The sequence below is a fragment of the Pseudoalteromonas sp. PAR1 genome, from assembly GCF_947311895.1.
Taxonomy (GTDB): Bacteria; Pseudomonadota; Gammaproteobacteria; order Enterobacterales; family Alteromonadaceae; genus Pseudoalteromonas; species Pseudoalteromonas lipolytica_C.
Window position 1 is genome coordinate 1 of the sequence record NZ_CAMZMY010000023.1, and the last position, 57671, is coordinate 57671.

The following is a 57671-nucleotide window of genomic DNA, read 5'->3' on the forward strand; positions in this document are numbered from 1 at the left end:
TTGAGATCAACTGTTTTTTGAAGTTTTTATGAAAAAAATGACTGTTCGAGCAAAATACGAACGAAACGGGCAAAAAGAACACTAAAAAAGGCCCTTCTGGGCCTTTTCTGTTTATTTAACTATAAGCTTCCAACCTGCTTTTGCTTGTAGCTTGGTCTCTAATTGCAGTTCACTGGCCATTAATGGGTGATATTTTAACCAATCGCCATCAAATGTCAGTGTAAGGGTGTTTTCATTAACACTAAGATCGAGTGCTGGCAGTACATCATCTTGGCGACGCATTGATAAGATCACTGCGATCCGAACAATTCTTGTCAAACATTCAGCTAATTGTTCATGACATCCTAGGTATGCAAAGCTGTTTTTTACCAGATCTGCACGATGCGCATTCGCTACAGCAGTGATCAGCTTATGCTCAGATTGTGAAAAACCTGGCATATCGGTGTTTTCTATAATGTAGGCTGTGTGCTTATGATAAAGTTTATACTCTATTAATAAACCTATCTCGTGTAACTTCGCTACCGTTTTTAATAACGCAATTGCGTTGTTATCAATTGACTGCCACTGCCCCTTTACACTCTTTGCTAATTGCTCAGTAAGTTGTGCAACTCGGCAGGCTTGATTTACATCGACATGATAACGAGCCATTAATCCATCAACCGTACGCTTACGAATATCGTGGTTATGTAGCTCTGGTACCATGCTGTAAAGCACACCTTCACGCAATGCGCCGCGAGCAAGGCCCATCTGCTTTATAGCTAATGATTCGAATAAGGCGATTAAAATTGCAAGTCCAGATACAAACACAAGACGGCGTTCTTCACTTAAACCTGGAAGCTCAAGATCTGCAATTGTTTCAAATTGCACTGATTGCTCTTTGATGGCATATAATTTATCAAGCGTTAAGAGTTCATCTTGGTTTTGCGCAACCATGATCTCTTGAATTGCTTGCACTGTACCAGATGCTCCACTCGCTATTTGCCAGCCTGCCGTTTTATATTCATCAACAATTTCAGCAATCACATCTCTGGCTGCTTGAATCGCGGCTGCAAAATTTTCGTTACTCAGTTTTTGATCTTTGAAATAGCGCTCTAAAAAGGTGACACAGCCCATATGTAGGCTTTTATAGTGCAGTGCGTCAAAACCTTTTCCTATAACGACCTCTGTACTCGCCCCACCAATATCGATAACAAGTTGCTTTCCACTACAAGCTGATGTGTGCGCCACGCCTTTGTAAATCGTTTTGGCTTCTAGCTCACCACTGATGACATTGATTTTATGACCAAGGATTTGTTCAGCCTTTTGCTTAAACACATCGGCATTGGTAGCAAGACGCAAAGTTGCTGTTGCAACAATGGTAATGTTTTTCTTTGGTATGTCTTGTAAACGTTCTGCGAACAAGGCTAGGCATTCCCAACCTCGCTGCATGGCTTCTGAGCTTAGGACGTTGTTTTCATCAAGCCCTGCAGCAAGCCTTACTTTACGTTTGACTCGACCGATCGTTTGTAGACCGCCAGCAATTGATTTGGCAATCAGCATATGAAAGCTGTTCGATCCTAAATCGATTACTGCATACACATTTTTTTGCGGTTGAAATTGCCCCACCGTTCAAAAACCTCTAGTTACTACTAAGTCTTCAATGACGGTCGTTTATCACGACCGTGATTTCTGGTAACTATTATTTGGTCGACGTCCGTTGTTATTACGATTACGTGGGCCTGTAGAATAGTTCCGCTTTTTCTGAATAGTAGGCTTAGTTAAATCATCAAGCAATGCACTTTTATCATAATGTGATAATGGAATGCTGTGTTCTATATATTGCTCAATTTCGTGGAGATTATAGGCATACTGTTCACAGGCAAAGCTAATAGCGTGTCCTGAAGCACCAGCACGTCCGGTACGACCAATGCGGTGTACATAGTCTTCACAATCATCTGGCAAATCAAAATTAAATACATGACTTACTTCTGGGATATGTAAACCACGAGCTGCAACGTCTGTTGCCACTAAGAAGTCTAAATCGCCTTTGGTAAATTGAGCCAAAATTGATTGACGCTTTTTCTGGTTTACATCACCGGTTAATAATCCAACTCGATGACCATCCGCTTTCATCCATGCGTAAACATTTTCACAACTGTGTTTCGTATTTGCAAACACAATTGCTTTCTCAGGCCATTCTTCTTCAATTAAAGTTAACAGTAACTTAATTTTATCGTCTTGTGATGGATGAAATAGCTCTTCTTGAATACGCTTACCTGTTTTAACGTCAGGTTCAATTTGCACATGCTCTGGGTTAGTCATGTGTTCAAACGCTAATTCCTGCACACGATACGATAAGGTTGCAGAGAATAATAAGTTTAAACGCTCTGAGGTTTCAGGCATACGTCTAAACATGTAGCGGATATCTTTAATAAAGCCTAAATCGAACATACGATCTGCTTCATCAAGCACCACAACTTCAATTTCATTTAGGGTGTAACAACCCTGTTTATACAAATCGATAAGGCGTCCAGTCGTTCCAATTAAAATATCAACGCCTTTTTCTAGTTGTGCACGTTGTTTTTCGTAATCTTCGCCACCATATACTAAACCTAAGTTAAGATTACAGTGTGGCGCTAAAATTTTTGCATCTTTGTGTATCTGAATCGCCAGCTCCCGAGTTGGGGCCATGATCAGGGCTCTTGGATGTTTACTAGGTGCTTTGCTAGATTGTAATAACCGATGGCACGTTGCTGTTAAAAACGCCAACGTCTTGCCTGTACCTGTTTGTGCTTGGCCCGCAATATCACGGCCTTCACAAATAAAAGGTAGGCATTTAGCTTGAATGGGTGTGCAATATTCAAACCCATTTTCGGTTAAACCGGCAACCACTTCCGGTGCGATAGCAAAGTCTGAAAACTTTTTATCGGTCAAATGTGTCTTAGTCATAGCGTTTAAGCATAACGTTTAAACTTGCAATAAGAAACAAGAGTGTTTAAATACGCATTAAATATTTCGCCTAACTTATCGGAGATCGCAATGAGCGAGAAAATTATTCAATTAACTGACGATAGCTTTGAAGCTGACGTACTACAATCAGACAAACCTGTACTTGTTGATTTTTGGGCTGAATGGTGCGGACCTTGTAAAATGATCGCCCCTATTCTTGACGAAGTAGCTGGCGAGTTTGATGGCCGTGTAACTATCGGTAAATTAAACATTGACCAAAATGCGGGCACACCACCTAAATTTGGTATTCGTGGAATCCCAACACTTCTTCTTTTCAAAGATGGTCAGGTTGCAGCAACTAAAGTAGGTGCACTTTCAAAAACTCAATTAGTTGAGTTTTTAGAGAACAACATCTAACTGAAAATGTAAAAAAAGGGCTTTTTGCCCTTTTTTTAGCTTTATTTTGTTTAAAGACTGGACGCCTTGCTAGTGACCTGCTAGTTTATAAAGCCAACTAATCCTTAGTTATACCAACAAACCTCACTCATGTATCAAACTATGATTTTGAGTATGATAATTGTAATAAAGAACCCACCAATATGCATTTACGCGAATTAAAAGACAAGTCTATAAAAGAGCTTGTAAACTTAGCTGAGTCCATGGGGCTCGAAAACGTAGCCCGTTTAAGAAAACAAGACATTATTTTCGCCATTTTGAAAGCACACGCTAAAAGCGGTGAAAATATTTATGGCGGCGGTGTATTAGAAATCTTACAAGATGGCTTTGGTTTCTTGAGATCATCTGAAGCCTCATATTTAGCCGGACCTGATGATATTTATGTATCTCCGAGTCAAATACGTCGATTCAGCATGCGTACTGGTGACTCAATTTCAGGCCTTATCCGTCCACCAAAAGATGGTGAACGTTACTTCGCACTACTTAAAGTCAACGAAGTAAACTTCGACAAACCTGAAAACTCTCGCACTAAAATCCTTTTTGAAAACCTTACCCCACTCCACGCAAACGAACGTTTACGTATGGAACGTGGTAATGGTAGTACAGAAGATATCACTGCTCGTGTACTTGATTTAGCATCACCTATTGGTAAAGGCCAGCGCGCCCTAATCGTTGCACCGCCTAAAGCGGGTAAAACGATGCTACTGCAAAATATTGCGCAGTCAATCAGCTACAACCAACCAGACTGTGAGCTAATGGTACTTCTAATTGACGAACGTCCTGAAGAAGTAACTGAGATGCAGCGTCTTGTTAAGGGTGAAGTTATTGCTTCAACATTTGATGAGCCAGCAAGCCGTCACGTTCAAGTAGCCGAAATGGTAATTGAAAAAGCGAAGCGTCTTGTTGAGCACAAAAAAGATGTGGTTATCTTATTAGACTCAATTACGCGACTTGCTCGTGCATACAATACGGTTATTCCTTCATCTGGCAAGGTATTAACAGGTGGTGTGGATGCTAACGCATTACACAAACCAAAGCGTTTCTTCGGTGCAGCACGTAATGTAGAAGAAGGCGGTAGCTTAACGATTATCGCAACAGCGCTTATTGATACAGGCTCTAAAATGGATGAAGTAATCTACGAAGAGTTCAAAGGCACAGGTAACATGGAACTACACTTAAATCGTAAGATTGCTGAAAAGCGTGTATTCCCTGCGATCGACTTTAACCGTTCAGGTACCCGTCGCGAAGAGTTACTGACTAAGCCAGATGAACTACAGAAAATGTGGATCTTACGTAAGATTGTTCATGAGATGTCAGAAATTGATGCAATGGAGTTCTTAATTGATAAGCTTTCTATGAGCAAAACCAATGATGAATTCTTCGATTCGATGAAGCGTCAATAAGCAGCTTTCAAAATCAAAAAAATGCCTGTTTTATACAGGCATTTTTTTTACTTAAAATTACGGTTGAAGCGCTATTCAACTATAAATAACTCCGTAATATAGTTGGTATTTAGTTGGGTTTTGTTCTATAAGTTATAGGATTAAAAGGTAAGGATTTTTCAATGACCCGCATTAAAGTAGCAGTCGCTCTCTTTGTCATCAGCTTACTAAGTAGTATTGCTAGTTTTATTATTTTTGAACTATCAATTGTCGCGATGGCAGTAATCGGCTTAACGGTCATTGTTCCTTGGCTTATTTTAATTACCTTTATTTATTTAAAAGACGCGCAGCAACAAGATCACTTAAGTTATTTTGTTTCTAATATCACTTCTGATCAGGGTATCGACTTTACTTTTCGTTTTGATGAAAACGACAATAAATTACCTGAAGCCTGCCACATATTAAACGCGAGTTTAACTATGGTTGAGCATATGTTAGGAGAGATATATGCGTCATCTGCCCGCTTATTACCTATGGCTGATGCGTTACGTGACACCTATGCATCAATGACCCAAAAAGCAACAATTCAAGATGCGCATGGTGTTGATTTAGCAGAGACAATAAAGCGAACGATTGAAGTATCGAAAGAACTTGACCGTAGCCTTGAAGAAATATTTCACTCGGTCTCTGATGCAACAAAGTCTGTGCAACAAACTCGACTTGATGCCGACAAAAGCCAAGCTAGCCTTATGAAATTGGCCGACAATATCAACCAAACTAGCGAACAAATTATTTTACTTAAACAAGATAGTGATGCAATTGGCTCTGTAATTGATGTGATTAACAGTATAGCTGAACAAACAAATCTGCTAGCTCTCAATGCAGCAATTGAGGCTGCACGTGCTGGTGAGCAAGGGAGAGGGTTTGCAGTTGTGGCTGATGAAGTACGAAACTTAGCAGCACGCACCAGTAAATCAACCCAAGAAGTTCGTGAGATGGTTGCGAAAATTCAACACAGTACAGAAAAAGCCAACCAATTGATGCAAACAGCATTAAAAGAAACACAGCGTACTGTTGAACTATCAGAAGCATCAACCAAAGAAACGAATAAAATAGAACAGGCTATGTTAGCAATTAACGCGTTTTCTGAGAGCGTGCATGAACAGGTTGCCTTACAAAGCCAAATGTCAGATGAAGCACAAATGAGTATTGATGCTATGGTTGAGCTAAATTCTGACGCATTATCAAGTTCACAAATACAAGCTGTCTCAAGCAAAGATTTAGTGCGTCTAGCGCATGTTATTGATGATAAACTTTCAATGTTTAAGATCACACACCCAGAAACAAGTAGTGAACAACGTATCGATCGCTCTCGTTATGAAACAACGCAAAATAATGATTCAGAACAAGCTCAAGATGGTGATGTAGAGCTATTCTGATCAGCTAATGCACTGTTGAGTTGCTCAAGTAAACGATCAACTAAATTTGTTAAATCTGAGAGTTGGTTATTTTTTAAAGCTGACTCTAAGGCAAAGGCACTTTTCGCGATATGCTCCATGGCAAACATTTTAGCTGCTCCGCCAATACGATGTGCATCTTGCTGAAGATTAAATAAATCATATTCAGCCAAATGCAATTGAATAAACGACGCTTCTTGGTTAAAACTTTGAATAAAGCTAGTTACTAAATCACTAATATCGTGACTTGCTTTTGTGCTTTCTGCGGTATTTTTACAATGCTTGGCAAGCTGCGTAAAAAAGACATTTTTGTCGATAGGTTTAGCAAGATACCCTGTAAAACCGGCCTGCAAGTACGCTTCTATTTCATGGCTTATCGCATTAGCAGTTAAGGCGTAAATTGGTTGGGTAAAGCCAGACTCTTTCAATAACTTAAGGGCACTTAACCCGTCTAAAACTGGCATCTGAATATCAAGAAGCACTACATCTGGAAACTCTATTAAACATTGCTCAACCGCTTTTGCACCGTTATCAACAGCAATTACATCTAACCCCATTGACTCTAAATAACGGCGAATTAAACGACGGTTATCGGCATGATCTTCTGCAATCAATACCTTTCCAGATAATCCTTTTAGCGATTGCGGTAAGTCATTTCCGTATTTGCTATTGGCATCAGTTTGACTGGGTTCATGTTCTTTACATGGCAAATAGAATGCAAACACGCTACCTTTATTGATTTCGCTCTCGACACTAATATAGCCGCCCATCATGATTGCGAGTTGTTGTGATAAGCTAAGGCCTAGCCCCGTACCACCAAATCGTCGACTAATGCTATTGTCTCCTTGACTGAAGCACTCAAAAATAAGTTTCAGCTGACTAGCATCCATGCCAATCCCCGTATCACTTACCTGAAAGCAAATACCTTGTTGCGTCTGTGTGACCTGCAGCTCGACTTCACCTTGATGAGTAAATTTAATGGCATTCGCACATAAGTTGATCAAAATTTGTTTTACCCGCGTAAAGTCTAACCGAGTAATAAACTGTTCACCTAATTGGTTATGAAATGCAAATTTCAGCCCTTTCGCTTTTGCTTGACCACTTAGCATTGAATGAACATCATTTAATAAGCAAACTAAATCACCTTCTTTTAAACTCAACTCAAGTTTATTAGCCTCAATTTTACTAATATCAAGCACATCATTTATGAGGTCTTTTAAGTGTTCACTTTGTTTATGAATAACAGCAAGTTCATCATTGAGTTGCTCTGGTTTATAAAAACCATTCATTAGGGTATCTGTTTGTCCCAAAATAGCCGTTAATGGTGTGCGGATCTCATGGCTAATATTAGCTAAAAATTGACTTTTAATTTCATTTGCACTGCGCAGCTTTTCTGCGGTTTCTTCAAGCTCATTGGTGCGCTTTGCAACCATCAATGAAAGTTGCTCTTTCGCTCCTTTTTCGATCATACGTCGATAAATGGTGATGCCCGTCACGACCAGCATAATAAATAAAATAAACAGCATGATGGCAAGTTGTCTTTGCTTTGACATTTCAAGCTCTTGCACTCGCTGTTTTTGTTTTAAATCAATAATTTCCTGAGTCAACTGACTGGCATTAATTCGACTGTGAAGCTCACCTAGGGATCTTAGAAGTCGCTCATTGTTTGCGGCCTTTAAGGTTCGAACGAATTGATCAAAATGAGCTACCGCAGTGGTGAAATCTCCTTGGCCTGCTTTGATCAATGCATGCATTCCAATGCCATCCTGCACTCTCAGATCATCTTTATATTTTTTGGCCATCTCAATTGAGGTGGTCAGTGTTACTTCCGCTTGTGTTAGCTTACCTTGTAAGAGCTCAATTTTAGCTCTTGATAATAATCCCGCGAGCTCTAACGTTTTGTTATTTATTTGTTCTGCAAACTCGATGGCCTTATCAGCATGGCTTAGAGCCAGTTCTAAATCACCTGTTCGTAAGTAAACGTTCGCAATATTGACGTGACGCGAGGATAAGTAATAGGCATCATGTGTTTTTTGATAATAACGTAATGCACGCTGATAATAATGTAATGATAATTGATATTGTCCAAGCTCAGAGTAAGCAACGCCCATATTACCATATGACTGAGCAACACCTTCTTCATCACCTAATTTCTCGAATATCTTTAGCGTTTCTCTATACATATCTAAAGCAATATCGTAACTCGATAAGCGAATATAAAGACCCGCTATGTTATGCAAAATATCAGCTTTATCTTGCGCGCTACCATACTTTTCGTAGATAGATTTAGCGCGCGTGTAATAATCAAGTGCTTTGCTCATATCCCACATATCAAAATAAGCGAGACCTATATTACTCAGTAAGTTAGCCTCTGAAATAGGCGCATTCATTTTTTCGGCAACGCGTAAAGCACGTGTATAGGATTCGACAGCTTGTTGGATAAGACCTTGATAATAATAGCTAACGCCTTGCATTTTGATTGCGCGAAAATAACTGTCTGGTTGAGATTCAAAAGAGGTCGACTTCTCAGCTAGTTGATAGTGTTTAAATGCTGCGGCAAATTCTTTATTTTCTAGAGCCGTATCTGCTAACTGCAATTGTATAGCCAGCTTTTCATCAGCGCTAATAGTGGTATCTGCAAGTAATTGTGTCGCTAATTGCTGCTTTTCATCTAATTTTTGTGATTGATTAAATTGCTCTAGTAATGAATCTGAAGCATAACTAAACGTAGTCATCAGCACACTACAGCATACTAATGCCGAATGTATTAACCTGAGACTCAATAATGTGCGCATATGTTTATATCCCTAAATATCAACATAGTCCGAGGAAAAAACTAAATCGTAGCTCGGCTAAATGCCTTCCTTGATGAAAATATAAACATAGTTTCAGTAAGGCAGCTGTGATAGCGTATATAGTTTTAGATTACATAAAGATTGGCCTGCTAACAATGCTTAACCCACTGATAGATGAGATTTTTTACCTCATTCTGAAACAGCCTATCTGGAAAGTCCATACGCTTGCGAGTGCACTTAATGATGCAGGACATCTTAGTGTTTTAGATAAGGACCCACAAAAAGATCTTTTTAAACGTAACTTCTTAGTTATGAATGCCTTATATCAACTCCAAATACAGGTTAGCCCTGAGCAACAATTGCACATAGCGGCCTTACATATTGAATTGATAAATAACAAGTGTGAAAAGGTGCTAGAAAATACTGATCCTTTGCGGGAGTATTATTTAGATTGGCAAAACTACGACACAACAAGTGATGAAATTGATGCGCTATTAAATGAGTTTTGGCAGCGCTTTGCTACATTCAACAGGCATACTACTACTGCAAATCTTACAAAAGAACAGCTTTTACAAATACAAAAAGCATGGCAGTTGCCCGCTAACTTTTCACTAAAAGAATTACAAAAGCGCTGGCGACAATTGGCTTTAAAACATCACCCAGACCGTCAAGGCTGTGCGATTCAGTTTAAAAAAATACAACGTGAGTATGAGCAGCTAAAAGCTAGCTGCTCGTAAACTTTAAACTTATCGACTTAAACGACGCGCACGAATCTTACGTTTTTTGATATTTCCTTCGGTCAATTTGCGCAGTGCTGGTTTGGCTGCTGTTCGCTCTACAGCGATAAAAGCCACGTTATCAAGTACATTAATTTTACCCACCTGATGACCTGCAATACCTTCTTTACCCGTTAAAGCACCTAAAATATCGCCAGCACGAATTTTTTGCTTCTTACCTGCATCGATCATGATGGTCGCCATCGTAGGCTTGTAGGCCGGCTTTTCAAGTAAGCTAAAAGGAGGTAGTGGCTCAGGGTTGAAATCGCGTTCGTAATGATCACCTATTTGTGCCACTTTAAATTGCTCAGCCTCACCATAAATAGAACATGCAATGCCTTTTTTACCTGCTCGACCTGTTCGACCAACGCGGTGAACATGAGTTTGTGGATCATGTGCTAAGTGATAATTTACAACCATATCCATGTCGTTAATATCTAAGCCTCGTGCAGCAACATCCGTCGCCACCAAGATACACGCGCTTTTATTAGCAAAACGAATTAAAGTACGTTCACGTTCGCGTTGATCTAAATCACCGTGTAAAGCAACGGCACTAAAGCCTTCAGCGTATAGGTCATCACAAATTTGCTGTGTTTCAACCTTAGTATTACAAAAAACCACACAGCTTTCTGGCTGAAACTTCAAAAGCAACAGCTTCAGCGTATTAAAGCGCTGCTTGTTATTATCAAGCTTGTAAAAGTATTGTGTGATCGTGCTTTTTGTTTGCTCTTCTTCAACCTTAATCATTTCAGGATTGCTTAAAACTCGCTCAGCAATCGCTGCAATTGATTTTGGATAAGTCGCACTAAACAACAAGGTTTGGCGTTGATTTGGAATACATTCAACAATGGCATCAAGGGTATCTTGAAAGCCCATATCAAGCATTTGGTCAGCTTCATCTAATACCAATGTTTCAACGTCATCTAAACGCAATGTGCCCTTACGAATATGATCATCAACACGACCTGGTGTGCCAACAATAATATGAGCGCTATGCTCTAGTGAACCAATCTGTGGACCAATAGATACACCACCGCATAAAGTTAAAACTTTAATATTATGAATGCCGCGAGCAAGCTTACGAACTTCTTCTGCAACTTGCTCTGCCAGTTCGCGGGTTGGACATAAAATAAGTGATTGAATGCGAAAACGTTTCACATTTAACTTAGCCAACACACCTAAGCTAAACGCGGCCGTTTTACCCGACCCTGTTTTTGCTTGAGCAATGATATCTTTGCCTTGCAAGATCACTGGTAAACTTTGCGCTTGTACCGGTGTCATTTGCGCATAACCTAAAGTCGATAAATTATCGGTTAACTCTTTCGGCAAAGCCAAAGATGAAAAAGCAGTAGCAGTCACAGTAATATTCCAAACTTGATAATTGAGGGACATCCTCGAAGATGCAGTGGATCATAGCAGAGAATGCATTGTTTCTCTAAACGAAAAGAGCTATCTACACACTTAATTCATATTTAGTTACAGTTTGCGGCTTCCTAACTCAGCGTGTTTGTTCTAATTTATTGAAAGCAACCTTCAGGAAGAAACTATGCTTTTATTTAACACCGCCGCTGCTGATGTTTTTTACAAAAAGCAAAAAACGTGTCCTCATTGTCATAGCGAGCACTTCTCACTGAGTAATCACAGTAAAGTACTGCGCTTTAGTATTTTGCCAATTATTCCATTATCAATTAATTATCAGCACCAATGCGATGCTTGTGGCTACACATCAGCTGTATCTTGGTATTCTCTTCCACCCCTAGAGCTGGCTTCTTTCATAAAATATTTTATTGGCTTGGTATTAATAGTTTATATTTTAACGAAAGCAATACTTGGGATACATGAGCAAGCTGATAATGAAATTCGCTACCTGAATGAACCAAAAAAATTCGACACCTATTTTGTTTATTCCGACAAATTTACTGGTGAACCAAAACGTATAAATAATCTGAAAGTAGCCCAACTCGTTGAATTTGATGACAAGAGCATGACTTTTCGAGTTGCTAACTACACTTACAAGTACAATAAAGACATCGAGATTGCGATGCGTACCAGCATGCTAGTGCAAGATGATTACTTTTCTAGTAAAACCATGACCTTTACTAAACAGCAAGTAAAGCAGTTTTATGAAGACAACAGCATATACAAAATAATGCGACCAGAGCTATATAGCTTGTATGGTGGTTTTGTTATGCACCCCCCGAAACCTAAGCCTTTGTATGCAGGCGTTAAGCTTGATAAACATAACCAACAAGGCATCACCTATTTTAAAGATGGCCAGTTTAAGGAAGCACTGGAAAGCTTTACACTCTCTGCCAAAGGAGGTTATTCATGGGGTCAATTAAACTTGGGTCAGATGTATCGAGATGGCCAAGGTACAGAAATCAATAACGAAAAAGCAGCTTACTGGCTTAACAAAGCCACCTTACAAGGGAATCCGAAAGCGAAGATTGAACTCGCAGAGCTATGCTTGAGTTACGATTGTAGTAAACTGGACACTCAATAATCAATTACCATAAACATCACTGAGAAGAAACCAAGCGAATAATATGACTCTCGCTATTTACTTTGGTTTTGTTATGTTATAACATTTTTATATGGCGCAGTATTTATATTATTTTGTTGGTTTTATAAATGCGTGTTAGCAAAAGCAGAGTCACTCTCCCTACTCTGTTTTAAATTGCAACTGGGCTGTATTACTTAGTGAACGAATCGTCTTTTGAGTTTGTATAACTTGAAGGAAGACCTTGCACACTAGCACGCTTACGTTCCCGTGCTAAATCCTTGCCGGCGAGGTTTCTCGCCGGCATTTTTTATTTAAAGTTTTAAATGATCATTTAAGAACGCCAATACCTTTTTATAGTAAAGAGTACGGTGCTCTTCTTTATAAAAGCCATGACCTTCATCATCTAATAGTTCATAAATATAAGGATGATTCTCTTTCTTTAAAGCCGAAATTAACGACTCAGCTTGCTCTATAGGCGCCCTTTTATCTTCGCCACCATGAACAATTAATACCGGGGCTTTCAACTTTTCTACATTGTAGCTAGGTGAAAAACGCTTTAACTCTTCTTCATCCTCACCTAATACTACTTCTAAGAAACGTTGCCCGCTATCACGTTCTGATACATCCCCTTCATCAAACATGAGTGGTAAATCATATACACCTACAACCCCAATCGCACACTGGAACATATCAGGTTCCAAGATCGCACTTTGTAACGCGGAATATCCACCAAAGCTGGCACCCATAATGCAAATGTTACTTTTATCAACAGTACCATTCGAAATAAGATATTTTACCCCATCAATGATATCGTATTGAATTTCCCGCCCCCACTTGCGATGACCGGCACGTTCAAAATTTCGTCCAAAACCACCTGAACCACGAAAGTTAACCTTGAGTACAGCTATTCCTCTACTCGCAAGCAGCTGAGCTGTTGAATCATATCCCCACCAATCTCTAGGACCATGAGGACCACCATGCGGCATTACTACTAATGGTAAGTTTTTTTCTTCAGCATTATTCGGAATAGTTAAGTAACCGTAGATAGCTAGTCCATCACGTGCTGTAAAATTGATAGGCTTTGTAATCGCCATTTGACTAGGTTTAATCCAACTTCTCGATGAGAATAGAAAACCGAGATTATTCGTTTTTGCATCAAATAAATAATAACTGCCTGGGTTAGTATCACTTGAAGCAAAAATGACGCTCTTATCACCATTTACGGTACTGCTAACTAATTGAACCTGCTGACCTTCAAGTACTTTCAAAAGAGCTTTTAGCTGCTGACTTTTCTTAGAGTTATTACCAACAAATGAGTAGGTTGGATAGCCTAATTCATGCTCGACAGCAAAAAGCTCTTTTGAGACTTCATCCACCCATACTTGCTTGGGTGAAACACTCTTTTCTTTGTGAATTAGATCAAATTGTTTAGTTTTAAGATTTAATTTATAAAGCCCTTTAGCTTCTCCATTAACAGAAGCCGTCACATAAGCAGATCCATCTGTGCTATCAAAAGCATGCAACCCAACATCACTATATGAAACGTCCTTTAAGTTGAGCTCTTCCCACTCACCACCTGATTTAGGACGGATATATATTTTTGGATTAATATAATCATCAGTCGAAGCAGATACTCTTACGTTACCTTCATGATCAGTCAGAAAACTAGCCATCCTTGAAGGTGAACGTGTGATCCTTTTTCTTGACCCTCGATAGACATCTACTTCATATACAATTGTGTGAGGTTCGTTGGCAGCTGTCCATGGAATGGTTAAAACTAACATTTTACGCTTATTTTCTACCAGTGGATCAAGCACATAAGATGTCCCTAATACAGGGGTTGCCTTTTTAATTCTCGTACCTGTTTGCCTTTCACCTTGATAACCAACCAAGTACTTCCATTGACTGCCATCTGCGTTTACACCAAGCAACTCACCATGGTATTCAGGATGATCTTTCCAACCTTTTAGGTACTCTTTGGCTAATACAATACGCTCTTCATTCACCCAGTAATAGTTGCCGACTTGAGCATTACCAGGAAAGTGGATGGCATGAAGCACTTTAAATGTATCTGTATCCAGTATCATTAAAGCATTCTTGCCTTCAGGTTGTGTGATTACTGCTAAATACTTACCGGTAGGAGAAATTTTAACACCTGTGAATTCACTTGCTTTACTAAAGTTTTGAATATCAAGTAATTCAGATTTGGCATTAGTAGTAAAGCTAAGTAGCAAACAAGAAATAACGATTATTAATCTGCTCATAAAATTCCTTTTATATCTTAATTGTTAATAAAGATACTAAAAAGTTAACAATGGGTACACCCTCAACGCGTAGCTACTTTGAAATTTTCTTGAAAAGACTAACGAATATGACAATCACAACCCCTGCAACAACTCCCAACAAACCATCAAAAATAACCGGCGAAACCAGCTCACCCGTTTTACCAAGTAAACCCGTTACAAACTCAGTACTACCCTGCTGGGCGTGATGTAAAAGAGGGATACCATGTACCAATATGCCACCGCCAACTAAGAACATAGCAACCGTTCCTGCAAAGGCTAAAAAGCGCATTAGTTTAGGTGCTGCAGCAACTAAAAACTTACCCACTAGCTCTTTAAATTTACCGCCACTTTGCTGCGCTTTTTGCAGTAAATACAAACCAGCATCATCAAGTTTGACAATGCCTGCAACCAACCCATACACGCCAATGGTCATAATAATTGCAATTACACTGAGCACTAAAGCTTGATTTACCAGCGTTGCACCAGCAACCGTGCCTAATGTTATAACGATAATTTCTGCAGAGAGTATAAAATCAGTACGGATAGCGCCTTTAACTTTTTGCTTTTCGTATTCTTGCAAGTCTTGCTGCTCAACCAGTTGCTCACCTTCGTGACTATCGTGACCAAACAGTTTTTCGATAATTTTCTCAGCTCCTTCGAAGCACAAAAACAGCCCACCAATCATTAATAAAGGAGTAATAAGCCAGGGCAACCAAACACTAATCAACAAAGCTGCTGGCACTAATATGGCCTTATTAATGAATGAGCCTTTTGCTACCGCCCAAACCACTGGTAATTCTCTATCAGCAGTTACCCCTGTCACTTGCTGGGCATTAAGAGCTAGATCATCACCTAACACCCCTGCTGTTTTTTTTGTTGCGACTTTACTCATAGTCGCAATATCGTCTAAAAGAGTTGTAATATCATCAAGTAAGGTTAATAAATTAGTGCCAGCCATGGTGGTTCCTTGCCCATTAAGTACACTGTCAACATAACTTATCCAGCCATTTTCACCAACGGTTAATTTTTCTTTGTTAGGCTTAGAGTTCATTCAAAAACAGGGGTGTTTCCATGAACAAACAACTTCTCTCAGGGCTCGCTTTAGTCACTTTGTGCGCGTGTGCTGAGCAAGCCACGGCAAACAACTATCTATGTGATAATGGCTTAACTGCGAGTATTGTTGATAATAATGAAGACGAAGCAACGCTTTCATTCGTCGATAATACTTACACTTTATATCGAGAAGTCAGTGGTTCAGGCGTAAAGTACAGCGATGACCATGTGTTGTTTTGGTCTAAAGGCGACGAAGCCATGCTTATTTTGAAAGGAAAAAAATATCATTGTCAGCTAAAGCAAAGCTAACCAAACTGTCGCGGCTAAATTCGCTTAATTAATGGTTTTGAGTATAATAGCGACAATTTATTTAGCGTTTAAGCGACCAGAATGAAATACAAAGATCTTCGCGAATTTATCGAGCTACTAGAACAAAAAGGTGAACTTAAACGGATCAAACAAGAAATCGATCCCTACCTTGAAATGACCGAAATTGCTGACCGTACATTGCGTGCAGAAGGCCCTGCTCTGCTATTCGAAAATCCTAAGGGTCACTCTATTCCTGTACTTGCTAACCTATTCGGTACGCCAAAGCGAGTGGCAATGGGAATGGGTCAAGATGATGTCAGTGAGCTGCGCGAAGTCGGTAAGCTATTAGCCTTTTTAAAAGAGCCTGAGCCACCTAAAGGCATTAAAGAGGCACTAGGCCAAATCCCGGTATTCAAACAAGTGTTGAATATGCCCGCTAAAGAAGTAAAAAAAGCACCATGTCAGCAAGTCATACTTGAAGGTGATGATGTCGACTTAACCAAGTTGCCTATCCAACATTGCTGGCCAGGTGATGCAGCACCTTTGATAACATGGGGCTTAACGGTTACTAGAGGGCCTTATAAAAAACGCCAAAACTTAGGTATTTACCGTCAGCAGCTACTGGGTAAAAACAAAATTATTATGCGTTGGTTATCGCACCGTGGTGGCGCATTAGATTTTCGTGAATGGTGTAAAGAGCACCCAGGCGAACCCTATCCTGTATCGGTCGCATTAGGGGCAGACCCTGCAACAATCCTAGGCGCTGTAACGCCAGTACCTGACACCCTAAGCGAATACGCGTTTGCGGGCTTACTACGCGGTAGTAAAACAGAAGTTGTTAAGTCGATTTCAAATGACCTACAAGTGCCTGCTACCGCTGAGTTCGTACTTGAAGGCCATATTATGCCGGGTGAAACAGCCCCTGAAGGCCCATATGGCGATCACACAGGTTACTACAATGAAGTAGACGAGTTTCCGGTCATGACGGTGACTCACATCACGCATCGTGAAAACCCGATTTATCACAGTACCTACACAGGCCGTCCACCAGATGAGCCGGCGGTACTCGGGGTTGCCTTAAACGAAGTGTTCGTGCCAATTCTACAAAAACAATTTCCTGAAATTGTAGATTTTTATCTGCCACCTGAAGGGTGTTCATACCGAATGGCGGTGGTCACGATGAAAAAACAATACCCGGGTCATGCCAAGCGTGTGATGATGGGGGTATGGTCTTTCTTACGTCAATTTATGTATACCAAGTTCGTGATTGTTTGCGATGACGATGTAAACGCACGCGACTGGAACGACGTAATTTGGGCAATCACTACGCGTATGGATCCTGCGCGCGATACAACGTTAATCGAAAACACACCGATTGATTATTTAGACTTTGCATCGCCAGTATCAGGCCTTGGCTCAAAAATGGGCATGGATGCAACCAATAAATGGCCTGGTGAAACAGATCGTGAATGGGGTGAGCCCATTGTCATGGATCCAAAAATCAAAGAACGAGTTGATGAATTATGGGACAGCTTAGATATTCTCTAAGCTGTGTCTATGTTAAACTGCTCAAAATTTAACGGTTATGAGTGCGATTCATAACCGAATTTGCTTCTGTGCTTATAAAGGTAAACTATGCAAACATTACTCGCTGACGTTGTTGCGATCAGCCCGCTTACAGACCACGTACATAAGGTCATTTTGAAACCACAGCAACCTGTGTCATTCGAGGCAGGCCAATATATGCAACTTGTATTAGGCGAAAAAGATAAGCGTGCCTTTTCTATTGCAAGCCGCCCGTCGCAAACTGAGCAAATTGAACTACACATTGGTGCCTCAGGTGCTGATTCATACGCGATGCAAGCGCTTGATCATTTGCGTCAAGCACATGCTCAGCAACAACAAGTTAATGTTGAAGTGGGTCTAGGCATATCGCAACTTCGTGTAGAGGGTGAGCGCCCTATTATTCTACTTGCTGGCGGCACCGGTTTTTCTTATGCCAAATCAATGGCTGATCACCTTGCAGAAATAGGCTGTGAGCGCCCGGTATTATTCTACTGGGGTGTACGTGAGCAAGCTGCGCTATATGCGCATGACGAAATGCAAGCATGGGCAAACAGTAACCCTCATTTCCAATACATTCCTGTAGTTGAAAATGCGTCGCAAAGCTGGACAGGCAAAACTGGTTACGTTCACAAAGCCGTTATGGCAGATATCGTGTCGCTAGAACCATACGATATTTACATGGCAGGTCGCTTCGACATGATTGGCGTTGTTCGCGATGATTTCATAAATCATGGCGCAATCCGCGAAAACATGTATGCCGATGCATTTGCATTCATTAAATAGCTAAGTGATACAGATTATTTTTAAGGCATCCAATTGGATGCCTTTTTTATTTGTTTTACCTATCGCCCTAATCCATCTAAACAATTTCACAAACAGCATTTCCTTGACCATACTCTGATTAGAATAACGATGGGGAGAGACCCAAATGCTAAATACAAAAGTACAAGACTTTATGCAACGTAAGTTGCCACACATTACGCCTGAAACTGAAATGACCACCGCTATTAGCGAGCTGCAAAAGTTTAAATTACTGGGCGCACCTGTGTTCGATGACAACAAAAGCCTAGTTGGCTTTATATCTGAACAAGAGCTTTTGCAACCGCTGATGCAAAACAGTTATTTCTGCGATGGTGTGGTAAAGGTAAAACAACTTATGCGCACCGATGTTGTTACCGTAAGTAGCGATCAAAATATCATTGAGCTGGCAGATGCCATGAAAACAGGTAAGCCAAAGAATTACCCGGTAATCGAGGGTGGTAAGGTTGTTGGTATGATCAGCCGAGGAGATGTGCTCAAGGCATTGTATGAAAACTATGTCTCATGCCAAGAGCACCAAGTGTAAGTTAGCTGCTTAACGATTAGCAGCTAACTGTTTTAAAGCCGCTTTATCTGCCTCGCTTAAATAAGCAATTTCAAGCGCATTAGCTTGCGCTTTTTCCATATCGGCTTGGCTTAAACCAGCTGCAGGCGCGGCTACTTGATACTCATACGCAATTTCAATACCTTCAACTGCCGGATCATCAGTATTAATTGATGCCAAAATACCATGGTCTAAGAAGGTTTTTAACGGGTGTTTTGCAAGCTCAGCAACAGTGCTAGTTTGAATGTTACTGGTTAAGCAAGACTCAATACCAATGCGTTTATCACGTAAGTGATCCATAAGCGCTGCATCTTCAATCGCTTTTACACCATGGCCAATACGCGTTGCACCAAGCTCGTTAATTGCTTGCCAGATACTTTCGCTACCACGCGCTTCACCAGCGTGAATAGTAGCAGCTAAGTATGCATCGTGAACTTGCTTAAAGTGATCAACAAATAATTCACCCGGAAAACCTATTTCATCACCAGCTAAATCAACAGCAACTAAATCATTTTTAAAAGCAAGTAACGCATCAAGCTCTTGCTGACAAATTTTAGTGCCATAAGTACGCGACATAATACCGATTAAGTTGGCTTTAATTGGTGCGTTTTGACACGCACTCCTAACACCATCAACCACCGCTTCTACGACACCTTGCGGGTGCAGTCCTTGGCTTTGCGCCATATAATATGGACTAAAACGAAGCTCTACGTAATCTAGGCTTTGTGCAATAGCATCTTCAACGTTCTCGATGGCAATACGACGACAGGCATCGTAATCACCGAGTACTTTTACACCCCAATCTAATTTCTGTAAAAAGGCGACAAGATTTGGTTCAGGGTCAATAACCTGAACATGAGGGATCAGCGCCTCTACTGTATCTGCTGGTAATTCAAGATTAAACTGACGACCAAGTTCTAAGATCGTTTGTGGGCGAACATTACCGTCAAGATGACGATGAATATCAAGCAAAGGAAGTGTCTTGTTGATCATAATTAGTACTCAGTTCAGAAAATTTTCGCGGATCATACGTACCCACAACGATAATTCAAGTGTAGATGAATATATTTACTTTTAAGAGGTCAATTGTCTGCTTTATAAAGCACTTTTGCCGTGCAGATGCTGCCAAAATGTTTTAAACAATTTATCAGCGTCAATTGGCTTAGTTAGATAACCATTCATGCCACTGGCGAGGCCTTTCTTAAGGTCATCATCATGGGCATTTGCCGATAAGCCAATAATCGGTAACTCGGAGATCAGCAGCTCATTGCGAATAACCTTAGTCGCTTGCAGACCATCCATGTTAGGCATTTGAATATCCATTAGTACAAGGTCGTAGCTTTTTTCACTAATCATCTTAATAGCTTCGTGGCCATCTTTTGCTATATCAGGCTGACAGCCTTTGGTTTTTAAAATAGAGCTAGCGACATGCTGATTTAGCGGGTTATCTTCAACTAAAAGTATTGCGTAATCTGCGAATGATAATGAGCTGACATCAATATCAACAACTTCATCATCACTTTGGATAACCTCTGATAAAGGTGACTCAAAAGGGATTGAAATAGTAAACGTTGAACCTTGCCCTTCAACGCTTTGCAAACTGATACTGCCACCCATCATCGAAACCAATTTTTGGCAAATACTTAACCCTAAACCTGTGCCACCAAAACGGCGTGAGGTTGAACTATCTGCTTGCGAGAATGGCTGAAATAATCGCTGTTGCGCTTCTTTGCTAATACCAATACCGGTATCAATAACACTAAAGTAAGTAAACTCACGCTGTTGCCAAATACGTAGAGTGATATGCCCCTGTGGTGTGAATTTAACAGCATTATTTAATAAATTTAACAGCACTTGTTTTAACCGAATAGGATCGGTGTAAATCTCTAACTGCGAAGAGCTGTCGTAATCAACGTCAAACTCTAAAGAGCGAGTGTTCAATTCAAATTGCAGCAAGTTACAGACTTCACTAACAAGCGCATTAACATCGATTGGCTCTTGATGCATTTCCAAGCGCCCAGCTTCTATTTTAGAAAAATCTAAAACATCATTAATAACTCTTAATAGTACATTCAATGCACCATCGGCTTGATCAATATAACTACGTGCTTGCGGCCAATCTTGCTCTTGCATAGCCAAGTAGTGCAACCCCTTAATACCATTAATAGGAGTGCGTATTTCATGGCTCATATTCGCCAAAAATTCACTCTTAATTTGACTGGCTTTATCCGCTTTTTGTTTTTCTTCACGAAGGCTTTGGGTTTGTTTTGCTACTTGCTGACGAATTTGAATATTAGTACCGGTTACTGAAATCAAAAAGGTGATCAATAACCAAACAAACAGCATACCGACTATTTGTGCAAGCCAATAAGGCAACCAAGACGATTGCGCGACTGACTCCCATAATTTCACCTGCCAGACACGCTCACCAATAATAAAATTAAAGCTCGCAATGGCCGTTGTTCCAACACGTTGAGGGTTATAAATTTCGACAGGGTTACTGCCGTCGGTAACGTCATAGAAGCTGGCATCAATCTCTGTGTTCTGATTAAAGTTTAGTGTTTGCGCCAGCAACTCTAAATTAACCACAGCAACAACATAACCTCTAAACCCGACTTGATGATTTATGTCTGAATAAACAGGGTTAAAGAACAAGACTCCTTTATCGTTACCATCACCTTGCATCAAGGTAATAGGCTCACTCACTGTGACATTTTTTATTAAACGAGCGTCTGTCAGTGCCTGCCTGCGCAGTTCATGGGAGGCTAAATCAAAACCTTGTGCGGCCTCGTTGCCTTGCAATGGGTGGATATATTGCACCGGAAAATAAATAGCACGCTGACTTACCGCTTGCCATTGTCCCGCGGAATTTTTCTCTTTGATATAGTAATTAGGCCCAAGCTCTTCGAGCAGCAAATTTTGGTAATTATCCAATTGTGAATTAATCACTTTTGGTGCCCACTCAAACGCTATTATCTCTTTACTGTATTGCAGCTGTCTTGAGGTAAAGCGCTTAAACTCTTCAAAATCAACCATGTCACTACTTGCAAAAAAGGTTGCCAATAACGACAGATGAGACTTAATTTCATCAATTTTGTGTTCAAGGTTGGTTTTTATTGCACTTACTTTTGCTTCTTTGCGCTGTAAATCTTTCTCCTTTTTAACACTTGCTGCGCCATAAAAGCTGACACAAATAATCATATAAATTAATAGTGAAGGAACAATAATTTGTAGTCGCTGCCGTGCATGATTATAACTGAATGCCGCTAAAACTAACGGAGTAAAAATGAGTACTCCGATACTGTCACCAATCCACCAAGCAATAAAATTATTAAGTGCCGCGTAGCTAGGAATCACATTATTGATGACCAACAGCGCAGTTCCTGTCGATGCTGCGATAAGACTGCAAAGTGGGCCGCCAATGATTAACCCTTGCACACTTTGTTTTAGCGACGATAGTTCAAGAGGACGTTTTACAACATGAATAATAATGTAATAAGCCAACCAGGCTTGGAAAGTAGATGCTGCTGTTACCCCAATGGCTTGTAACATAACTTGCCAATGTAAAATATCAGTAACTTTATCGAGATGGATAAGGTTGACTAAGAAAGCCCCCAACAACACCCCAGGCAAGGCACGGTTTCGACTAAGTAAGATACTGGCCAGAGCTATACCAGAAGGGGGCCATGCTGCAACAGCATAGCCGTCGATAGCCAAAAGAGAATTACTTAAATACCCTGTTAGAAAATAAGCGAAAGCGATACTTAGTGTCAGCGCAAATAAGTTTTTCAAGCCATCGCTCCTGTGCAGGCTAAGCCAAAATTACTGATACAGTACCAGGGCCTTATCTGGTTGAGCACTTTTACTATAACTTAGCACTGCTTGCTGCAAATACTCGTCACGATTATCTGCATTAAGCGCTTTATCAAATACTCGTGCAGCTAAGTCGTACTGGCCATGAGCATTTGCTAAACATGCTAAGGCTAAAAGCAGGTCTGTATTTTCGGTGTCTTTTTTTAATATATCTTGCAAGCTTGTTTGCAGTTTGAGTGCATCACCCGCCGTGCTAGCTCGTAAAATACGTGCTAAATCTTTATGCTGAAGTGGTTTTTTTAGCATTTTGATTAAGCTTAGCTCAATTTTATTAAGATCACCCACGCGCGCCATAGCTGAAAAATAGCTCACTTCAGCTAACGGTTTTAAGTTCTTGGCTAATTGCTCATAACGTGTCGTTAGTTCACTGCTAGGTTGCGCAGAAAAGTAATGGTCAAATAGCTGACGCCATTCGTTATCTGAAAGTGCTTTTTTACGTAATAAGCGAGGCATAAATTCATTAAGCGCCGACCACTTTTTCTCTTGCATCAGGACGTGAGCATACATTTTAAGTTCTAAGCTAGAGGCTTTTTTACGCTCTGCCAAGGCTTTAAGGTCAGCAAAAATAGTACTCGTCTCACCACTTGCAACCCATAAGTTAGCGACTTTTAGCTGCTTGTCTTGACTGATTTTATCAAGATAACTAATTGCTTGTTCACGGTTGTTATTTGCCAATGCTGCTTTGGCAAGTAAAGCATAACGCACATCATTCCATTGCTCTGCCACACTATTATTTTCAAGTGCTAACTCAAGCTCAGTGTAATCGTTATTGATTAAACTCCATATTCCTTGTTCAATTGCAGCATGTTTGCGCTCTTCACTTCGAGCAAAAAAACGATGTCGCGTATGGCTATACAAAGACCACAAATAACGCACCAATTTATAAAGCAAGAATATCGCAGCAAAAGCCAACAAAACTAACGCAGTGACGCCCCAAATAGTGCCCTCAACCGTGGTATTGTTAAAAGCAATAAGCACATAGCCTTTTTGATCAATAAAAAAAGGGGCTATTCCTAAGCAAGCTGCAATAGCGATGATTATCAATAAGAAGCGGATCATTGTGCCCACTCCTTCACCTGCTCAGTACTTTGCAGTGACACTTTAGGGCTGAAATCGAGTTGCTCTTTTGAAAGTGAAGTTAAGCTAGTTAATACCGCTTTAGTGACTGCATCATCTTGTTTAAAGTAATCTTTCACTAAGTCATGCGCTGCATCAACTGCACTAAAGTACACACTGCTTTGTTTTGTTAATACGGCGTCTTGCGCTTGTGCGATATATAAACTTAGGCGTTGTTTTACTAAATGGCGCTCTTGTTCACTTAAAAATGGCGCAACAACCATGTCTTCACGAGTACGAACTGTGACAAAGAAGTCTTTAAATTGCTGCCAAGATTTTGCAAGGTTTTGACGCCACTCACTGACGTTTTCACTAAGCTGATTTGGATCTTCTTGTTTTACTTCTTCAGGTAGAGAAATAGCATTAAATGCCAACTCAGTCACTTGCTGATTGATTCCGTGCAGCTTTAAATAAATGGCTTCTACAGCAACTGGCTCAATGGCATTTAATGTTTGCAAATCTTGATGAATTGCTTGGCGAATAGCCCCTGTTCCAGGATGCTCAGCAAGCAAGCTATCTAAACGAGATAATACAGCAGCAGCACCTTGGTAGTCGTGCTCAGCCCAGAGTTTAAACTCAGCCATACGCTGCAAGCTTGTGACTTCTTGCGGATTAAGTGTAAAAGTTTGCTGCTCGGCACGCTTTAAAGCCGCTTGCAGCTGCTGCTGCGTTTGTTCAGCACTTTCATTCAGCGCATCAGTAACTTTTTGTTCAGTATTAAATAGCGATTGCTGCAATGTTTGCTGGGCACTTTTCACCGCATCAAGCTGTTGCTGTAAACGTTGGTTTTCTGTTGTCAGCTCATTAATAGCAAGAGTAGATTGTTGATCGCCATTAAGTTTATGATAAAACTCATATCCCACAGCCGAGGCAACAAGGAGTGAAATGAGTAAAGCCAAGCTCCCTGTTTTACTTATCCCTCTTTTATGCTGAACTGCTGCTGGTTTAGCTGCAGGTGCTTTTTTGGCAGGCTCAGCGCTGGCTGGCTTTGTGGTTTGTTTTAAATCTGCTTCACTCATTTTGCTACCTTGCTTATCAATACAGGCGAACATAGCACTATCGCTTGCCCCTGCAGCAATGTGTATCTGCGTTCTTGCTACATTTTGTTGTTTTAAATAATCAGCGATACGTTCGCTGGCAACATAAAATTGTCGCGCTTTTAACCATGCTAACTGCGATTCATTGAGACCATTAAAAATGGCGTCAACAGCTGCATTACTGGTAATGACTATACCTTCTACATCAATTGTTTGCCAGTGGTCCATCCACTTACCTGGTTCACTCTCGATTGCAGTTCGTTTGTATACCACGAGCTGATTTAAAAGTGCCCCACGTTGTTTTAAGGTTTTCGCTATCGTTGTGCGCCCACCTTCACCTTTAACCAAAACAATATTATCCAACTCTACATCTTGTAGAGTTTTTAACTCGAGCAAGCCCTCTGAGTCATGGTTTTTCGGCACTGCAGCTCGACGCCCAAAGGCTTCATACACTGCATCTGCCGTTTGCTGTCCAACTGCATAAAGTTGTGCTGCTTTATTAATTGTGGGTGTGAGCTTTAACAATGCATGAACAGCATCCTGCGAGATAAAAATGATCTTATCAGCATTCTCAAGTGGTGAGAGCTCACTACTACTTGGGGTAAGATAATCAAGGGTAAGCACTGGACACTGGGTTGCTCGATAACCCGCCTGCTGAAGCGCAAGCGCAAGTTCAGTGCCTTTCCCTTCTGGACGAGTTATCAATATATGCATGTTAAGCGTCTCTATATACTTCTGCTAAAATTTTATCTGCACCTTGCGCAAGTAGCTTTTCAGCAAGTGTAATACCTAGCTGCTCAGCGTCACTAACAGGGCCAGAAACTTCATCACGTAGCATTTGACTTCCATCAATTGCGCCAACTAAACCACGTAAATGCACTTGTTCACCATCAACCAACGCAAAAGCACCAATAGGTACTTGGCAGCCACCTTCTAAACGGCGGTTCATGGCACGCTCGGCATTAACACGAATACGTGTTTCTGTATGCTCAAGTGGTGCTAGCAGCGCTTTTGTTACTTCATCATCTACACGACATTCAATGCCGACGGCACCTTGACCATTGGCAGGTAATGAAACCTCTGGTTCAATGAATGCCGTAATACGCTCTGGCATTTCTAAACGAATTAAACCTGCTGCTGCAAGAATAATTGCATCATATTGACCATCATCAAGCTTAGCTAAACGAGTGTTAACGTTACCGCGTAAATCACGAATATCTAAATCAGGACGTGCTTCACGAATTTGACATTGGCGACGTAAGCTCGATGTACCAACAATAGCACCTTGCGGTAACTCGTCTAAGCTTTTGTAGTTATTTGATACGAATGCATCACGAGGGTCTTCACGCTCACAGATAGTATGAAGCGCTAAGCCTTCAGGAAACTCAACCGGCACATCTTTCATCGAGTGCACAGCAATATCTGCTCGACCATCTAGCATGGCTTGTTCTAATTCTTTTACAAATAAGCCTTTACCACCAATTTTAGCCAGCGGTGTATCTAAGATAATATCCCCTTGCGTCGACATAGGAACAAGTTCAACCGTCACATCGTCATGAAAGTGCTCTAGCTGTGCTTTTACAAATTCGGCCTGCCATAGAGCAAGCGCACTTTTACGTGTAGCGATACGAACGCGTTTTGTTGTCTGAGTCATGAAAATTCCAATTGTTTATCTGGCCGAAATTAATCAGCTAAAAGTCTAAATTCTTTTTGCGCAAGTAAAGTACCTTGCGCGTCCACCACTTCTACCCGCCATTCGCCGAGTTGCTCTGGCATGATGTTTTTGGTTGAGTAGGTTCGAAAACGCGGGCTAGTTATTGCTAATTCAATAGATGCAAGCTGAGTGTCTTGGTAATACCATTGATGACGAACAGTTTGTCCCTGCATATTTTTAAGCTCACTAAAAAAGCTTAAGCTTTGCGTTATTTCCGACAATTTTACATCGTTTTTTAGAACGTTGACTGGTTCTCGATCAACAACATCGGTTGTTAATACCGCTCTACTAACTTTATCTGTATCTATTTTAGCGCCAATCGCTAAGCTAGCAATATGAGCAGACTGAGAAAATTGCTGTTGAACATCAGAATTTTTAGCGATGGCGATAGGTTCGTCGCGGTTTTCTTCTTCAAGGACCGGCGAAGCTTCATCAATAGCCTCTGCTTGCGCTGTCGTTTCTGTTTCTAAGTCAGAGGTTATTGGCTGCTCATCAGCAGGCGCTTCTACATCCTGCTTTTGCTCGACGACTTGAATAGCAGGTTCTTGCGGTTGAGGTGAAGCTGGTTCAAGTTCGCTTGGCGATACCGTGTCAGCTGCTGTGGGTTGTTGCATAACAGTACCCGTTGCTTCAGCACTTTGCTCATCGGTTTCAGCCTGTTCGGCATTAACAGCACCAACAAAACTATAGATAACAGCTGCTAGTGCGACAAAAATCACACTGCTAACCATAAATATGCGTCGCCAGTGCCACTGATAAGTGACCGTTTCTAGGCGGCGGCTTTCTGATTTTTCAGCATTCATGTTAGCTGTTATTACAATTTTTTTTGTCATGTTTGGCCCCTTCACAACCAAAAATTAACTCAGGCGAGCAATTAACCACTCACGGATAGCCATAAGCTCTTCACCACAAACTTGATGCGCCATCGGATAGTCTTGCCAGCTTACTTCCATGTTATTAGCGCTAAGTACAGTAAATGCTTGCCTGCCAGCGCTATGCGGTACCACATCGTCAAATCGACCATGTGCCATAAATATATTTAACCCTTGTTGCTTGGTTTCATCGGCTAATTTAGCTGGTACACACATGTAAGTTGATAGTGCCATTACACCCGCTAATTTATAATCGAGTCGTGGCGCTAAGTGTAGCGATACCACCCCTCCTTGCGAAAAACCTGCAAGAATAATTTTGTTTGCAGCAATCCCTTTTGCAATTTCTTGGTCAATAAGCTCAGCCACTTTTGCAGCCGAGTCACGCACACCTTGTTCATCAGCACGTTTATCTAAATCCATCGATTTAATATCGTACCAAGAGCGCATTGCCATACCACCATTAATGGTGACCGGTTGCACAGGTGCATGCGGAAATACGAAACGCACCCCAAGCTCAGCTGGAAGTGCTAGCTGTGGTGCAACTGGCGCAAAACCATCACCAGAATCACCTAACCCATGTAACCAAATGACGGTTGCTTTGTGGTCACTCTGTGCTGGGTATTCGACAAACTCTAAACTCATAGTTCTGAGCGCCACTCAATAGGTTGGCCCGCTTGACGTGTTGCTGCATCACACATAAATTGCCAAAACTCAGCACCCGAGCGGTTATCAATCCACTTATCATCGCGTAGTTCAAAATGGTGACCATTAAATTTCGTCGCAACCCACACTTGATGAAGTGGTGCTTGCTTGTTGATCACTATTTTACTGCGATCTGGGAAGATGATTTCTAAAATACCTGACGCTGATTCATAATCTAAGTCGGCATCACATTCATCGATTTGCTCTTCAATAGTTAGCATTAATGCATCGGCTAGTGTGTGGTATTCATGATCAGTCATTTTAATGTCCTTTAACTGGCTTTAAGCCTAGATCTGGGGGCAGATTGTGTACAACAAGTGTAACAGGAATAAATTCATCCGCGAATAGCTGCATTTTTTAAATATTCTGTTACTCTGCGATTATAAAGCCAGCAATCGTATTAATCTAATGAAAGAGACTCATAGCCAAAAATTAAAAACAATCTTACCACTTAGCGCCCTACTTCTAACCCTAGCAGGATGTGGACAAAGTGGTGCTCTTTATCTACCAGATGATACTGCACAGCCTAAAGAATCTCAGCCACAGGCTGATCCATCCGAACAACCAGAGCAAAAACAGGACCAATAGATGGACTTTTTTAACTACAATAATAATCAGCTGTTCGCTGAAGACATCGCTGTCAAAGAGCTGGCAGAACAATACGGTACACCGTGTTATATCTATTCGCGTAAAACATTTGAGCGCCATTACCGTGCCTTTGCTGATGCAGCAAAGTCACATAAAAGCTTGGTATGTTATGCCGTAAAAGCCAACTCAAATATTGCCGTGCTCAATATTTTAGCCCGTCTTGGCTCTGGCTTTGACATCGTGTCAAAAGGTGAGCTTGCACGCGTTATCGAAGCAGGTGGAGATGCCAGTAAAGTGGTATTTTCTGGCGTTGCAAAAACCGCTGATGAAATAACGTATGCACTTAAATTGGGGATCAAGTGTTTTAACGTTGAATCTGTCGCAGAGCTTGAGCGTATTTCTGAGGTGGCGACGTCACTAAACCTTGTGGCACCTATTTCGATTCGTGTTAACCCTGATATTGATGCTAAAACGCATCCTTATATCTCAACAGGTCTAAAAGAGAATAAATTTGGTATTGATATTCAAACTGCAGTGACGGTTTACCAACATGCGGCATCATTACCGGGTTTAAAAATTACCGGTGTCGATTGCCACATTGGTTCGCAGCTAACAGAAATTAAACCTTTTTTAGCTGCACTTGAAAAAGTACTAACTCTTATCGAAGAATTAAAAGCCGTTGGCATAACACTTTCACACCTTGATATTGGTGGCGGATTGGGTGTGCCTTATAACGGCGAAACGCCACCTCACCCAAGTGAATATGTAGACAAAATCACCGCTCGCTTAGCTGATTATCAAGACTTGGAACTAATTTTTGAGCCTGGCCGTGCAATTGCTGCCAACGCCGGCATATTAGTCACCAAAGTTGAGTTTATTAAGCAAAACCAAGACAAGTATTTTGCTATTGTTGATGCGGGTATGAACGATATGCTTCGCCCATCTCTTTATCAGGCTTGGCAAAATATTGTGCCGGTTGAACCTCGTGAAGATGATACGCCAACTCACAACTACGATATTGTAGGCCCAGTTTGTGAAACCGGAGACTTCTTAGGTAAAGATCGTCAACTAGCACTTCAAGCAGGCGACTTATTGGCACAGCGCAGTGCAGGCGCATATGGTTTTACCATGAGCTCAAACTATAACTCGCGCCCTCGTGTTGCGGAAATTATGGTGGATGGCCAACAAAGTCATTTAATTCGTCAACGTGAAACCTTAGAAAGCCTATGGCAAGGCGAGAAAATTTTACCATAAACGTTTTTATAACCGGGCAGCTCTGTGGCATGATTAGCTCAGAGCAATCCTGAATTAGAGCGTTATGTTAGTTAATTTCTCAAAAATGCACGGCCTAGGTAATGACTTTGTCGTTATTGATAACATCACTCAAAATGTTTTCTTATCTCGTGACCAAATAAAGAAACTGGCAGATCGCCATTTCGGCATAGGCTTTGACCAACTACTCATGGTTGAAGCCCCTTATTCTCCTGATTTAGATTTTCATTACCGAATTTTCAATGCTGACGGTAACGAAGTAGAACAATGTGGCAACGGTGCTCGTTGTTTTGCCCGTTTTGTGCGCATGAAAGGTCTCACTAACAAGCATAAAATTTCGGTTTCAACTAAATCAGGTAACTTGACTTTATACATTGAAAAAGATGGCCAAGTTACGGTCAACATGGGCCACCCAAACTTTGAACCAAACAAAATACCATTAAAAGCCAGTAAACGTGAGTTGACCTATATCATCCGCACAGAAGAGCACACAGTTTTCAGTGGTGCAGTTTCTATGGGTAATCCACATTGCGTGTTAGAAGTCGATGATATTCATACCGCCGAAGTGAACACTTTAGGGCCACTGCTTGAAAATCACGAGCGTTTTCCACAACGAGCCAATGTTGGTTTTATGCAGGTAATTTCTCAAGATCATATTAAACTTAGAGTCTGGGAGCGAGGTGTAAGCGAAACCTTAGCATGTGGAACAGGTGCCTGTGCAGCTGTCGTTATTGGTCAAGTACAAAATAAGCTTGCCAGCACAGTGCAAGTAGATTTACCCGGTGGAAGCTTGCAAGTTCGCTGGCAAGGTGAAGGACATCCAGTAAGAATGACTGGCCCTGCTGAACATGTTTTTGATGGACAAGTGGCATTATGAGCAAACTAACAGAACAACAAATTGCACAATACCTAACTGAAAACCCTGATTTTTTCATTAAACAGCCAGAGTTACTCGCTGACATTGAACTGCATCAACAAGCTGCTGGAGCAACCTCACTGGTTCATATTCAACAGCGCCAGCTCCGTGAACATAATACATTTTTGAAAAATAAGATTGATCAACTTCTTGAGCAAGCAAAAGAAAACGAATTAATCTACCGCCTGTTCAGCGAATGTCATCGCCAACTATGGACTAATTACGACTTTAAAACGCTCGCCATCAATCTGCGTAACATTATATGTACCAACCCACTAATTAATGAATGTCACTTAGTGAAATATGAAAAGAAGTTTGATGATTTAATAACTCATCGACTACAAAACGATGGCATTTATTTAGGTCGTATCAACCAACAAGAATGCGATTTACTATTTTCTGGTTCAATACAGTCAACTGCCCTTTACCTGATCGGAAACACCGCGCATCCTGTCGCCATATTGGCGTTTGGTAGTCATGATGTAAACCACTTTGAGCCCGCTAAAGATAGCTTTTTCGTACTTGAGTTTGTTCGCTCATTGCAACTGCGGTTATTGGAACTTGCATGAGCGATGTGACGACGCCAAATATTGATGAATTAAGTGATGCTTGGCGCACACCTATCCAACTTTTTGCAGATTATTTACGCTACGAAAAGCAATACTCAGCACACACAGTCAACCAATACACAAGTCAATTAGGCTTTGCAGCATTATACTTTAGTAAACTCTGTGAAAACTGGTTTGCTGTTCAAGGTGAGCATATTCGCCGTTACAGTATGCAACTACGAGGCAAACAACTGAGTGGCCGCACAATTAGCTTAAAGCTTAGTTGCATTCGTAGCCTCTACAAGTTTCTTAAAACTAAAAAGATTGAAAATCACGTTCACTACCATAACCCAGCTGAGGCTATAAAAGGGCCAAAGTTTTCCAAGCCATTGCCTAAAAATTTAGACGTTGATCAAATGGCAAAGCTATTAGAACTAGAAGGTGAAGAACCACTAACAATACGTGACAAAGCAATGATGGAATTAATGTATTCATCAGGGTTAAGGATTAGCGAGTTAGTTGGCGCTAACATACAAGATATAAATACCACTGAAGGTGAAATTTTAGTGCGCGGTAAAGGCAATAAAGAACGTTTATTGCCTGTAGGTAGCAAAGCATTAAACGCTTTAAAGTCTTGGTTAAAAATTCGTCCACAATTTGCACACCCAGATGAAACGGCTATTTTTTTGAGCAGCCAAAAAAAACGCATTTCAGTTCGTCAAGTTCGCCTCCGTATGCAAGAGTGGGGAATAAAACAAGGGATCAGCTCGCAAGTTCATCCACATAAACTTCGCCACTCATTTGCTTCGCATATTTTAGAATCGTCTGGTGATCTACGTGCCGTTCAGGAACTATTAGGGCACAGCAGTTTATCGGCAACACAAGTGTATACACACCTTGATTTTCAGCATCTAGCCAAAGTTTATGATAACACTCATCCACGCGCTAAAAAGCGCTCAACTCCAGAGTAATACTTAGTAATTATGATCCGTTTTAACCGTGCTTTATCACCTGTTACTGTTTTAAGTTTTGATTTAGATGACACACTTTATAACAACCATCCGATCATTAAATCAGCTTTACAAGCGCAAGCTGATTATTTAGCAAAGCTGCCAGAATGGCCAACTAATGACACGCAGTATTGGCTTTATTGTCGTGACAAAGCCTTAGCGCTAGATCCAAGCCTCATTGACGATGTGACTCGCTGGCGACGTGCGGCACTACTCTATGCCATGCACGATCTGGGGTTTAAAAATGATTTAGCACAACAACATGCTAACAACGCCTATCAAGCATTTGCTGATGCTCGCAGCCAAATTACTGTATCAAAAGAAGTGTTAGGGCTATTAAAAGCTCTCAGCAAACAATTTCGCTTAATAGCAATAACCAATGGCAATGTCGAAGTCGACAAGTTTAACCTCAAAGGGGTATTCGAACTTGTCTTACAGGCAGGCCCTCATGGTAAAGCGAAGCCCCATCCCGGCTTATTCGACATTGCAGCAGAAAAGCTAAATGTAGCTCACAAAGAGATTTTGCATATTGGCGATAGTCTCGACACAGATGTTCAAGGTGCAAATAACGCTGGCTGTCAAAGTGTTTGGTTGAATAATCAGGCAGCAAATTACAAATACAAGGGATTAGCTGACATCGAAATTAACGATATCTTTTTATTGAATCATTTAGTTAAAAAGTAACCAATTTTTGTAATTTGTTTTATGCTTAATAAAGTATGGAAGATACATGGCAGTGTTAAATTTAAATGTGCCTAGACTTCTCGTATGGAAAATTAATTAGTTAAGTAAGGCGAAGGCACAAGTGAATTATCTACTAAAGTTACTACTCGTGTGCTCTCTTAGCCTTAATGGCTATTTCCTATGGCAATATGATAATTATAAACGATCAGCTGAGAAGCTAACCGAAAAAAACACTGTTATAAAGCCCAGTAAAGTAACGAGGTTGCCAGAGAAGTTTCAACATGCTGTCGCCTTATTTCGCAATAATCTATTTGATGAAGCAGTTCTTGAGTACACGCAACTTTTAGAAAATAACCCAAGCTTTGCACTGCAATTAAAGCGTGCTTGGCAACAGCAACTTGAGTCTTGGCTATCCCACCATGATGACGAACTTAGCGAGCAATTTTTAACTGCCTTTTTGAATAGTCACCCTTATGATGCATCAATGTTAGAACTCGATGCAAAACGCATGATCAATCAGGGCCATGTTCAACAGGGAATTATTAGTTTAATGGCTTTACATAATCAGCTTGGAAAAAGTAAGCAAGCGCGATTCGCGAAGAGAATTTCGGAGCTAACAAAGTTAAAAGCAGAGTCATTGATTGAAGAACAAAACTGGCAAGAACTTCTCAATCACAGCCAACAATGGCTAGATTATATGCCGCAAAACACCTTTTATTTATTAGTTCAAGCGCAGGCTTATTTTCACCTAGGTGACTTAGTCGCAAGCCAAATTGCGCTTGAGCAACTTCCTGAAAACCATGAGCATAAGCAAGAAGCTGACGAATTATATCGTTTGATACAGCAAGCATTAGCAGGGGTTGAGGTTGTGCCTCTCATCCCACATGGCTCACATTATTTAGTTAATAGCATAATCAATGACGATACCGACGCTAAGCTAATGATAGACACTGGCGCAAGCTTTACGGTATTAACGCAATCACTGCTAGAACAACTAAAAGAACCCGCCCATTATCTTGGTACTATGCAAGTAAATACCGCAAATGGACTCGTTGAAGCGCAGCATTATCAAGTACACTCTTTTCAAATCGGTCAACAGCGGCTCTATAACTTCGATGTTCTAGTACTTAAAAGTCATGGCAGTTATGGTTTGCTAGGTATGAACTTCTTAGAGAATTTTAAGTTTAATATCAATCAACAAGTGAATGAGTTAGAGTTGATAAAAGATAACTATTAAGGACAGGTAATGACACTTAACGATTTCTTATCGAAATTAGCTAACACGCCACAGCAGATAGAGTTTAACGATACAATGGCTGTGATAGAGAGTAACTACCATTTCACTCCTAGTGGCTTTAACAATCATGGATTGATCAGTGCAGCAAATGAAAATAATGGCTCATGTAAAATTTTCGCCTTTGCAAAACTTAACCAACTAAGCAAACAAAATACCCTAGATTGTTTTGGCGCGTTTTATCGTGATGATGTGTTGAAGAATCCTGAAGGGCAAGACCACATGAACATTCGCACCTTTATGCTTGCTCCTGAAGCAACTCCTTTTTTAGGAGTTACTTTTACCGAGCAAGAAGTACTGAAAGCTAAGTAAGCAAAGATTTTTCCATAAAATAACGGCAACCATCGAGTGGGTAATTACTCATTTCATATTTAACTTGGTAGCCGTTTTTTTCGTAAAAGGGTTTGGCTTGGAAATCGAGTGTATCGAGTTGTGCAGTGTTTGCGCCAAGCGCTTTAGCTTTGCTCTCTAATTCCGTTAATAAGCGGGTTGCAAGCCCTTTACCACGCGTCTTATCATCACACCAAAGCCAACTAATTAGCAGCCAGTTACCAAATACTTGGCCATGAATACCCGCCACAACGGTGTTATGCTTATTAACAAACTTAAAACCAACGGGAATACGTTCAGCATTAAAATGTGCCGCATTGTAGGCAACAACATGTTCTCTTAGCTGGTTATTTAAGTCAGCTGAGTCATCACTTTTTAATTGATACATAGCATACCTATAAAATGTTATGACTCAGTATACGCTTATATCGTTAATCAGTATAAGTGATTCTTACCATAGGGTACTTCGAGCATATTGCTGGCCAATTTTTCTGGCTGACCGCACATTTCGTCATAAGCACTGGTGTGGCGTAAAACCATATCACCGTAACTTAAATGATCTAGGCGCTTTTGAATATGCAACGGACTGAGATCTCGTATAAATTCACCTTTCTCATCAGTAACATAATACTCAACGTTATTAATTACCACAGACACTTGATACAGCGCCATTTCCAACGAATGAAGGATAACTTTTTGCAGTGGCTGATGATCTGCAAGCTCTGATAACTTGATAGGCATGTGCGTTCCTCTTTGGTGGTGGAACTATTTATACGTGATTTTGGTATACTGTGATCAAATTAATTGTACAAAAAGCATCCATGACTGAAAAAGTGCGACTCGCCAAATTTATTGCCCATGCAGGTGTCTGCTCACGAAAGCAAGCATCGCGCTTGATTGACCAAGGTGAGGTAACAGTAAATGGTCGTGCTGCAAATCATATAGATCATGTTGATGAACAAGATGATGTAATTGTACTTGGCGAAAAAATTTCAACTAAAGCACCACTCACCTACTTTGCGTATCACAAGCCTGTTGGTATAGATTGCAAATTAAATGCTGCAGACCCAGCAAGCCTTATCCATAGCCTGCCTAAAACCACTCGGGTTTATCCAATTGGCCGGCTCGACAAAGACTCTCGTGGGTTGTTAATTTTGACCAATGACGGTGAATTTTGTAATCAACTGATCCACCCTGATTACCATCAACCCAAACGCTATTTAGTCACCGTAGATAAACCTCTCGATAGTGATTTTTGTCAAAAAATGGCAAACGGTGTGCCAGTAGATAAACAAATAACCCTCCCTTGTGAAGTGACCCAAGTCAACGAAACGCAGTTTTGCATCGTATTAAAACAAGGTTTAAACCGGCAAATACGTAAAATGGCACGTTTTTGTGGCTATAAAGTCATCGACCTTTTCCGCACAGATATCGCACAGCTATCACTAACCACGTTAAATTTGCCCGAAGGACAGATAGTCAGTATCAAAAAAAGTGACATTCTCTAACAAAAAAGTTTGCATTAATTGATTACGCGTGTAATCTTTAATTAAAGATTACATCTGTAGGCATAAAAATGATTGAACTTTCTAAAGCTGAATTCGAAGTATTAGATGCGGTATGGCTTGGCTACCCAGCCACGGCTAGTGAAGTAATTGCACGTTTAAGTGACGATAAAGAATGGCACGAAAAAACCATTAAAACGTTACTAAGCCGTTTAGTTAAAAAAGGCGCACTAAGCTTCGAGAAACAAGGTCGCCAATATAACTACACCCCTTGCATTGCCCGTGAAGAATACACTTTAAAAGAAAGCCAAAGTTTTATTGAACGCTTTTTTAATGGCCGTATTGCGCCATTGGTGAGTGGTTTTGCTAAATCAGAGCAACTCTCGCAACATGATATTGATGAGCTAAAAAAAGTCATTGATGATTGGGAAAAACAGCAAAAGTAAGGCTTTGTTATGTTAGATGCATTTTTTAATTGGCTGTTAGAACAACAGCTTTTGATCTCATCTGCAATTTTGTTTTTATTGCTGCTAGAGCGAAAATTATTGAGCCAGTTATCAGCGCGCTTGGTTTATACGCTGTGGGCACTACTACCTATTAGCTTACTGTTAGCGAACCTGCCAAACCACTTAAAGCCGATACAAAACGACTTTATCAGTAAGCTGACCATTACGCCAAACACAGCAATAATGCCGCAATTTACGCTAACGTGGTTCGCTATTTATGGCTTTATTACAGCTACTATGCTGATCACTGCCGTGTACTTTCATTATCGTTTTTTAGCGAAACTGCAACTAGAGCCAATTACGGTTGATCATCACAACAGCCAAAGTATGCGCTTATACCAAAGCAAACAGGTGAGCTCCCCTATGGTTGTAGGCGTTATAAATACCAAGCTAGTGCTGCCTACAAACTACCAAAGCCACTACGATAACCATGCTTTAGCGCTTATTTTAGAGCATGAATCTGTGCACATTAAACGTAAAGACAATCTGATTAATGCCATTGCTTTGAGTGCCACTATTGTGCAGTGGTTTAACCCAATCGCTTGGCTTGGCTATGCAAGCCTGCGCCGTATTCAAGAGCTTTCATGTGATGAGCAGGTACTCAAAAATAAATCGACAGAGCAACGAATTTTATACAGTAAGGCATTAGTGCACTGTGCAAGCTTTAGCAGAACAGGCTTAATGGCTTATTCACAATACGGAGATAAAAACACCATGTTACAACGTCTAAATCAAATAAAGCAGATCGACAACAGCTCATTTATCGCAAAAACAGCATTAGTTATTTTTACAGCGGGCATGCTTAGCAGCTTTGCCATTGCAAAACAGCCAATGTCAGTTGAAAAGACAAAAGACTATCAAGCGGTTATGCGCGTAGAACCGATATACCCAATTCAAGCTGCGGAGCAAGGCATTAGCGGTTCAGTCGTTTTGAAATACGATATTTTACCAAGCGGCGCCACCAGCAATATTAGTGTGGTAAGTGCAGAGCCTGAAGATGTTTTCAATCGAGAAGCGAAAAGAGCATTAAAACAATGGCAATATGCGCCATCTGAATCTGGCTTTAAAAACGCCCTAGTGCAACTCGATTTTGCCTTAGACGAAAACTATCAAGCTAAGGATTTAATTGAGAAAGTTAAAGTCAGTTCTAAATAAGCTGTAGCAACTTAAGACCCTAAAGCAAGCGCCTTATTTAAGCCGCTTGCTTTGTGGTTTTTAACTCATTGCTTTGTAACTAGAGGCAAAGAGCGATCATCGCCACAGCGCAAACATAACCAATAAACCAGACTAATGATCGCAATATATCTTGGTTTATGTAGTAGAAAATACAGTACAGAACGCGAGCAATAACATGCACAATCGCAAGGGTTTCAGTCACCTGATAGATATTATTACTACCGATTACCACCGCCAGCGCTACTGCAAAAATAATCAGCGATTCAAAGCTATTTTGATGTGCTGCTAATGCACGAGCACCAAAGCCGGTTAGTTTTGCTTGTTGTTCGCGAGGGTGCTTATTGTCGTAGCCTGCTAGCTTATTTTGTGCAAAAGCCACGGGGGCTTTAGCTAAATAAGGTATGAGTACTGCGATGAGTGCGCAGATAATCAGTGTTGTCATGATATTTCCTTATTTTTAACTGTAATAGCTTACCCTACAGCAAACAAAAAAAAGCCGCTACTTCTAAAAGCAACGGCTAGCAATAGCATCATTGCCACTATAGCCTAATGATTACTTAAAAGCCCTGCGACATATTGTCACAGCTGAGTTTTTCTCAAGTTGGTCGATAAGCTAATGCCCTAATACTTTGGTTTTGATACTCTAATTGCCTCCCCCCATTAATATATTTTCAATATGACTTGGATTTTCTTAACTATTTTTGCAGCGTTTATGCAGTCATGGCGCAATGCTCTGCAAAGTAAACTCAGTGCAACAGTGAGTGTTGCAGGGGTGACGCTTGCCCGCTTTATTGTTGCCAGCCCGATTGCTGCCCTTTATTTATTTGCACTTTATCAATACCAAGACGCTGCACTTCCTGACTTTAATCTGGCTTTTATTGGCTACATTGTTGGCGCCAGTATCGTCCAAATCCTTGCCACAGGCTTGATGGTAAAACTATTTAAAATGAATAACTTTGCAGTCGGTGCTGGGCTTGCCAAAAGTGAAGCGCTGATGGCTGCTATTTTAGGTGTTATGTTTTTTGGCTCCGCACTATCATTACTAGGCTGGATTGGGGTATTTATTGGTGCAATTGCGGTATTGCTATTAAGTGGCATCGCGAATGTTAAACACTTTAATTTGGGCACTGCACTGCTTGGGCTTGCTTGCGGTACTTCATTTGCTCTTTCATCGTCGTGGATCCGCGAAGCAAGCTTAAATTCAGGGCTGACTTTCCCACACTCGGCGGCTTGGGTATTGGTACTGATTATCAGCTTACAAACCTTGATGCTGTGCGTTTATATTGCCCTCAAAGAGCGCGATACATTTAACAAAATGTGGCATCACAAAGGCACCACGACCGCTGTTAGTGTGTGTAGCTGTTTAGGTTCCATCGGTTGGTTTAGCGCCATGAGCTTGCAGCATGTTGCTTATGTAAAAACACTGGGGCAAATTGAAGTATTTTTTACCATTATGGTATCGATTCTTTGGCTAAAACAGCCGTTAAAACGCCAAGACACGGCGGGGCTTGTGTTAATTGCATTGGCAGCCATTCTGGTAATGCTACCCAATTAGGCTTATTCCTAGTCATTAAAAAAGCGGCTATGCCGCTTTTTTAATGACTAATTTTTAGGGTTATTACACCACTAATTATCAAAAGTACTCCGGCAATGCGGCCAAATGTGGCAGCATCACCATAAAATAAAATACCAACCAAGAAGGTGCCTGCGGCTCCTATGCCTGTCCATACCGCATAGGATGTCCCCATCGGAATATCCTTTTGCGCCAACCACAACATAAACCCACTGGCGACCATAAAGGCGACAGCTATTGCAATACCTAACCAGCGACTATCTGGCTGTTGAGACATTTTAAGGCCGACTGGCCAACCAATCTCTAACAGTCCTGCGACAATTAAATACAGCCACGCCATTATTGCTCTCGCTTTTTCAAGATCACGTCATACAGATCTTCACGGCGGTCCTTTAAGTTTCTTACCGTACCTTCACTGTGCAGGATTTTCAGTTTATCCATATCTAAATCACTGAATAACAACATTTCAGTATTAGGTGTTGCTTCATTCAAGGTCGCATCATGCGGGAATGAGAAATCTGATGGCGTAAGCACTGCCGATTGCGAGTATTGTACGTCTAAACTCTCTACTTCAGGTAAGTTACCAACAGAGCCTGCAATCACAACATAACATTCATTTTCGATTGCGCGTGCTTGGGCACAATGACGAACACGTAAGTAACTGTTTTTGGTATCTGTCCAAAATGGTACAAATAAAATATCCAGCCCTTGTTTAGCGAGAATACGTGACAGCTCAGGGAACTCAACATCGTAACAAATTTGAATACCGACACGACCCGCATCCGTTTCAAATACGGCAATTTTGTCACCGCCTTGGATCACCCAGTCATTTTGCTCATGGGGCGTAATATGAATTTTGCGCTGCTCATCAATTTTACCGCTGCGGTGGCACAAATAGCTGACATTATAAATCTTGTCGTCTTCAGCAAGCGGCATAGAACCGGTGATAATATTGGCGTTATATTCAACCGCCATACGCGACATAGCATCACGGAATGTTTCTGTGTATTCGGCCAGATAGCGAATTGCTTCGGTTTGATTGCTTTGCTCAGTGAGTCCCATTAACGGGGCATTGAAAAACTCCGGAAACAGAATAAAGTCACTCTTATAATCTGATACCGTATCAACAAAATATTCCACTTGCTTAAGCAGCTCTTCAACAGACTCAACACAGCGCATTTGCCACTGTACAGCACCGACGCGCACAATTGATTTGGTCGACTCAAGTACCGTATCAGTCGGCTCAAACATAATGTTATTCCACTCTAGTAAAGTGGCATAACCAACGGATTCCTGATCTTCAGGAAGATACTTTTTAAGTAGACGTTTTACTTGGAAATCATTAGATAGCTGAAAGCTTAAAATCGGATCGTACAGCTCTTTGTGGTCCACTTTTTCGATGTACTCCATCGGAGTCATCTCTGCACTGTGATTGTAATAACGCGGAATTCGCCCACCTGCTAAAATGGCACGTAAGTTATACTGGCGGCACAACTCTTTTCGTGCATCGTATAAACGACGACCAAGTCGCATACCTCGGTGAGTCGATGAAATGACCACATCTAAACCATATAAGGCATCACCTTCAGGGTCACTAAATACACGGTCGTGACCATCAACAATGTCTTCATAAGTATGTGGGTTAGAAAAGCGTCCGTAATCAACCTGTACGCTAAGCGCAATTCCGACCAAAACACCGTCATCAACAATGCCTATTTGCCCTTCCGGAAACTGGTCTATTAACCTAAAAATAGTGTGACTTGGCCAAGCACCACCGAGCCCCGGATACGCTTGATCCATGAGAGTTTTGATTTGTGGATACTGCTCTTTAGTTAAATTACAGATCGCTAAATGCGTTTTTTCCGCCGGCATACTTACTCCTTTTAGGCACGAGAGGATAATCAATAAAACAAGATATTCTCATGTTTCTAGATTGGTTTTATTTAGAGTGGCATCAATTATGAGCTCTGCCAAGCCTTAAACTTAGCAAACTGCAGGTGAACAAGGCTTTAATTAGCATTATACAAAAATTTTATTGTGCTGTTATTAAAAGCACCTGACAACACTGCCGCATTGTTCAAATAATCATCTATACTTTAATTTCTCCCTGTAAGTGTGTATGAGGTTGGTTTGATAAAACATTTACTAAGACAAACCAAACAGTCTGGATTAGAAGAAATAGAGCATGTAAAGTTTCTTATTATTACTAAAATTGCCTATTTCGCATTAGCTGTACATGCTTTACTAATCCCCGCTTTCGCGCACATTGGCGCGAACATGCTCGCTATAGTTAACATTTTAAGTGTATTTGCTTGGGGCAGTGGTATTTTCCTTATAAAGCAAGGCTTAACCTCTCTTGCTTTGAGGGTGTTTTGCCTCGAAGTGCTTATTCATGCAGTTATTGTCTGCGCAACTCTTGGCTTAGGTGCTGGGTTTCAGTTCTATTTATGGACTGTGTCGTGTATTTTGATGATTGATTACCAGCTTACTTTTAAATGGGCTGCAACATACAGCTTGTTAATGATTGCTACCTTTGCTTCGTTGTATTTATTTTTCTCAGACGTAACCTATGGTTTCGCTTATCCTGAACTCCTTCCATATATCAATGTGATAAACGTCATCATTGCCGGATTACCTATGGTGTATGGGATGGGGCTTATTCGTGAAATTACGCTTTCACAACGCGTTGAGCTCACCGAGATGGCCGCTCGAGATCCATTAACAAAATTATACAACCGACGGTTTGCGAAAAAGCTCATCTCAATGGCACATAAAAAGAGTATCGAGCAAGATGCCAATCTATGTATGGTTATGGCTGACATTGACAGGTTCAAAAGTATTAATGATACCTTTGGTCATGATAAAGGTGACACCATCTTAATAAATGTATCAAAACTAATTAGTGACTTTATCAGTGAGGATGACATTGCTGTTCGTTGGGGAGGTGAAGAGTTTTTATTGATACTTACAAATACTAATGAGCAACAAGCTTTTGCTAAAATAGAAGCGCTTCGTCAACAGATAGCCGAGCTTGATGCCCATCCCGATTTCCCTGATTTAACAATCACTATGAGCTTTGGTTTAATCGAGTGGCAGCCTCTTGCACCGATAGAAAAAATGCTACAACATGCTGATACGGCCTTGTATCAAAGTAAACACTTGGGTCGAAATCAAACCACTGTCGCGAAAGGTTCCAACCCTACTTTCGATGATATTGATGCGGTTAGTTAACCGCATCAATACGAATACTATGAATAATCTCTTGTGGTAATAGAGGAGTTAAACCGTTACTCACATAGTCGTCAAATCCAGCTCGATAAAACTCCGACAACGGATGCCCTGATTGACCGCCAGGAATCGCCATAATCGCTTTATCTAAATGGCCTGGTTGTACTATAAAACGCTGTGAAGCGCCAAAGCTACGACCTTGGACTGCTGGCATGAAGGTATCGCCAAAGCCAGGAGCTGTAGGCATATTTAATAAGCTTTTAAGTGCCGGTATTTGCTTGGCAAACGGGTGCTCAATCACTAATTCGTTGACCTTACCCCATTGCCAACTGTGTGGATTATTACCGTACTGCTCTGTAAGTTTAGTAACAACTCGGTCAAAGGCTCCTACCATTTGCTGTTGCCAGTTTGCATAATCAGGGTTTAACCATGTTTGAGGTTGAGCTTCGATAAGTTGCCAAACGGCAGGCTCTAAATCTCGCTTAACTGACTTTAAACTACTGTCGAGATCTTTTAGCTTATTTTCTAATGGGCTAAATAAGCTATTAATCACTTCACTGCGGTAACGTTTTACTAAGGTGTAACCAATTGAGTCACTACAAGCACACGCCTGCCAGTTATTTAGCTCTTTTAAATACAGCGCATATTTATCGCCTGCAGTACTAAGCTGTTTAACCAGTAATTGATGCCATGGTGCTAAAAAGCGCGCCTCGTTATCATGCTGTAATGAATAAAAATCTTGCTCGGTAAATTGCTGCTTTTCAAATAAACGATCGCGAATTTGTGCTGATCTTGCCCCCATCGCGTATGCACCATTACCAAATCGCTCATCATCTTTAGCCGAAACAACACGAGAATTACCAGTCCATAAACGACCGCTCTCAGGATTTTTTACAAAGGGACGATCCGTTTCATTCTCATGCCAAGCTGCAGAGTAAGCTTGTTCAGACACAGCCAGTTGATGAGGCACTTTACGTGCAGGCACTGCTCCCATATTTTTCCATGCAGCATTGCCTTTATCATCGACCACCATTAAGTTTTGCACCGGAATACCAACGTCTGCAGCAATAGCTAGCGCATCATCAACCGTTTTTGCACTTTCAAGCTTTAATAAGTCCATATCAACGGCATAATCATGGTGAGCAACCCAACTTAAAGCATAGGGTTTGCCATTAATTTCTTTAACGGGACCATACTCACTCATGGTCAAAGCATAATTTTCAACCTTGCCATCATTAAGTAAAATGGGTTCATCTATTTGCCACGTTTTCTCTTTACTCTCAAGCGCTACCCAATCGGCGGTATCTAAATAACCATTGGTAAAACCCCACGCGATTTTATTATTTGTACCAACCACAATTGCCGGTGCCCCCGGCAATGATACACCGGTAATTTGCTGCATCTGACCATCAACAGGATAATTAAGTTGAGCGCGATACCAAATGATTGGCACCGCAAAAGAAAGGTGCATATCATCAGATAACATTGCAGCGCCCGTTTTAGTTAACTGCCCTGTAACGGCCCAATTATTACTCCCTAATTCTTTTCGGTCGAGAATATCGTTGATTACCCATGATGATTTGTTTAAAGCAGGGATCCCTGCACCGTATGCAGGTAACTGACTGTTATCAAGTGCAGCCTGATAAGGGCTTGGCTGGGTAATAAAGTCAACCATGTCTTTACCGTAAAGCTGCTCAATTTCTATCAGCGTTTTATCTCGTTCAAATGTTGCTGTTTGTAAGTCTAAGTACATACTAAAAATAACCAACAAACTGTCTTCGCTTTGCCAAGGTTGAGCACTCGAGCCTGTTAATATGTATTCAAAGCTATCAAACCCCAATTGCGCATAACCTTCGTTCACGCCATTAGCATAGGCTTTAAGTAGCGTCTTATCTGCAGCAGGTAGTTGCTCAACTAAAAACTGGCTACGCTGACGTAATTGATGAAAACGCATTTTTTTATCAAGCTCTAACGCAGCTTTACCAAACAGCTCACTTAATTCACCCGCCGCATTACGGCGCAATAAATCCATTTGAAAAAATCGGTCTTGGCCATGCGCAAAACCAAGCGCATAAGCAGCATCTAAGCGATTTTGAGCGCTAATAACAGCTTGCCCCAAAGCATCACGCTCAATCTTCACTGAGTGAGTAATTGCATTACTTTGTCCTCGACCATCAAGTGCTGGCAAACTTAGATTCAACACCCCATAGATGAGGCCTGTTGCCAATAGTCCGATGATGAGCGAAGCGACTAGTAACCATTTGATTATCTTAAACATGCTTGCTTCCCTTAGCTAAAGTAACACTATATTAACCTAAGTTTTGTGAAAAAATAGTGTCTTCATACAAAATAATGATCACTGAACTGAGAAAACGACCCACAGACAAATAACTTACATATCAAAGTCCCCATTGTTAATTACAAGGTAAATTGTCTATAGTAATTAAATAGTAAAAAAATCAATGCTTCTAATGCCATTAACGATCGACACTGATAATAAGAAATTACATAAATTAAAGTTAGCTTTTTGGCTATCTCTCGTGCTTGTTATCGTTATAGGTATCGTGATTGATCGGATAAATTATCACCGTGAAAAAGATGCTTTCCGTGCGCAAGAGCTAGCAAAAGTAAGTGCTTATCGGGCTGAATTAGAAGCGATCCTCGTCTCAAATATTCAACTTGTTCGCGGTCTCGCCGTAGCTATAACGGCGGAGCCAAATTTAGATCAAGCTCGTTACAGCCAAATAGCCTCTCCACTATTTGAAACCTCATCTGAACTAAGAAATATTGGTGCGGCTCCCAATATGGTTATTCGAATGACCTACCCCCTTGAAGGTAACGAAAAATCAATTGGGCTTAATTTTTTAGAAAATGCAGCACAACGCGCAGATGCGCTCAGAGCACGAGATGAAAACCAGATTGTTATGGCTGGCCCATTAGAGCTAGTACAAGGTGGACAGGCACTCATCGCACGTATGCCTGTATTTATTCCTCCAGAACAACAGTTTTGGGGATTATTATCTGTGGTACTTGATATCAATAAAATATATGTAAACTCTGGTTTAGTTTCGCTCAGTGAAAATTATGATGTTGCCCTGCAAGGGCGAAATGGTCTGGGCTCACAAGGAGATTTCTTTTACGGAAAAAGTGCAATTTTAAAAAATGATCCTCTCGATTTTATAATTCACTTCCCGGGTGGTAAGTGGCAAATGTACGCATCACCCAAAGCAGGTTGGCACCCCCCTGCTTCTGCCATTTGGCCACTACGGTTAGCCATTATTTTATTTTGTGTTTTATTTGCAGGTTGCTCATGGTTTTTTCTGAAAATGCTTGAGCGGCAATATAAGAGTGAGCGAATGCTAGAGACTATGAGTAGTCTTGCCAAAGTAGGGGCATGGTCGTTCAACCTAGAAACAAAATCTGTGTATTGGTCTGATATGACCAAACAAATTTTTAAATTTCCGCTGAGCAAGCAGCCCGAGTGGCCTCAAAATTATAGTTATTTTAAAGCCGGTGAAAGCCGCGATAAAATCCGCCAATTGAATGAGCGCGCTATAAAAAACGGCGAAAGCTTTGAAACTCAGGTACAAGTCGTCACAGCTGATGGGGATGAAATATGGGTGTTAGTTCACGCCGAAACCGAACATCGTAATGGCCGCTGCATAAAAGTATTCGGCTCACTGCAAAATATTGATGCCCGTAAACGAGTTGAAATTGAAAACAGGAAAGTAGCTTTACACAACGAGATTTTAGCGTCGCTCACTGTTAATGATGCTGTACTAACGGGTAATTTGAATTTATCAAAGCATGTCATTGTACAAGCGATTTGTCATGCTTTTGACGTTGACCGTGCCAGCATTTGGTTATTTAGTGACGACAGAGAGTCTCTCGATACCTTTGCTGTTCATGACGAGAATACACCACAAATACGAGAAGCAACCACACTAAAACAAATTGATTACCCTGATTACTTTGACGCCATTAATAACAATGCCGTTGTAAATGCTAGTGATGCCCCACACCATCCGTTTTTAAAAGAATTACGAACAACTTATTTTGAACGATTTAAAATATGCTCAATGCTCACGGTGATCATTCCCACCGGTAGTAAAACCATGGGGGTTGTGTGCGCAGAAAAATGCAAATCTCGCAGGCAATGGAGCAAAAACGAAGAAAGTTTTTTAATTGCCGTTGCAGCGCTAATTGGTAGTTTACACGCCAGCCAACGCCGTATAGAAACCGAGCAGCAACTAGTGCAAGCTAAAGAAGCAGCTGAACAAGCAGTAAAAGCAAAAAGTGAGTTCTTAGCAAGTATGAGCCATGAAATACGCACTCCAATGAATGGGGTGATTGGCATGCTCAATATCATTAAGCAATCTAAATTAGATAGCCAACAGAGTCATCATCTAGAGCTCGCACAATCTTCAGCCGAGTCGCTTTTGCATATCATTAACGACATCTTAGATTTCTCAAAAATTGAAGCTGGTAAACTAGATATCGAAAATGTTAGCTTTAATATTTCAAAACTGTTCGGCAACACCATCGAATCATTTGCAATTAAAGCCGAACAAAACAACACCAAACTTATCCTTGATACGACTGATATTTATCACGAATTTATTGTCAGCGATCCAAACAGGATCAGACAAATTATCAACAACCTTGTTAGTAATGCGGTTAAATTCACTAAAAATGGCAAAATAATTATTATTGCTAAGCTTGAGAAATTAGATGACAAGCACTTTTTAAACTGTTCCATCATTGATACCGGAGTCGGTATTAAGCCTGAAAAGCAAGCTACATTATTTGACTCATTTACCCAAGCAGATACCTCAACAACTCGCCAATATGGCGGTACAGGGCTTGGCTTAGCGATTGTTAAACAACTATGTAACCTAATGAAGGGCGATGTGAGTGTGGTCAGCTCATATGGAGAAGGCAGTACTTTTAATTTCTCTGTAAAAGTGAAAATAGATCATAAAAAGAAAGCCCTAGAACCCAGCCATATTATTGATAAAAAACATATATTCATTGCAGATAATTGTAAGTTGAGTAGCAATATAGCGAAAAAACAGCTGCAACTATGGGGGGCCAGCGTTGAAGTATTTACCGATATGACACGTTTATTGAGTCGCGCGGCTATGACGGAACATGTCGAATGTGACGCGATTTTCGTTGATTTCTTGTTTTATACCAACGCAACTAAAGAGCAACAACAAGTTTTTGTTAAACACTTTAATGCTGAACAGTGTAAACGTATTTTAATGGCACCAATGAGTTTGACCGAAGTGCAAAGCAAACAGGCCTTAAAAGCTGAGAGTATCATTTTTAAACCTTTGACCCAGTCAGATTTATTTAACTCACTTGCTAACGAAAAATACATTGAGCAACAACAAGTAAACAACGACACACTGATTACAAAAGTTGCCACTCAAGATGAAAATTCTGCTTCACAAGTGCTGCTAGTTGAAGATAATAAGGTTAATCAAATTGTTGCTGGATCGCTTTTAAAGCAGGTAGGTATCAGCTTCGACATAGCTGAAAATGGCCTTGAAGCAATTGCTAAGCTATCTCGTCGCGAGCAAATGCCTTACCAACTCGTGCTTATGGATTGCCAAATGCCAGAAATGGATGGCTACCAAGCAACTCGGGCAATTCGTGCAGGTGAAGCTGGTAAGGCACATCAAGATGTAACTATCATTGCGCTCACCGCTAATGCAATGCAAGGTGACAAAGAACGCTGTTTAAATGCGGGCATGAATGATTATGTTACCAAACCTTTGAAGTTTGATACGCTCAGTAAAAAACTAACCGTGTGGTTAAGCACTGAAGAATAGAGAGTAAAACAATGCAATTATCAATAAATCAACAACGCGTCATTGGCTGTTTGCTCGAAAAACAAAGTACAACACCTGAACATTATCCATTATCTTTAAATTCACTTACCAACGCTTGCAACCAAAAATCTAATAGAGATCCAGTACTGTCGTTATCTGAATCACAAGTACAAGATACCCTTGATGAACTCATTGCGCAGCGATTAGTAACCTTAGATGAAGGCCTTTCTGGGCGGGTTAATAAGTACGCGCACCGCTTTTGCAATACCGAGTTTGGCAGCTTGCAATTTACCGAACAACAGCGTGCTATTATCTGTTTGCTACTATTACGCGGACCACAAACCCCCGGCGAACTTAGAACCCGAAGTAACCGCCTTGCTGAGTTTAGTAATGTTAATGAAGTGGAAGCAGCTTTAGCTGCATTAATCGAGAAAGAATATGTCACTCGCTTAGCCCGTGAGCCAGGAAAACGAGAAAGTCGTTATATGCACTTATTCGTAGATCCAGATAGTATCGAAGAGATGCTGAGTGAGCCTGAAGCAATTAACAGTAGCGAAGTTCAACAATTAAGAGCTGAAATAGACGAACTTAAGCAACAAATTAACGAAATAAAAGCGCATTTAGGTCTTTAATAATAACCTGACCCGTAACATAATGTAGTTACCCCATTCGTCTTGGGGCTTCCACGCTGACAACCAAAAGTAAAAAAGGAGCTCTACCATGCGTGCCGACATTCTGGCAGAAATGAAAGTCCAACCCACTATTGATGTAAAAGCGGAAATCACTCGTCGCGTCAACTTTCTAAAAAGCCGTCTCATTGCTGCGCACTCACGCTCGCTTGTATTAGGGATCAGTGGCGGTGTTGATTCATCAACCTGTGGTCGTTTATGTCAATTAGCTGTAGATGAATTAAACCAAGAACATAACACCAACGATTATCAGTTCATTGCTGTACGTTTACCTTACGGTGTACAAGCAGATGAAGACGAAGCACAACTCGCGGTTGACTTTATCAAGCCATCAAAGCGCATGACGGTTAATATCAAAGCAGCTGTAGATGGTATGCATGAACAAGCTATGGCCGCGGTAGTCGGTGCAAGTGCTGAGCTTCCTGAACAAGCTAAAATAGATTTCATTAAGGGTAATGTTAAAGCACGCCAGCGCATGGTCGCACAATATGAAATTGCAGGCTTCTGCCAAGGATTAGTTGTTGGCACCGACCATAGCGCTGAAAATATTACCGGCTTTTACACAAAATTTGGTGACGGTGCATGTGATCTTGCTCCTCTATTTGGTTTATCTAAGCGCCAAGTTCGTGCTCTTGCAGAGCATTTAGGCGCACCAGCAGTGCTAGTGCATAAAGCTCCTACCGCTGATTTAGAATGTGACCGCCCAGGCTTAACCGATGAAGAAGCGCTCGGCCTAACTTATGATCAAATTGACGATTTCTTAGAAGGCAAAGAAGTCTCAGCAGAAGTTGAAGAGAAGCTAACTGCGATTTATCTTCGCACTCAACATAAACGTCAAGCTATTCCAACCGTTTACGACGCGCTGTAAGCAACAATATTATTTGCTGCACTATTTTCTAGCTGTAGGCAATTAACACTGTTTAATTGCCTACAGCTAACTCTTCCCTGATACCTAAAACTTCCTTTAGTCCGGCGTTAAAAGCTGCTAGGTAATGATTTTTTGGGTTTGCTTAAGACATGCTTTTCTTATCAAAACCAAGCTAACTACAATAACTCCATTACTAAAAATGATCTGGGTTATCTTCATTTGCGTAGAAAGTTTAGCAACATCATTGCAGTAAAGATGAAATAGTTCTGTAATTTGGTTTATAGTTGATAGTGTTAAACACATTACTCATTACATTAAAAATCTAAGGTTTTATATTAGTTTATGTCATCGCCCATATTAATTACTGGCGCAGGCCAACGAATTGGACTCGCTTTGGCCGAGCACTTTTTAGCGCAAGGGCAAGAAATCATTGTTACCTACCGTACGCGTCATCAAGCCATTGATGTACTAGCTGGACAAGGGGCTACATGTATTCATGCTGACTTTAATAGTGATGAAGCGATAGCCAACTTCATAGAACAATTAAAATCGCATACCAATCAACTTCAAGCCATTATTCATAATGCTTCTAGTTGGGACTGCGAAGCAAGTAATCATGATTATGCAGCGCTTTTCGATAATATGATGCGAATTCATGCAAAAGCGCCCTACCTAATAAATTTAGCAGTGAGCGATTTACTGCTACACCATTACGAAAATACAGGACACCCTGCCGATATTATTCATCTCACCGATTATGTCGTTGAAAAAGGTAGTCCAAAACACCTTGCTTATGCTGCAAGCAAAGCTGCACTTGATAACTTAACAAAATCATTCGCGGCTAAGTTTGCCCCTGCAATCAAGGTCAATGCAATTGCGCCGTCATTAATCATTTTCAATGAAGATGATAGCGACGAATACAAAGCAAAAACATTACAAAAATCACTGATGGGCATTGAGCCTGGTTGCGCTGAAATTATTCACAGCGTAGAGCTATTACTACACAGCCATTACATTACCGGGCGTTCGATGCCTGTCGATGGTGGCAGACATTTAAAATAACGAATTACTGAGAATCCTATGCACGATGATTTAAAAAAGAGTTACCACGAAATTATTAGCGCCGTGGGTGAAGATCCACAACGAGAAGGGTTACTCGACACGCCTAAGCGCGCCGCTAAAGCAATGGAGTATCTGACAAAAGGTTATCGCCAAACGTTAGACGAGATCACTAACAATGCGGTATTTACATCAGACGCCGATGACATGGTGCTGGTTCAAGATATTGAACTTTACTCTATGTGTGAGCATCATTTGCTGCCATTCGTTGGTCGCTGTCATATTGCCTATATCCCAAATGGCAAAGTTCTTGGTTTATCTAAATTTGCGCGTATTGTTGATATGTACGCACGCCGTTTTCAAATTCAAGAGCAATTAACCCATCAAATCGCTAAAGCGGTTGAAGAAGTAACCGGAGCAAAAGGCGTGGGTGTAATTGTTGAAGCAAAACATATGTGTATGATGATGCGCGGCGTTGAAAAACAAAACTCAAGCATGCGTACATCGGTCATGCTAGGCAACTTCAGAGCAGATCCAAAAACCCGTAACGAGTTCTTACAACTAGTTAGAGGGTAATGATGGCTAACGCAATTATTAATGTCACTAACCTCAGGCTACGAACCTTCATTGGTTTTAACCCTGAGGAACGCGAGAAAAAGCAAGATGTAGTGATTAATTTAGAAATTCACTACCCTGCTGATCAAGCTTGTGAGACTGACGCAGTCGATAAAGCGCTAAACTACAAGACCATTACTAAAGAAGTGATCAGCCTTGTCGAAGAAGGCCACTTTTTACTGTTAGAAAAATTGGTTGCTGAAATTTTAGCGATTTGCCACCAGCATCAAAGTGTTCACTATGCCAAAGTGCGTGTCGATAAACCTCATGCGCTGCGCTTTGCTGATTCAGTATCACTGACTCTTGATTGGCAAAAAAGTTAAAATAACTTTTCTAGTCCTACCGCAAAGGCAAGCACAGCTAAATAACGTGCGCCTTTGCCTAGGGTCACGAGTAACAAAAAGATTGAAAACTTAACCCTAAAAATTCCGCCAACAACCGTTAAAGGGTCGCCGACAATAGGCAGCCAAGCAAATAGCAAGCTGTAGATACCATACTTATTAAATTGCTGTTCTGCTTTGTCTATCGACTTTTGCGATACAGGAAACCATTTACGGTCTTTAAAACGCATCACTTGTGTGCCTAGCCAATAATTCACACAACTCCCAAGCACATTACCCACGGTTGCACTTAGCCATAACAACCAAAGTAGATAATCACCACTGGCAATCATGGCGGTCATAACTAACTCAGAGGAGCTCGGTAATAAGGTTGCGGAAATAAACGCGCTGAGGAATAAGGAGAAATAGGCCATAAATACCACAAAATAAGCTCAGCAAAGAGCTGAGCTCTCATTATATGGCAATCAGTTTATTTTATAAATTCAATCGTCAATGGGTAATTAACTTCTTTTCCATCACTGGCTTTAATTGCCGAGACAATAACCATAATCAAAGAAAACAGTGCAACGATTGGTAATAAAATGACACCAACAACAACAAACACCAGTAAGAAGCTAACAATGTAAGCAATCATCATGGTGAGTTGAAAGTTCAATGACTTGCGGCCATGCTCAGCAACAAGCGGCATTTCTTCCTTTTTCACCAGCCAAATAATAAGCGGACCAATAACAGAGCCAAATGGGAAAAGTAATCCCGCTAATGCACTTAAATGACAAAACATCGCCCAATTACGCTGCTCTTTATCGGCCACAATTATTTCAACTTTTTGATTATCATCCATTTTAAATTCCTTGTTATGGTCTGTTTATGTTTCTACTATAAACCTTTAGGCTACTTTACCATAGATAATTTGCTTAGATTTAAAACAAAAACGTGCACAAAAGACAAACAAAAGGCTTTTGAGAAGATTTTTTTGGCTGTGATAAAAATGTGATAACTTTGTGAAAGTTTTTGGATATTGCTGTTCGATACTGATTTTGAATCATCAAAAACAGGAATCGATCATGAAAGCTTTACCTTTAACTTTGTTTGCTGCATGTGCAGTCACTAGCCTTACAAGCCAAGCAGCTGAGCTTGATATAAAACTAACTAACCTTACGCAAGGCTTACACTTTACTCCTATCTTAATTACTGCTCACACTAACGATAGCCAGATGTTTAACGTAGCTACACCTGCTTCAATGGCTCTTCAAGCGATGGCTGAAGGCGGTAACATAGAGCCATTAATGAATGAAGCAGCTGCAGCAAATAACGATATGGTTGCCAATCCAGCCGAAGGCTTATTAGCGCCAACCAGCTCTACAATGGCTTCGCTTACCACCAGTGAAGGTAACAACTACTTGTCGTTAACAGCTATGTTACTGCCTACCAATGATGGCTTTGTTGGTTTAGACAGTTGGATGATCCCATCAGAAGCAGGGACTTACACCCTGTATTTAAACGCTTATGATGCAGGCACCGAAGCAAATGACGAACGAGTTGTCGATGGCTCTGGTGCTATGGGAATGCCAGGTATTCCGGCTGCGCCGGGCGGTAATGCCGGTATGAATGCAAGCGGTGTAACTAGTAGCGAAAGCAATATGATGGTTCATATTCACCCAGGGAACTTAGGTGACGATGATCCTGAAGGTGGAATGAGTGACCTTAATAATACCGTTCACAGATGGCTTAACCCTGTTGCTATGTTAACTATCACAGTGAAATAGGAGGTTATTATGCGCTTTTCAAAAAGCTTACTCATCATTGCACTCGCAGGAAGCCTCACAGCTTGCGGTGGCTCTGATAAAAAGACTGTTGATATGACAGACAGTGTGGATGAGATGACTAACCAAATGGGAGAAATGGCAGAAAGCCATCAATTTACCGTGCAAGTGACTAATCTCACTGCCGCTCAACCTTTCTCACCTGTTGCCGTGATTGCCCATACCGATGGCATGCTATGGCAAATTGGCGAACCAGCTTCTAGTGCTCTTGAATTAATGGCCGAAGGCGGCGACAACAGCGAGCTTTTAGCCAGTGAATACACTTTGCAATCCGCTTCTGCAGAAAGCCCACTACCACCGGGTCAACAGGTTACTATGGTACTAACAACCGGGGAGCTTGATTCATTAAAAATCAGTGTTGCAACTATGTTAGTGAATACAAATGATGCGTTTACCGGTCTTAATGCTATAGACGTGTCTTCGTTAGCGGTTAATGAGTCACTGTCTCGTACTAGTTTTTCCTATGATGCTGGCACTGAAGCCAACTCTGAAGCTGCTGGCACTATTCCTGGTCCGGCTGATTCAGGTGAAGGTTTTAACGAAATGCGAGACGACATTAATCGTGTAGCAATGCACCCGGGAGTTGTAACTCAAGATGATGGTTTAGCAAGCTCAGTGCTTACAAGCCAATACAAGTTTGATAACCCCGTTGCTCGAATAGTCATAACGCGGACGCAATAACAATCGCACTCCTTACGCTAAGGTCATAAGGATGTGCCTTAGCTACTTGGATTAAACGATGCGCCCTGAAAAATTACTCATAGTTGAAGACGATAAAACCATTCGCCAACTCATCACCACCCAGTTGACTAGCTTAAACCTGCACATTGACGAAACAGCAAGTGCTGAGGCCGCGATAAAAAAGCTGGCTAATCAAAGTTATGGGTTGGTGTTGCTAGATATCAATCTACCGCAAATGGATGGCCTTAGCTTATGTCGAAAAATTAAAGAGCACTATCCGCAAACAGCTGTCATCTTATTGACTGCACTAAGTAGCGACATGGATCGGGTAATTGGTTTAGAGATGGGTGCAGATGATTATATTTGCAAACCTTTCTTTGCGAGAGAGTTACAGGCAAGGATCAAAACACAACTGCGCCATAGAGCACAATTGCTCATCGCACAATCAACTAATGAACAAGCGCATAATGCCGAATCCATTCAACTTGGGGATCTACATATCGAGTTTTCAAGTCATCAGGCTTTTTTAGCTAATCAAGCAATCAATCTTACTGCCACCGAATTTGATTTGCTGGTGTATTTTGCTAAACACCCAAATCATGTATTTAGTCGCCAGCAATTACTTGATCACGTTTGGGGGTATCAACACTGTGGCTATGAACATACAGTCAATTCACATATAAATCGTCTGCGTAGTAAGTTTGAGCAGTATCACGCTAGCAACTTTATTGAAACGGTATGGGGGGTTGGCTACAAACTAAACCCATCGCAACTGAGCACACACTAATGAAAACAATGACACTCTATCAAAAGCTCGCATGGTCGCTTGTACTTATTTTTAGCCTACTATGTGCCCTAGTATTTAGTTGGAGCAAGCATCTTGAGCAAACTTCGCAGCACCATGCACAGCAAAACTTACACTTACAGCTGGCTGAGCATCTCGTTCATGACAACCCACTAATAAAACAAGGTGTGTATGATTATGAAGCCTTAGAGAATTTATTTCATACCCTGATGATATTAGGCCCCAACTTTGAATTTTATTTTGTAGACCCACGCGGAGAATTACTTACATACTCTGCAAAACCGGGCCAAGTTATTAAAAAACAGATCAACCTTACTCCCATTAAAAAGCTCATTAACGACCCCACTGCCACACCTATTTATGGTGACGATCCACGTAGCCATGACGCAAAAAAGATTTTCTCTGCCGCCCCGGTGTTTAATCAACAACAACTGCAAGGCTATTTATACGTTATTATTGGTGGTCAAGCATTTGATACAACCTTAAACAATATCAAAGAAAATGATGCACTGTGGCTAGGTGCGGCTTGGTTTATAACAGCTATGCTCGCGCTTTTTATAGCCATGCTAATATTATTTAGGTTCTTCACATTACCGCTAAAACAACTCAACAAAGAAATTTGTCAGATTGAAGCGGCCAATTACAGCCTAACAAAGATGTCGCTCAGACCAAGTTACACGGGTAACAATGAAATTGGTAATTTAAGCAAAGGCGTACATGCAATGTTGTCGCGCATCGATGAGCAATTTCAATCCCTACAGCATGCAGATAAGCAGCGTTGCGAATTACTAACCCACCTCTCTCATGACTTAAGAACACCGCTGTCGTCATTACATGGTTTTATCGAAGTAATTAATAAGCCTAACAGCCATTTAAGTGAGCAAGAGCAGCAACATTATCTAAATTTAGCGATGGATAATTGCCAACAGTTAAAACAACTCATTGAGCAAATATTTGAATTAGCTAACTTAGAGTGCGGGCAAGTAAAAATAAATGCCGAAACATTTAATCTGGGCGAGTTAATTTATGACTGTGTGGCAAAACTGGAATTAACCGCTCGCTCTGCAGGCATTAAACTTAAGGTTATCCCTGAGATATGCGATTTCACAGTAACTGCTGACATTGCCAAGTTAGAACGAGTGCTAACGAACTTAATCGAAAATGCTATTCGCCATACCCCATATGGCGGAGTGATTTCAGTTAGCGTTTCTGAGCAAGCTAACGAACTATTTGTAGCGGTATCAGACACTGGTGTTGGCATTCATGCCGACGAGCTCACTGCGATTTTTGAACCACATTATCAGGCTCGCAATAGTATAAAACGTGGCTCTACCGGATTAGGGTTAGCTATATGTAAACAACTACTTATGCTAATGAATAGTAAAATCGAAGTACAAAGTACTGTTGGAAAAGGCAGTGAATTTCGCTTTAATTTAACCATGCAGGCATCCGCTTAATCACGGATGCCTGATGGGTGATTATTTTTCTATACCCGCTAAATCTAACATAAAGGCATAATATAACGCGGTATCTTGCAAGCTTTTAAAGCGCCCAGATGCACCACCATGCCCTGCTTCCATGTCGGTTTTGAACAGTAATAGGTTATCATCAGTTTTATATTCACGTAGCTTAGCCACCCACTTTGCCGGTTCAAAATATTGCACCTGTGAATCATGCAATCCGGTAGTGACTAACATGTTTGGATATGCCTGCTTTTTAACTTGGTCGTATGGTGAATATGACAACATATAATCGTAATAGACTTTATCGTTCGGATTACCCCACTCGTCATACTCATTCGTTGTTAATGGTAAGCTGGCATCAAGCATGGTCGTCACTACATCGACAAAAGGCACTGCTGCAATAACGCCTTTATAAAGCTCAGGTGCTTGATTGACAACAGCCCCCATTAGCAAGCCACCAGCACTGCCACCCATGGCAAAAATATTATCTTTATCACCATATTTTTGAGCCGCTAAAGACTTAGTCACATCAACAAAGTCATTAAAGGTGTTTTGTTTATGCAGCAACTTACCATCTTCATACCAAGGACGGCCTAACATTTGCGAGCCACGGATATGCGCAATTGCAAATACAAAACCGCGATCAAGAAGGCTTAAACGCGAGCTTGAAAAG

At 40.9% G+C, this 57671-nt stretch carries 55 protein-coding genes (1 of these 55 running past the window's edge); 32 read left to right on the forward strand and 23 right to left on the reverse strand.

Going from position 1 to position 57671, the window contains the following annotated elements; all coding sequences use genetic code 11:
* Positions 1-111: 111 nt before the first annotated feature.
* Positions 112-1605: a guanosine-5'-triphosphate,3'-diphosphate diphosphatase gene (gene gppA, locus QL229_RS16520; protein ID WP_281547171.1), complete on the reverse strand. Its 1494-nt coding sequence runs from the start codon at positions 1603-1605 to the stop codon at positions 112-114.
* A gap of 48 nt (positions 1606-1653) precedes the next feature.
* The gene (gene rhlB, locus QL229_RS16525; protein WP_135923182.1) at positions 1654-2928 is read right to left on the reverse strand and encodes an ATP-dependent RNA helicase RhlB; all 1275 of its coding nucleotides are present in this window, start codon (positions 2926-2928) and stop codon (positions 1654-1656) included.
* A gap of 90 nt (positions 2929-3018) precedes the next feature.
* Here rhlB and trxA point away from each other — a divergent pair, with 90 nt between their 5' ends.
* The 3 genes from trxA (at position 3019) to QL229_RS16540 (ending at position 6205) form a co-directional block, all read left to right on the forward strand.
* Positions 3019-3345 carry a thioredoxin TrxA gene (trxA, locus tag QL229_RS16530; protein ID WP_135923181.1) on the forward strand — a complete coding sequence of 109 codons (327 nt, stop codon included), beginning with the start codon at positions 3019-3021 and terminating at the stop codon, positions 3343-3345.
* Positions 3346-3527: 182 nt separating this feature from the next.
* Positions 3528-4787, forward strand: coding sequence for a transcription termination factor Rho (rho, locus tag QL229_RS16535; RefSeq protein WP_062566226.1), 1260 nt, complete (start codon positions 3528-3530; stop codon positions 4785-4787).
* Positions 4788-4948: 161 nt separating this feature from the next.
* Positions 4949-6205, forward strand: a complete 1257-nt coding sequence (locus QL229_RS16540; RefSeq protein ID WP_135923180.1) for a methyl-accepting chemotaxis protein — start codon at positions 4949-4951, stop codon at positions 6203-6205.
* Here QL229_RS16540 and QL229_RS16545 read toward each other — a convergent pair.
* Positions 6178-8958: a tetratricopeptide repeat protein gene (locus QL229_RS16545; RefSeq protein WP_281547172.1), complete on the reverse strand. Its 2781-nt coding sequence runs from the start codon at positions 8956-8958 to the stop codon at positions 6178-6180. The genes QL229_RS16540 and QL229_RS16545 overlap by 28 nt on opposite strands.
* A 215-nt stretch (positions 8959-9173) precedes the next feature.
* Between QL229_RS16545 and QL229_RS16550 the strand changes: the two genes are divergently transcribed.
* Entirely contained in the window at positions 9174-9755 is a 582-nt protein-coding gene (locus QL229_RS16550) for a DNA-J related domain-containing protein (RefSeq protein ID WP_135926213.1), read from the forward strand.
* Between the two features lie 9 nt (positions 9756-9764).
* Here the strand turns inward: QL229_RS16550 and dbpA are convergent, their stop codons facing one another.
* Complete coding sequence (gene dbpA / locus QL229_RS16555; RefSeq protein ID WP_281547173.1) at positions 9765-11153, reverse strand: ATP-dependent RNA helicase DbpA; 1389 nt, start codon at positions 11151-11153, stop codon at positions 9765-9767.
* Positions 11154-11340: 187 nt separating this feature from the next.
* Here dbpA and QL229_RS16560 point away from each other — a divergent pair, with 187 nt between their 5' ends.
* On the forward strand, positions 11341-12297 hold the full coding sequence (locus QL229_RS16560) for a tetratricopeptide repeat protein (protein ID WP_135923177.1): 957 nt from the start codon (positions 11341-11343) through the stop codon (positions 12295-12297).
* A gap of 311 nt (positions 12298-12608) precedes the next feature.
* Here QL229_RS16560 and QL229_RS16565 read toward each other — a convergent pair whose 3' ends face one another.
* Positions 12609-14561 (reverse strand): S9 family peptidase, encoded by a 1953-nt coding sequence (locus QL229_RS16565; RefSeq protein ID WP_281547174.1) that lies wholly within the window; start codon positions 14559-14561, stop codon positions 12609-12611.
* 73 nt (positions 14562-14634) lie between these two features.
* Positions 14635-15540, reverse strand: a complete 906-nt coding sequence (locus QL229_RS16570; protein ID WP_281547186.1) for a DUF808 domain-containing protein — start codon at positions 15538-15540, stop codon at positions 14635-14637.
* A 113-nt stretch (positions 15541-15653) separates the two neighbouring features.
* On the opposite strand from QL229_RS16570, the gene QL229_RS16575 reads away from it, so the two are divergent.
* The 4 genes from QL229_RS16575 to QL229_RS16590 all read left to right on the forward strand — a co-directional run bounded on the left by QL229_RS16575 (position 15654) and on the right by QL229_RS16590 (position 18855).
* Positions 15654-15944, forward strand: coding sequence for an MliC family protein (locus QL229_RS16575; protein ID WP_199526002.1), 291 nt, complete (start codon positions 15654-15656; stop codon positions 15942-15944).
* An 81-nt stretch (positions 15945-16025) separates the two neighbouring features.
* The gene (gene ubiD, locus QL229_RS16580; protein WP_135923174.1) at positions 16026-17492 is read left to right on the forward strand and encodes a 4-hydroxy-3-polyprenylbenzoate decarboxylase; all 1467 of its coding nucleotides are present in this window, start codon (positions 16026-16028) and stop codon (positions 17490-17492) included.
* Positions 17493-17579: 87 nt separating this feature from the next.
* Positions 17580-18293, forward strand: a complete 714-nt coding sequence (fre, locus tag QL229_RS16585) for an NAD(P)H-flavin reductase (RefSeq protein WP_135923173.1) — start codon at positions 17580-17582, stop codon at positions 18291-18293.
* A gap of 145 nt (positions 18294-18438) precedes the next feature.
* Complete coding sequence (locus QL229_RS16590) at positions 18439-18855, forward strand: CBS domain-containing protein (protein ID WP_054554669.1); 417 nt, start codon at positions 18439-18441, stop codon at positions 18853-18855.
* 9 nt (positions 18856-18864) lie between these two features.
* On the opposite strand, the gene add is transcribed toward QL229_RS16590, so the two are convergent.
* The 8 genes from add to cyaY all read right to left on the reverse strand — a co-directional run bounded on the left by add (position 18865) and on the right by cyaY (position 28447).
* Positions 18865-19866, reverse strand: coding sequence for an adenosine deaminase (add, locus tag QL229_RS16595; protein ID WP_135923172.1), 1002 nt, complete (start codon positions 19864-19866; stop codon positions 18865-18867).
* A 102-nt stretch (positions 19867-19968) separates the two neighbouring features.
* Positions 19969-22665 carry a CHASE domain-containing protein gene (locus QL229_RS16600; protein WP_281547175.1) on the reverse strand — a complete coding sequence of 899 codons (2697 nt, stop codon included), beginning with the start codon at positions 22663-22665 and terminating at the stop codon, positions 19969-19971.
* 30 nt (positions 22666-22695) lie between these two features.
* Positions 22696-23805 (reverse strand): heme biosynthesis HemY N-terminal domain-containing protein, encoded by a 1110-nt coding sequence (locus tag QL229_RS16605; RefSeq protein ID WP_253039771.1) that lies wholly within the window; start codon positions 23803-23805, stop codon positions 22696-22698.
* On the reverse strand, positions 23802-25613 hold the full coding sequence (locus tag QL229_RS16610) for a uroporphyrinogen-III synthase (RefSeq protein ID WP_138557870.1): 1812 nt from the start codon (positions 25611-25613) through the stop codon (positions 23802-23804). The genes QL229_RS16605 and QL229_RS16610 overlap by 4 nt, the downstream gene beginning before the upstream one ends.
* 1 nt (position 25614) lies before the next feature.
* Positions 25615-26553, reverse strand: a complete 939-nt coding sequence (hemC, locus tag QL229_RS16615) for a hydroxymethylbilane synthase (protein ID WP_135923168.1) — start codon at positions 26551-26553, stop codon at positions 25615-25617.
* A gap of 29 nt (positions 26554-26582) precedes the next feature.
* Positions 26583-27446, reverse strand: coding sequence for a DUF2914 domain-containing protein (locus tag QL229_RS16620; protein ID WP_281547176.1), 864 nt, complete (start codon positions 27444-27446; stop codon positions 26583-26585).
* A gap of 24 nt (positions 27447-27470) precedes the next feature.
* Entirely contained in the window at positions 27471-28127 is a 657-nt protein-coding gene (locus tag QL229_RS16625) for an alpha/beta fold hydrolase (protein WP_138557872.1), read from the reverse strand.
* Positions 28124-28447 carry an iron donor protein CyaY gene (gene cyaY / locus QL229_RS16630; RefSeq protein ID WP_036974421.1) on the reverse strand — a complete coding sequence of 108 codons (324 nt, stop codon included), beginning with the start codon at positions 28445-28447 and terminating at the stop codon, positions 28124-28126. The genes QL229_RS16625 and cyaY overlap by 4 nt, the downstream gene beginning before the upstream one ends.
* Positions 28448-28595: 148 nt before the next feature.
* On the opposite strand from cyaY, the gene QL229_RS16635 reads away from it, so the two are divergent.
* The 8 genes from QL229_RS16635 (at position 28596) to QL229_RS16670 (ending at position 34811) form a co-directional block, all read left to right on the forward strand.
* Complete coding sequence (locus QL229_RS16635; protein ID WP_130050045.1) at positions 28596-28775, forward strand: lipoprotein; 180 nt, start codon at positions 28596-28598, stop codon at positions 28773-28775.
* Positions 28776-30029, forward strand: a complete 1254-nt coding sequence (gene lysA, locus QL229_RS16640; RefSeq protein WP_138557873.1) for a diaminopimelate decarboxylase — start codon at positions 28776-28778, stop codon at positions 30027-30029. It abuts the gene before it with no gap.
* A gap of 64 nt (positions 30030-30093) precedes the next feature.
* Complete coding sequence (gene dapF / locus QL229_RS16645) at positions 30094-30924, forward strand: diaminopimelate epimerase (protein ID WP_281547177.1); 831 nt, start codon at positions 30094-30096, stop codon at positions 30922-30924.
* Positions 30921-31532 (forward strand): DUF484 family protein, encoded by a 612-nt coding sequence (locus tag QL229_RS16650; RefSeq protein WP_135923163.1) that lies wholly within the window; start codon positions 30921-30923, stop codon positions 31530-31532. The genes dapF and QL229_RS16650 overlap by 4 nt, the downstream gene beginning before the upstream one ends.
* Positions 31529-32482: a tyrosine recombinase XerC gene (locus QL229_RS16655; protein WP_135923162.1), complete on the forward strand. Its 954-nt coding sequence runs from the start codon at positions 31529-31531 to the stop codon at positions 32480-32482. Before QL229_RS16650 ends, QL229_RS16655 begins: the two co-directional genes overlap by 4 nt.
* Before the next feature lie 12 nt (positions 32483-32494).
* The gene (locus tag QL229_RS16660; RefSeq protein WP_138557874.1) at positions 32495-33205 is read left to right on the forward strand and encodes an HAD-IA family hydrolase; all 711 of its coding nucleotides are present in this window, start codon (positions 32495-32497) and stop codon (positions 33203-33205) included.
* 262 nt (positions 33206-33467) lie between these two features.
* Complete coding sequence (locus tag QL229_RS16665; RefSeq protein ID WP_281547178.1) at positions 33468-34442, forward strand: retroviral-like aspartic protease family protein; 975 nt, start codon at positions 33468-33470, stop codon at positions 34440-34442.
* Between the two features lie 9 nt (positions 34443-34451).
* Positions 34452-34811: a HopJ type III effector protein gene (locus tag QL229_RS16670; RefSeq protein ID WP_138557876.1), complete on the forward strand. Its 360-nt coding sequence runs from the start codon at positions 34452-34454 to the stop codon at positions 34809-34811.
* Here the strand turns inward: QL229_RS16670 and QL229_RS16675 are convergent.
* Positions 34804-35217: a GNAT family N-acetyltransferase gene (locus QL229_RS16675; protein WP_281547179.1), complete on the reverse strand. Its 414-nt coding sequence runs from the start codon at positions 35215-35217 to the stop codon at positions 34804-34806. The genes QL229_RS16670 and QL229_RS16675 overlap by 8 nt on opposite strands.
* Positions 35218-35264: 47 nt before the next feature.
* Positions 35265-35570: a DUF6482 family protein gene (locus tag QL229_RS16680; RefSeq protein ID WP_063528566.1), complete on the reverse strand. Its 306-nt coding sequence runs from the start codon at positions 35568-35570 to the stop codon at positions 35265-35267.
* 80 nt (positions 35571-35650) lie between these two features.
* Here QL229_RS16680 and QL229_RS16685 point away from each other — a divergent pair, with 80 nt between their 5' ends.
* The 3 genes from QL229_RS16685 (at position 35651) to QL229_RS16695 (ending at position 37995) form a co-directional block, all read left to right on the forward strand.
* Complete coding sequence (locus tag QL229_RS16685; RefSeq protein WP_281547187.1) at positions 35651-36337, forward strand: pseudouridine synthase; 687 nt, start codon at positions 35651-35653, stop codon at positions 36335-36337.
* A gap of 68 nt (positions 36338-36405) precedes the next feature.
* Positions 36406-36780: a BlaI/MecI/CopY family transcriptional regulator gene (locus QL229_RS16690; protein WP_054554650.1), complete on the forward strand. Its 375-nt coding sequence runs from the start codon at positions 36406-36408 to the stop codon at positions 36778-36780.
* A gap of 9 nt (positions 36781-36789) precedes the next feature.
* Positions 36790-37995: a M56 family metallopeptidase gene (locus tag QL229_RS16695; RefSeq protein WP_281547180.1), complete on the forward strand. Its 1206-nt coding sequence runs from the start codon at positions 36790-36792 to the stop codon at positions 37993-37995.
* Positions 37996-38074: 79 nt separating this feature from the next.
* Here the strand turns inward: QL229_RS16695 and QL229_RS16700 are convergent, their stop codons facing one another.
* On the reverse strand, positions 38075-38458 hold the full coding sequence (locus tag QL229_RS16700) for an MAPEG family protein (RefSeq protein ID WP_135923156.1): 384 nt from the start codon (positions 38456-38458) through the stop codon (positions 38075-38077).
* 234 nt (positions 38459-38692) lie between these two features.
* On the opposite strand from QL229_RS16700, the gene QL229_RS16705 reads away from it, so the two are divergent.
* A complete protein-coding gene (locus tag QL229_RS16705) occupies positions 38693-39571 on the forward strand; it encodes a DMT family transporter (protein WP_253039784.1) in 879 nt (292 codons plus the stop codon).
* A gap of 40 nt (positions 39572-39611) precedes the next feature.
* On the opposite strand, the gene QL229_RS16710 is transcribed toward QL229_RS16705, so the two are convergent.
* Together QL229_RS16710 and QL229_RS16715 are read right to left on the reverse strand one after the other, a co-directional pair.
* On the reverse strand, positions 39612-39929 hold the full coding sequence (locus QL229_RS16710; RefSeq protein ID WP_235384264.1) for a multidrug efflux SMR transporter: 318 nt from the start codon (positions 39927-39929) through the stop codon (positions 39612-39614).
* Positions 39929-41461 (reverse strand): carbon-nitrogen hydrolase family protein, encoded by a 1533-nt coding sequence (locus tag QL229_RS16715; protein WP_135923153.1) that lies wholly within the window; start codon positions 41459-41461, stop codon positions 39929-39931. The genes QL229_RS16710 and QL229_RS16715 overlap by 1 nt, the downstream gene beginning before the upstream one ends.
* A 258-nt stretch (positions 41462-41719) precedes the next feature.
* Here QL229_RS16715 and QL229_RS16720 point away from each other — a divergent pair, with 258 nt between their 5' ends.
* Positions 41720-42820: a GGDEF domain-containing protein gene (locus tag QL229_RS16720; protein ID WP_235384265.1), complete on the forward strand. Its 1101-nt coding sequence runs from the start codon at positions 41720-41722 to the stop codon at positions 42818-42820.
* Here QL229_RS16720 and QL229_RS16725 read toward each other — a convergent pair.
* Complete coding sequence (locus QL229_RS16725) at positions 42813-45095, reverse strand: penicillin acylase family protein (protein WP_281547181.1); 2283 nt, start codon at positions 45093-45095, stop codon at positions 42813-42815. The genes QL229_RS16720 and QL229_RS16725 overlap by 8 nt on opposite strands.
* A 193-nt stretch (positions 45096-45288) precedes the next feature.
* On the opposite strand from QL229_RS16725, the gene QL229_RS16730 reads away from it, so the two are divergent.
* The 6 genes from QL229_RS16730 to folX all read left to right on the forward strand — a co-directional run bounded on the left by QL229_RS16730 (position 45289) and on the right by folX (position 52208).
* Complete coding sequence (locus QL229_RS16730) at positions 45289-48654, forward strand: ATP-binding protein (RefSeq protein WP_281547182.1); 3366 nt, start codon at positions 45289-45291, stop codon at positions 48652-48654.
* An 11-nt stretch (positions 48655-48665) separates the two neighbouring features.
* Positions 48666-49286, forward strand: a complete 621-nt coding sequence (locus tag QL229_RS16735; protein WP_135923150.1) for a DUF480 domain-containing protein — start codon at positions 48666-48668, stop codon at positions 49284-49286.
* Positions 49287-49374: 88 nt separating this feature from the next.
* Positions 49375-50211, forward strand: a complete 837-nt coding sequence (gene nadE / locus QL229_RS16740; RefSeq protein ID WP_135923149.1) for an ammonia-dependent NAD(+) synthetase — start codon at positions 49375-49377, stop codon at positions 50209-50211.
* Between the two features lie 342 nt (positions 50212-50553).
* Positions 50554-51273, forward strand: a complete 720-nt coding sequence (folM, locus tag QL229_RS16745) for a dihydromonapterin reductase (protein WP_135923148.1) — start codon at positions 50554-50556, stop codon at positions 51271-51273.
* A gap of 18 nt (positions 51274-51291) precedes the next feature.
* Positions 51292-51846: a GTP cyclohydrolase I FolE gene (gene folE / locus QL229_RS16750; protein ID WP_135923147.1), complete on the forward strand. Its 555-nt coding sequence runs from the start codon at positions 51292-51294 to the stop codon at positions 51844-51846.
* Between the two features lie 2 nt (positions 51847-51848).
* A complete protein-coding gene (gene folX, locus QL229_RS16755) occupies positions 51849-52208 on the forward strand; it encodes a dihydroneopterin triphosphate 2'-epimerase (protein ID WP_054554637.1) in 360 nt (119 codons plus the stop codon).
* On the opposite strand, the gene QL229_RS16760 is transcribed toward folX, so the two are convergent.
* Entirely contained in the window at positions 52205-52639 is a 435-nt protein-coding gene (locus QL229_RS16760; RefSeq protein ID WP_235403948.1) for a YqaA family protein, read from the reverse strand. The genes folX and QL229_RS16760 overlap by 4 nt on opposite strands.
* A gap of 56 nt (positions 52640-52695) precedes the next feature.
* A complete protein-coding gene (locus tag QL229_RS16765; protein ID WP_135923145.1) occupies positions 52696-53067 on the reverse strand; it encodes a DUF4870 domain-containing protein in 372 nt (123 codons plus the stop codon).
* Between the two features lie 223 nt (positions 53068-53290).
* Here QL229_RS16765 and QL229_RS16770 point away from each other — a divergent pair, with 223 nt between their 5' ends.
* Genes QL229_RS16770 through QL229_RS16785 form a run of 4 tightly spaced genes read left to right on the forward strand, consistent with a single transcriptional unit; the run spans position 53291 to position 56992 of the window.
* Complete coding sequence (locus QL229_RS16770; RefSeq protein ID WP_135923144.1) at positions 53291-53992, forward strand: spondin domain-containing protein; 702 nt, start codon at positions 53291-53293, stop codon at positions 53990-53992.
* A gap of 9 nt (positions 53993-54001) precedes the next feature.
* The gene (locus QL229_RS16775; RefSeq protein WP_235384273.1) at positions 54002-54730 is read left to right on the forward strand and encodes a spondin domain-containing protein; all 729 of its coding nucleotides are present in this window, start codon (positions 54002-54004) and stop codon (positions 54728-54730) included.
* Positions 54731-54788: 58 nt separating this feature from the next.
* A complete protein-coding gene (locus QL229_RS16780) occupies positions 54789-55517 on the forward strand; it encodes a response regulator transcription factor (RefSeq protein WP_138557886.1) in 729 nt (242 codons plus the stop codon).
* Positions 55517-56992 (forward strand): HAMP domain-containing sensor histidine kinase, encoded by a 1476-nt coding sequence (locus QL229_RS16785; protein WP_281547183.1) that lies wholly within the window; start codon positions 55517-55519, stop codon positions 56990-56992. Before QL229_RS16780 ends, QL229_RS16785 begins: the two co-directional genes overlap by 1 nt.
* A 21-nt stretch (positions 56993-57013) precedes the next feature.
* On the opposite strand, the gene QL229_RS16790 is transcribed toward QL229_RS16785, so the two are convergent.
* Positions 57014-57671: the final stretch of a S9 family peptidase gene (locus QL229_RS16790; RefSeq protein ID WP_281547184.1), read on the reverse strand. 1508 nt of this gene lie beyond the right edge of the window; only the last 658 of its 2166 coding nucleotides appear in the window; its start codon lies beyond the right edge, outside the window — the gene reads right to left on this strand; its stop codon occupies positions 57014-57016.

Excerpts from the sequence above, each read along its gene's own strand:
- rhlB (WP_135923182.1), bottom strand. The coding sequence starts at position 2,928 with ATGACTAAGACACATTTGACCGATAAAAAGTTTTCAGACTTTGCTATC.
- trxA (WP_135923181.1), top strand. The coding sequence starts at position 3,019 with ATGAGCGAGAAAATTATTCAATTAACTGACGATAGCTTTGAAGCTGAC.
- rho (WP_062566226.1), top strand. The coding sequence starts at position 3,528 with ATGCATTTACGCGAATTAAAAGACAAGTCTATAAAAGAGCTTGTAAAC.
- QL229_RS16540 (WP_135923180.1), top strand. The coding sequence starts at position 4,949 with ATGACCCGCATTAAAGTAGCAGTCGCTCTCTTTGTCATCAGCTTACTA.
- QL229_RS16545 (WP_281547172.1), bottom strand. The coding sequence starts at position 8,958 with ATGACTACGTTTAGTTATGCTTCAGATTCATTACTAGAGCAATTTAAT.
- QL229_RS16550 (WP_135926213.1), top strand. The coding sequence starts at position 9,174 with ATGCTTAACCCACTGATAGATGAGATTTTTTACCTCATTCTGAAACAG.
- QL229_RS16560 (WP_135923177.1), top strand. The coding sequence starts at position 11,341 with ATGCTTTTATTTAACACCGCCGCTGCTGATGTTTTTTACAAAAAGCAA.
- QL229_RS16565 (WP_281547174.1), bottom strand. The coding sequence starts at position 14,561 with ATGAGCAGATTAATAATCGTTATTTCTTGTTTGCTACTTAGCTTTACT.
- QL229_RS16570 (WP_281547186.1), bottom strand. The coding sequence starts at position 15,540 with ATGGCTGGCACTAATTTATTAACCTTACTTGATGATATTACAACTCTT.
- QL229_RS16575 (WP_199526002.1), top strand. The coding sequence starts at position 15,654 with ATGAACAAACAACTTCTCTCAGGGCTCGCTTTAGTCACTTTGTGCGCG.
- ubiD (WP_135923174.1), top strand. The coding sequence starts at position 16,026 with ATGAAATACAAAGATCTTCGCGAATTTATCGAGCTACTAGAACAAAAA.
- fre (WP_135923173.1), top strand. The coding sequence starts at position 17,580 with ATGCAAACATTACTCGCTGACGTTGTTGCGATCAGCCCGCTTACAGAC.
- QL229_RS16590 (WP_054554669.1), top strand. The coding sequence starts at position 18,439 with ATGCTAAATACAAAAGTACAAGACTTTATGCAACGTAAGTTGCCACAC.
- add (WP_135923172.1), bottom strand. The coding sequence starts at position 19,866 with ATGATCAACAAGACACTTCCTTTGCTTGATATTCATCGTCATCTTGAC.
- QL229_RS16605 (WP_253039771.1), bottom strand. The coding sequence starts at position 23,805 with ATGATCCGCTTCTTATTGATAATCATCGCTATTGCAGCTTGCTTAGGA.
- QL229_RS16610 (WP_138557870.1), bottom strand. The coding sequence starts at position 25,613 with ATGCATATATTGATAACTCGTCCAGAAGGGAAAGGCACTGAACTTGCG.
- hemC (WP_135923168.1), bottom strand. The coding sequence starts at position 26,553 with ATGACTCAGACAACAAAACGCGTTCGTATCGCTACACGTAAAAGTGCG.
- QL229_RS16620 (WP_281547176.1), bottom strand. The coding sequence starts at position 27,446 with ATGACAAAAAAAATTGTAATAACAGCTAACATGAATGCTGAAAAATCA.
- QL229_RS16625 (WP_138557872.1), bottom strand. The coding sequence starts at position 28,127 with ATGAGTTTAGAGTTTGTCGAATACCCAGCACAGAGTGACCACAAAGCA.
- cyaY (WP_036974421.1), bottom strand. The coding sequence starts at position 28,447 with ATGACTGATCATGAATACCACACACTAGCCGATGCATTAATGCTAACT.
- QL229_RS16635 (WP_130050045.1), top strand. The coding sequence starts at position 28,596 with ATGAAAGAGACTCATAGCCAAAAATTAAAAACAATCTTACCACTTAGC.
- lysA (WP_138557873.1), top strand. The coding sequence starts at position 28,776 with ATGGACTTTTTTAACTACAATAATAATCAGCTGTTCGCTGAAGACATC.
- dapF (WP_281547177.1), top strand. The coding sequence starts at position 30,094 with ATGTTAGTTAATTTCTCAAAAATGCACGGCCTAGGTAATGACTTTGTC.
- QL229_RS16650 (WP_135923163.1), top strand. The coding sequence starts at position 30,921 with ATGAGCAAACTAACAGAACAACAAATTGCACAATACCTAACTGAAAAC.
- QL229_RS16655 (WP_135923162.1), top strand. The coding sequence starts at position 31,529 with ATGAGCGATGTGACGACGCCAAATATTGATGAATTAAGTGATGCTTGG.
- QL229_RS16660 (WP_138557874.1), top strand. The coding sequence starts at position 32,495 with ATGATCCGTTTTAACCGTGCTTTATCACCTGTTACTGTTTTAAGTTTT.
- QL229_RS16670 (WP_138557876.1), top strand. The coding sequence starts at position 34,452 with ATGACACTTAACGATTTCTTATCGAAATTAGCTAACACGCCACAGCAG.
- QL229_RS16675 (WP_281547179.1), bottom strand. The coding sequence starts at position 35,217 with ATGTATCAATTAAAAAGTGATGACTCAGCTGACTTAAATAACCAGCTA.
- QL229_RS16680 (WP_063528566.1), bottom strand. The coding sequence starts at position 35,570 with ATGCCTATCAAGTTATCAGAGCTTGCAGATCATCAGCCACTGCAAAAA.
- QL229_RS16685 (WP_281547187.1), top strand. The coding sequence starts at position 35,651 with ATGACTGAAAAAGTGCGACTCGCCAAATTTATTGCCCATGCAGGTGTC.
- QL229_RS16690 (WP_054554650.1), top strand. The coding sequence starts at position 36,406 with ATGATTGAACTTTCTAAAGCTGAATTCGAAGTATTAGATGCGGTATGG.
- QL229_RS16695 (WP_281547180.1), top strand. The coding sequence starts at position 36,790 with ATGTTAGATGCATTTTTTAATTGGCTGTTAGAACAACAGCTTTTGATC.
- QL229_RS16700 (WP_135923156.1), bottom strand. The coding sequence starts at position 38,458 with ATGACAACACTGATTATCTGCGCACTCATCGCAGTACTCATACCTTAT.
- QL229_RS16705 (WP_253039784.1), top strand. The coding sequence starts at position 38,693 with ATGACTTGGATTTTCTTAACTATTTTTGCAGCGTTTATGCAGTCATGG.
- QL229_RS16710 (WP_235384264.1), bottom strand. The coding sequence starts at position 39,929 with ATGGCGTGGCTGTATTTAATTGTCGCAGGACTGTTAGAGATTGGTTGG.
- QL229_RS16715 (WP_135923153.1), bottom strand. The coding sequence starts at position 41,461 with ATGCCGGCGGAAAAAACGCATTTAGCGATCTGTAATTTAACTAAAGAG.
- QL229_RS16725 (WP_281547181.1), bottom strand. The coding sequence starts at position 45,095 with ATGTTTAAGATAATCAAATGGTTACTAGTCGCTTCGCTCATCATCGGA.
- QL229_RS16730 (WP_281547182.1), top strand. The coding sequence starts at position 45,289 with ATGCCATTAACGATCGACACTGATAATAAGAAATTACATAAATTAAAG.
- QL229_RS16735 (WP_135923150.1), top strand. The coding sequence starts at position 48,666 with ATGCAATTATCAATAAATCAACAACGCGTCATTGGCTGTTTGCTCGAA.
- nadE (WP_135923149.1), top strand. The coding sequence starts at position 49,375 with ATGCGTGCCGACATTCTGGCAGAAATGAAAGTCCAACCCACTATTGAT.
- folM (WP_135923148.1), top strand. The coding sequence starts at position 50,554 with ATGTCATCGCCCATATTAATTACTGGCGCAGGCCAACGAATTGGACTC.
- folE (WP_135923147.1), top strand. The coding sequence starts at position 51,292 with ATGCACGATGATTTAAAAAAGAGTTACCACGAAATTATTAGCGCCGTG.
- folX (WP_054554637.1), top strand. The coding sequence starts at position 51,849 with ATGGCTAACGCAATTATTAATGTCACTAACCTCAGGCTACGAACCTTC.
- QL229_RS16760 (WP_235403948.1), bottom strand. The coding sequence starts at position 52,639 with ATGGCCTATTTCTCCTTATTCCTCAGCGCGTTTATTTCCGCAACCTTA.
- QL229_RS16765 (WP_135923145.1), bottom strand. The coding sequence starts at position 53,067 with ATGGATGATAATCAAAAAGTTGAAATAATTGTGGCCGATAAAGAGCAG.
- QL229_RS16770 (WP_135923144.1), top strand. The coding sequence starts at position 53,291 with ATGAAAGCTTTACCTTTAACTTTGTTTGCTGCATGTGCAGTCACTAGC.
- QL229_RS16775 (WP_235384273.1), top strand. The coding sequence starts at position 54,002 with ATGCGCTTTTCAAAAAGCTTACTCATCATTGCACTCGCAGGAAGCCTC.
- QL229_RS16780 (WP_138557886.1), top strand. The coding sequence starts at position 54,789 with ATGCGCCCTGAAAAATTACTCATAGTTGAAGACGATAAAACCATTCGC.
- QL229_RS16785 (WP_281547183.1), top strand. The coding sequence starts at position 55,517 with ATGAAAACAATGACACTCTATCAAAAGCTCGCATGGTCGCTTGTACTT.